The organism is Pantoea sp. ABR1s (genome assembly GCF_057812235.1).
In genome coordinates this window covers 3768535-3824641 of the sequence record NZ_CM173823.1, presented here as the reverse complement: position 1 = coordinate 3824641, position 56107 = coordinate 3768535, and the positions used below count along the sequence as shown (strand labels likewise).

At 55.7% G+C, this 56107-nt stretch carries 54 protein-coding genes (1 of these 54 cut by a window edge); 34 read left to right on the top strand and 20 right to left on the bottom strand.

The window, feature by feature from the left end; all coding sequences use genetic code 11:
- The 4 genes in view from ACXKZD_RS18035 to ACXKZD_RS18020 are tightly spaced (at most 20 nt apart) and all read right to left on the bottom strand, a layout consistent with a single transcriptional unit that may run on beyond the window.
- On the bottom strand, positions 1 to 230 hold the 5' portion of the coding sequence (locus ACXKZD_RS18035; RefSeq protein ID WP_033769434.1) for an ABC transporter permease. Its footprint begins 556 nt before the window's first position; 230 of the gene's 786 nt are visible here — the first part of the coding sequence; its start codon is at positions 228 to 230; its stop codon lies off the left edge, out of view.
- Between the two features lie 11 nt (positions 231 to 241).
- Positions 242 to 1087, bottom strand: coding sequence for an ABC transporter permease (locus ACXKZD_RS18030; protein ID WP_157353530.1), 846 nt, complete (start codon positions 1085 to 1087; stop codon positions 242 to 244).
- Positions 1084 to 1896, bottom strand: coding sequence for an alkaline phosphatase family protein (locus ACXKZD_RS18025; protein WP_045140868.1), 813 nt, complete (start codon positions 1894 to 1896; stop codon positions 1084 to 1086). Before ACXKZD_RS18025 ends, ACXKZD_RS18030 begins: the two co-directional genes overlap by 4 nt.
- Positions 1897 to 1916: 20 nt before the next feature.
- Complete coding sequence (locus ACXKZD_RS18020) at positions 1917 to 2978, bottom strand: ABC transporter substrate-binding protein (RefSeq protein WP_061703542.1); 1062 nt, start codon at positions 2976 to 2978, stop codon at positions 1917 to 1919.
- Between the two features lie 206 nt (positions 2979 to 3184).
- Here ACXKZD_RS18020 and ACXKZD_RS18015 point away from each other — a divergent pair, with 206 nt between their 5' ends.
- From ACXKZD_RS18015 to ubiA, 4 genes are all read left to right on the top strand, one after another.
- A complete protein-coding gene (locus ACXKZD_RS18015) occupies positions 3185 to 3892 on the top strand; it encodes a UTRA domain-containing protein (protein ID WP_010672207.1) in 708 nt (235 codons plus the stop codon).
- Positions 3893 to 3963: 71 nt separating this feature from the next.
- Positions 3964 to 4374, top strand: a complete 411-nt coding sequence (gene psiE, locus ACXKZD_RS18010; RefSeq protein WP_010252246.1) for a phosphate-starvation-inducible protein PsiE — start codon at positions 3964 to 3966, stop codon at positions 4372 to 4374.
- 86 nt (positions 4375 to 4460) lie between these two features.
- Entirely contained in the window at positions 4461 to 4973 is a 513-nt protein-coding gene (gene ubiC, locus ACXKZD_RS18005) for a chorismate lyase (RefSeq protein WP_010252243.1), read from the top strand.
- Between the two features lie 58 nt (positions 4974 to 5031).
- Positions 5032 to 5868: a 4-hydroxybenzoate octaprenyltransferase gene (ubiA, locus tag ACXKZD_RS18000; protein ID WP_154209916.1), complete on the top strand. Its 837-nt coding sequence runs from the start codon at positions 5032 to 5034 to the stop codon at positions 5866 to 5868.
- 63 nt (positions 5869 to 5931) lie between these two features.
- Here ubiA and plsB read toward each other — a convergent pair whose 3' ends face one another.
- A complete protein-coding gene (gene plsB / locus ACXKZD_RS17995) occupies positions 5932 to 8355 on the bottom strand; it encodes a glycerol-3-phosphate 1-O-acyltransferase PlsB (RefSeq protein ID WP_488982094.1) in 2424 nt (807 codons plus the stop codon).
- Positions 8356 to 8483: 128 nt separating this feature from the next.
- On the opposite strand from plsB, the gene ACXKZD_RS17990 reads away from it, so the two are divergent.
- The 4 genes from ACXKZD_RS17990 to ACXKZD_RS17975 all read left to right on the top strand — a co-directional run bounded on the left by ACXKZD_RS17990 (position 8484) and on the right by ACXKZD_RS17975 (position 11375).
- Positions 8484 to 8852, top strand: a complete 369-nt coding sequence (locus ACXKZD_RS17990; protein WP_010252234.1) for a diacylglycerol kinase — start codon at positions 8484 to 8486, stop codon at positions 8850 to 8852.
- Positions 8853 to 8957: 105 nt separating this feature from the next.
- Positions 8958 to 9572 carry a transcriptional repressor LexA gene (gene lexA, locus ACXKZD_RS17985; RefSeq protein WP_010252231.1) on the top strand — a complete coding sequence of 205 codons (615 nt, stop codon included), beginning with the start codon at positions 8958 to 8960 and terminating at the stop codon, positions 9570 to 9572.
- Between the two features lie 100 nt (positions 9573 to 9672).
- Positions 9673 to 10995 carry an MATE family efflux transporter DinF gene (gene dinF / locus ACXKZD_RS17980; RefSeq protein WP_010672211.1) on the top strand — a complete coding sequence of 441 codons (1323 nt, stop codon included), beginning with the start codon at positions 9673 to 9675 and terminating at the stop codon, positions 10993 to 10995.
- Positions 10996 to 11162: 167 nt separating this feature from the next.
- Positions 11163 to 11375 carry a CsbD family protein gene (locus ACXKZD_RS17975; protein ID WP_010672212.1) on the top strand — a complete coding sequence of 71 codons (213 nt, stop codon included), beginning with the start codon at positions 11163 to 11165 and terminating at the stop codon, positions 11373 to 11375.
- Between the two features lie 73 nt (positions 11376 to 11448).
- Here ACXKZD_RS17975 and zur read toward each other — a convergent pair whose 3' ends face one another.
- Positions 11449 to 11970: a zinc uptake transcriptional repressor Zur gene (gene zur, locus ACXKZD_RS17970; RefSeq protein WP_010252202.1), complete on the bottom strand. Its 522-nt coding sequence runs from the start codon at positions 11968 to 11970 to the stop codon at positions 11449 to 11451.
- 450 nt (positions 11971 to 12420) lie between these two features.
- Between zur and ACXKZD_RS17965 the strand changes: the two genes are divergently transcribed.
- The 3 genes from ACXKZD_RS17965 (at position 12421) to pspG (ending at position 15215) form a co-directional block, all read left to right on the top strand.
- Positions 12421 to 13668 carry a conjugal transfer protein TraF gene (locus tag ACXKZD_RS17965; protein WP_089414667.1) on the top strand — a complete coding sequence of 416 codons (1248 nt, stop codon included), beginning with the start codon at positions 12421 to 12423 and terminating at the stop codon, positions 13666 to 13668.
- A 107-nt stretch (positions 13669 to 13775) separates the two neighbouring features.
- Entirely contained in the window at positions 13776 to 14768 is a 993-nt protein-coding gene (gene dusA, locus ACXKZD_RS17960) for a tRNA dihydrouridine(20/20a) synthase DusA (protein ID WP_201500035.1), read from the top strand.
- 180 nt (positions 14769 to 14948) lie between these two features.
- Positions 14949 to 15215, top strand: a complete 267-nt coding sequence (pspG, locus tag ACXKZD_RS17955) for an envelope stress response protein PspG (protein ID WP_201500036.1) — start codon at positions 14949 to 14951, stop codon at positions 15213 to 15215.
- Positions 15216 to 15425: 210 nt separating this feature from the next.
- Here pspG and ACXKZD_RS17950 read toward each other — a convergent pair whose 3' ends face one another.
- Entirely contained in the window at positions 15426 to 16409 is a 984-nt protein-coding gene (locus tag ACXKZD_RS17950) for a quinone oxidoreductase (RefSeq protein WP_033770836.1), read from the bottom strand.
- Positions 16410 to 16505: 96 nt separating this feature from the next.
- Here ACXKZD_RS17950 and dnaB point away from each other — a divergent pair, with 96 nt between their 5' ends.
- The 6 genes from dnaB (at position 16506) to ACXKZD_RS17920 (ending at position 21474) form a co-directional block, all read left to right on the top strand.
- On the top strand, positions 16506 to 17912 hold the full coding sequence (gene dnaB / locus ACXKZD_RS17945) for a replicative DNA helicase (protein WP_010252197.1): 1407 nt from the start codon (positions 16506 to 16508) through the stop codon (positions 17910 to 17912).
- Between the two features lie 129 nt (positions 17913 to 18041).
- A complete protein-coding gene (locus ACXKZD_RS17940; RefSeq protein WP_010252196.1) occupies positions 18042 to 18521 on the top strand; it encodes an Lrp/AsnC family transcriptional regulator in 480 nt (159 codons plus the stop codon).
- Between the two features lie 240 nt (positions 18522 to 18761).
- Complete coding sequence (locus ACXKZD_RS17935; RefSeq protein ID WP_003855751.1) at positions 18762 to 19376, top strand: YitT family protein; 615 nt, start codon at positions 18762 to 18764, stop codon at positions 19374 to 19376.
- Positions 19377 to 19416: 40 nt separating this feature from the next.
- A complete protein-coding gene (locus tag ACXKZD_RS17930) occupies positions 19417 to 20610 on the top strand; it encodes an amino acid aminotransferase (protein ID WP_010252191.1) in 1194 nt (397 codons plus the stop codon).
- A gap of 121 nt (positions 20611 to 20731) precedes the next feature.
- Complete coding sequence (locus ACXKZD_RS17925; protein WP_187495787.1) at positions 20732 to 21151, top strand: secondary thiamine-phosphate synthase enzyme YjbQ; 420 nt, start codon at positions 20732 to 20734, stop codon at positions 21149 to 21151.
- On the top strand, positions 21151 to 21474 hold the full coding sequence (locus ACXKZD_RS17920; protein ID WP_010252186.1) for an MmcQ/YjbR family DNA-binding protein: 324 nt from the start codon (positions 21151 to 21153) through the stop codon (positions 21472 to 21474). Before ACXKZD_RS17925 ends, ACXKZD_RS17920 begins: the two co-directional genes overlap by 1 nt.
- Before the next feature lie 52 nt (positions 21475 to 21526).
- Here ACXKZD_RS17920 and ACXKZD_RS17915 read toward each other — a convergent pair whose 3' ends face one another.
- On the bottom strand, positions 21527 to 22591 hold the full coding sequence (locus tag ACXKZD_RS17915) for an NAD(P)-dependent alcohol dehydrogenase (protein WP_010672218.1): 1065 nt from the start codon (positions 22589 to 22591) through the stop codon (positions 21527 to 21529).
- 233 nt (positions 22592 to 22824) lie between these two features.
- Complete coding sequence (uvrA, locus tag ACXKZD_RS17910) at positions 22825 to 25653, bottom strand: excinuclease ABC subunit UvrA (protein WP_010252182.1); 2829 nt, start codon at positions 25651 to 25653, stop codon at positions 22825 to 22827.
- Between the two features lie 224 nt (positions 25654 to 25877).
- Between uvrA and ssb1 the strand changes: the two genes are divergently transcribed.
- Positions 25878 to 26441, top strand: coding sequence for a single-stranded DNA-binding protein SSB1 (ssb1, locus tag ACXKZD_RS17905; RefSeq protein WP_010252180.1), 564 nt, complete (start codon positions 25878 to 25880; stop codon positions 26439 to 26441).
- A gap of 71 nt (positions 26442 to 26512) precedes the next feature.
- Here ssb1 and ACXKZD_RS17900 read toward each other — a convergent pair whose 3' ends face one another.
- Positions 26513 to 27034, bottom strand: a complete 522-nt coding sequence (locus ACXKZD_RS17900; RefSeq protein WP_488981783.1) for an isochorismatase family protein — start codon at positions 27032 to 27034, stop codon at positions 26513 to 26515.
- A gap of 120 nt (positions 27035 to 27154) precedes the next feature.
- Here ACXKZD_RS17900 and ACXKZD_RS17895 point away from each other — a divergent pair, with 120 nt between their 5' ends.
- Together ACXKZD_RS17895 and ACXKZD_RS17890 are read left to right on the top strand one after the other, a co-directional pair.
- Positions 27155 to 27982: an AraC family transcriptional regulator gene (locus ACXKZD_RS17895; RefSeq protein WP_010252176.1), complete on the top strand. Its 828-nt coding sequence runs from the start codon at positions 27155 to 27157 to the stop codon at positions 27980 to 27982.
- A 77-nt stretch (positions 27983 to 28059) separates the two neighbouring features.
- The gene (locus tag ACXKZD_RS17890) at positions 28060 to 29019 is read left to right on the top strand and encodes a DMT family transporter (protein ID WP_488981782.1); all 960 of its coding nucleotides are present in this window, start codon (positions 28060 to 28062) and stop codon (positions 29017 to 29019) included.
- A gap of 924 nt (positions 29020 to 29943) precedes the next feature.
- Here the strand turns inward: ACXKZD_RS17890 and ACXKZD_RS17885 are convergent.
- Positions 29944 to 30339 (bottom strand): transposase, encoded by a 396-nt coding sequence (locus ACXKZD_RS17885; RefSeq protein ID WP_003855733.1) that lies wholly within the window; start codon positions 30337 to 30339, stop codon positions 29944 to 29946.
- A gap of 525 nt (positions 30340 to 30864) precedes the next feature.
- On the opposite strand from ACXKZD_RS17885, the gene ACXKZD_RS17880 reads away from it, so the two are divergent.
- Both ACXKZD_RS17880 and ACXKZD_RS17875 read left to right on the top strand, forming a co-directional pair.
- Positions 30865 to 32121 (top strand): oligosaccharide flippase family protein, encoded by a 1257-nt coding sequence (locus ACXKZD_RS17880; protein ID WP_010252170.1) that lies wholly within the window; start codon positions 30865 to 30867, stop codon positions 32119 to 32121.
- Positions 32122 to 32129: 8 nt separating this feature from the next.
- Complete coding sequence (locus ACXKZD_RS17875; protein ID WP_010252168.1) at positions 32130 to 33080, top strand: ATP-grasp fold amidoligase family protein; 951 nt, start codon at positions 32130 to 32132, stop codon at positions 33078 to 33080.
- A 54-nt stretch (positions 33081 to 33134) separates the two neighbouring features.
- On the opposite strand, the gene ACXKZD_RS17870 is transcribed toward ACXKZD_RS17875, so the two are convergent.
- Complete coding sequence (locus ACXKZD_RS17870; RefSeq protein WP_010252166.1) at positions 33135 to 33416, bottom strand: YjcB family protein; 282 nt, start codon at positions 33414 to 33416, stop codon at positions 33135 to 33137.
- A 254-nt stretch (positions 33417 to 33670) separates the two neighbouring features.
- Positions 33671 to 34096 carry a superoxide response transcriptional regulator SoxS gene (soxS, locus tag ACXKZD_RS17865; protein ID WP_010252163.1) on the bottom strand — a complete coding sequence of 142 codons (426 nt, stop codon included), beginning with the start codon at positions 34094 to 34096 and terminating at the stop codon, positions 33671 to 33673.
- A gap of 100 nt (positions 34097 to 34196) precedes the next feature.
- On the opposite strand from soxS, the gene soxR reads away from it, so the two are divergent.
- From soxR to ACXKZD_RS17845, 4 genes are all read left to right on the top strand, one after another.
- Complete coding sequence (soxR, locus tag ACXKZD_RS17860; RefSeq protein ID WP_010252161.1) at positions 34197 to 34682, top strand: redox-sensitive transcriptional activator SoxR; 486 nt, start codon at positions 34197 to 34199, stop codon at positions 34680 to 34682.
- Positions 34683 to 34721: 39 nt separating this feature from the next.
- On the top strand, positions 34722 to 35387 hold the full coding sequence (locus ACXKZD_RS17855) for a glutathione S-transferase family protein (RefSeq protein ID WP_010252159.1): 666 nt from the start codon (positions 34722 to 34724) through the stop codon (positions 35385 to 35387).
- 357 nt (positions 35388 to 35744) lie between these two features.
- Positions 35745 to 37094 carry an NCS2 family permease gene (locus tag ACXKZD_RS17850; RefSeq protein ID WP_022625223.1) on the top strand — a complete coding sequence of 450 codons (1350 nt, stop codon included), beginning with the start codon at positions 35745 to 35747 and terminating at the stop codon, positions 37092 to 37094.
- 145 nt (positions 37095 to 37239) lie between these two features.
- Positions 37240 to 38889: a Na+/H+ antiporter gene (locus ACXKZD_RS17845; protein ID WP_010252155.1), complete on the top strand. Its 1650-nt coding sequence runs from the start codon at positions 37240 to 37242 to the stop codon at positions 38887 to 38889.
- A 44-nt stretch (positions 38890 to 38933) separates the two neighbouring features.
- Here the strand turns inward: ACXKZD_RS17845 and ACXKZD_RS17840 are convergent, their stop codons facing one another.
- Positions 38934 to 39836, bottom strand: coding sequence for a LysR family transcriptional regulator (locus tag ACXKZD_RS17840; RefSeq protein WP_010252153.1), 903 nt, complete (start codon positions 39834 to 39836; stop codon positions 38934 to 38936).
- Between the two features lie 103 nt (positions 39837 to 39939).
- Between ACXKZD_RS17840 and ACXKZD_RS17835 the strand changes: the two genes are divergently transcribed.
- The 3 genes from ACXKZD_RS17835 to ACXKZD_RS17825 all read left to right on the top strand — a co-directional run bounded on the left by ACXKZD_RS17835 (position 39940) and on the right by ACXKZD_RS17825 (position 41735).
- A complete protein-coding gene (locus ACXKZD_RS17835; RefSeq protein WP_163799189.1) occupies positions 39940 to 40365 on the top strand; it encodes a CidA/LrgA family protein in 426 nt (141 codons plus the stop codon).
- Positions 40358 to 41053 (top strand): LrgB family protein, encoded by a 696-nt coding sequence (locus ACXKZD_RS17830; protein ID WP_010252149.1) that lies wholly within the window; start codon positions 40358 to 40360, stop codon positions 41051 to 41053. Before ACXKZD_RS17835 ends, ACXKZD_RS17830 begins: the two co-directional genes overlap by 8 nt.
- A 136-nt stretch (positions 41054 to 41189) precedes the next feature.
- Positions 41190 to 41735: a YfaZ family outer membrane protein gene (locus ACXKZD_RS17825; RefSeq protein WP_010252147.1), complete on the top strand. Its 546-nt coding sequence runs from the start codon at positions 41190 to 41192 to the stop codon at positions 41733 to 41735.
- Between the two features lie 82 nt (positions 41736 to 41817).
- Here ACXKZD_RS17825 and ACXKZD_RS17820 read toward each other — a convergent pair whose 3' ends face one another.
- The 3 genes from ACXKZD_RS17820 to acs all read right to left on the bottom strand — a co-directional run bounded on the left by ACXKZD_RS17820 (position 41818) and on the right by acs (position 45895).
- Positions 41818 to 43473: a cation acetate symporter gene (locus tag ACXKZD_RS17820; protein ID WP_033769450.1), complete on the bottom strand. Its 1656-nt coding sequence runs from the start codon at positions 43471 to 43473 to the stop codon at positions 41818 to 41820.
- Positions 43470 to 43799 (bottom strand): DUF485 domain-containing protein, encoded by a 330-nt coding sequence (locus ACXKZD_RS17815; RefSeq protein ID WP_010252143.1) that lies wholly within the window; start codon positions 43797 to 43799, stop codon positions 43470 to 43472. Before ACXKZD_RS17815 ends, ACXKZD_RS17820 begins: the two co-directional genes overlap by 4 nt.
- Before the next feature lie 140 nt (positions 43800 to 43939).
- Positions 43940 to 45895, bottom strand: a complete 1956-nt coding sequence (gene acs, locus ACXKZD_RS17810; protein WP_010252142.1) for an acetate--CoA ligase — start codon at positions 45893 to 45895, stop codon at positions 43940 to 43942.
- Between the two features lie 583 nt (positions 45896 to 46478).
- On the opposite strand from acs, the gene gltP reads away from it, so the two are divergent.
- Positions 46479 to 47780, top strand: coding sequence for a glutamate/aspartate:proton symporter GltP (gene gltP / locus ACXKZD_RS17805; RefSeq protein WP_010252141.1), 1302 nt, complete (start codon positions 46479 to 46481; stop codon positions 47778 to 47780).
- Between the two features lie 102 nt (positions 47781 to 47882).
- Here the strand turns inward: gltP and ACXKZD_RS17800 are convergent, their stop codons facing one another.
- Entirely contained in the window at positions 47883 to 48305 is a 423-nt protein-coding gene (locus ACXKZD_RS17800; protein ID WP_050679826.1) for a hypothetical protein, read from the bottom strand.
- Complete coding sequence (locus ACXKZD_RS17795) at positions 48302 to 49006, bottom strand: hypothetical protein (RefSeq protein WP_033759543.1); 705 nt, start codon at positions 49004 to 49006, stop codon at positions 48302 to 48304. Before ACXKZD_RS17795 ends, ACXKZD_RS17800 begins: the two co-directional genes overlap by 4 nt.
- A gap of 637 nt (positions 49007 to 49643) precedes the next feature.
- Here ACXKZD_RS17795 and murQ point away from each other — a divergent pair.
- From murQ to ACXKZD_RS17780, 3 genes are all read left to right on the top strand, one after another.
- Positions 49644 to 50555: an N-acetylmuramic acid 6-phosphate etherase gene (gene murQ / locus ACXKZD_RS17790; RefSeq protein ID WP_163639793.1), complete on the top strand. Its 912-nt coding sequence runs from the start codon at positions 49644 to 49646 to the stop codon at positions 50553 to 50555.
- Positions 50555 to 52009 carry a PTS N-acetylmuramic acid transporter subunit IIBC gene (gene murP, locus ACXKZD_RS17785; protein ID WP_301250343.1) on the top strand — a complete coding sequence of 485 codons (1455 nt, stop codon included), beginning with the start codon at positions 50555 to 50557 and terminating at the stop codon, positions 52007 to 52009. The genes murQ and murP overlap by 1 nt, the downstream gene beginning before the upstream one ends.
- 228 nt (positions 52010 to 52237) lie before the next feature.
- Complete coding sequence (locus ACXKZD_RS17780; RefSeq protein WP_010252127.1) at positions 52238 to 53782, top strand: methyl-accepting chemotaxis protein; 1545 nt, start codon at positions 52238 to 52240, stop codon at positions 53780 to 53782.
- Positions 53783 to 53804: 22 nt separating this feature from the next.
- On the opposite strand, the gene ACXKZD_RS17775 is transcribed toward ACXKZD_RS17780, so the two are convergent.
- Positions 53805 to 54770: an AraC family transcriptional regulator gene (locus tag ACXKZD_RS17775; protein WP_010252125.1), complete on the bottom strand. Its 966-nt coding sequence runs from the start codon at positions 54768 to 54770 to the stop codon at positions 53805 to 53807.
- Positions 54771 to 54874: 104 nt separating this feature from the next.
- On the opposite strand from ACXKZD_RS17775, the gene ACXKZD_RS17770 reads away from it, so the two are divergent.
- Positions 54875 to 56062, top strand: a complete 1188-nt coding sequence (locus ACXKZD_RS17770) for an MFS transporter (RefSeq protein ID WP_061901848.1) — start codon at positions 54875 to 54877, stop codon at positions 56060 to 56062.
- Positions 56063 to 56107 lie beyond the last annotated feature (45 nt).

Genomic DNA, 56107 nt, shown 5'->3' with positions numbered 1-56107 from the left:
GAGAACATAAGCGCACCCAGGCAAATCAGCAGCGAATGGCTCAGCGCCGTCAGAAATCGCGGGTCGCTCCAGAGCTGGATGAACCACTTCAGGCTATAGCCCTGTGGCAGAATGGTGTTACTCCAGTCGGACGACAGTGCATAAAGCAGTGTGGCCAGTAAAGGCAGTGCCAGCAGGGTAAAGAGTAACCCGACCATTATCCGGTGATAGAGGTGCTCAGCACGTGACATGGCGGCTCCTTTCATGGCTGTTTCGCATTGAGATAGCTACGGCGCACCAGATATTGCTGCACCAGGGTGATCAGCGCCATAATCGCCACCAGCAGCATCGCCAGCGCACTACCGGTGTTGGGATCCAGCGAGATATCGCCGGAGACCAGCGCGGCAATGCGCACCGGCACCACGTTGAAATTACCCGTGGTCAGGGCATAAATCGTGGCGTAAGCGCCCAGCGCATTCGCCAGCAGGATCACAAAGGTCCCGAGCAGCGCCGGAAACAGAATCGGCAGGCCGATGTGCCACCAGTAGTGCCAGCGGCTGGCACCCAGCAGCGCAGCGGACTCCTGCCACTCTTTTTTCAGCCCGTCGAACGCCGGGTAGAGCAGCAGCACGCCCAGCGGGATCTGGAACCAGGTGTAGACCAGCACCATGCCGTTGCGCGAGAAGAGTCTGAAGCTCTCAACCAGACCAAAATGGCGCAACAGCAATGTCAGGCAGCCGTTCAGCCCCAGCAGAATCACAAAGGCAAACGCCAGCGGGACACCCGCAAAGTTGCTGGTCATATTGGTAAAAGCGATGAGAAAGCGCTGCAGTCGCCCGCCGCCGAGCTGATGCAGTGAATAGCCGGTGACCAGTGCAATCAGTAAGCCGTAGACGCTTGACCAGAGTGAAATATCCAGCGAAAAACGAAACGCCTGCTGGTAGAAGGGCGAGGTGAGAATGTCCTGATAGTTATCCCAGCCCCACTGGCTGTTCATCTCACTCCAGAAGCTGTTAATGGCGATCCACAACAGCGGTGCCAGCTGAAAGGCGACCCAGAACAGGGTGAACGGTAACAGCAGCAGCAGCGCGACTCCTTTTCCTCTCATCTCTTCGACTCCGCCAGCAGGCCGCGACAAACCGGCTTGTCATGCGCCACCTCAAGCAGTTCACACAGCGTGCCGCACAGATCGGTCTGCTGCGGTGCCAGGTCAGGCTGCAGCGAGAAAGCCCGGCCAAAGACAAACAGCGGCACCGTGGTCTCTTCCGGCAGAATGCCGCCGTGGGATCGATCGTCATTCATGCCGTGATCGGCGGTCACCATCACCTGATAGCCCTCAGCCAGCCACAAGGGCATCCACTGCGACAGCAGGCCGTCTGCGATGCGTGCCCGGTTGCGGTACTGTGGTGAGGAGAGGCCCGATTTATGACCGGCATCGTCGATGTTCATCGGGTGGATTAGCAGAAAATCGGGATCGTGACGCAGCCGCAGGCTTTCTGCATCTTCAAACAGATGCGAGTCGGGATAGCTATCGTCAGAATAAAAATGGCCATACTGAATGGGCAGGTCCGGCGCGTCAGTGTGACGATCGCGCGCCGGAACGAACGGCGTTCGGTTATAAAGCTCACTCACCCAGTGGTAGGCCGCCGCCGCAGTCGTCAGTCCCGCCGCTCGCGCAAAGTGAAAGATGCTACGCTCGCGGCTTAACCGGCTGACGCCATTATGAATAATGCCGCTTCTGACCGGCGGAACACCGGTCAGAATGCACTCATAAAGCGGGCGTGACAGCGAGGGTAATTCACAGGTCATACGGTAATAAAACCCGTTGCCCTGCGAACATTCGGCATGCAGGTAACCCATTGCATGTTGTGCGACCTGATTGCTCAGGCCGTCCAGCACTACCAGGATGGTCTTCATTCCGTTCTCCCTGCCGCGAATTACTGCTGCATGTTGATGATGACGTTTTCCTGCCACAGGCGCGGCAGCATTTTCGACGATTTATCCCAGGCAGCCTGATCCTTCACCGGACGGGCATTTTTATATTCAGATTGCGGCAGCAGGCGAGCCTGAACGTCCGCTGGCAGCGTCAGATGCTCGGCACGAATCGGACGGGCATAGCCCTTCGCCAGATTGATCTGTCCCTGGTCTGAGAAGATATATTCGCGCGCTAATTTTGCGGCGTTAGGGTGTTTCGCATATTTGTTGATGACGGTGGTGTAGCCGGAGGTCACGGAGCCATCAGACGGGATAACCACTTCGTAGCGGTTTTTGTCGATCTGGTCCCGGTAGTTAAGGGCGTTAAAGTCCCACACCACCGCCATCTGCACTTCGCCTTTTTCGATATTGGCAATCACCGGATCGGTAACGCCAAGACGACCCTGTTTAGCCAGATCGGCAAAGAAAGCCAGCGCCGGTTTCAGGTTCTTCTCATCGCCACCTAAGGCGTAGTTTGCCGCCAGTACGCCGTTGGCCGCCTGAGCTGCCACGCCGACGTCACCGATAGTAACCACATACTTACCTTTTTTCAGATCGGCCCAGCTGTGGGGGATATCTTTAACCTGCTGCTTGTCGATCAGGAAGGCGATGGTGCCGGTATAGGCCAGCGCCCAGTGGCCATCTTTATCTTTTGCCCAGGCCGGAATCTGATCCCAGTGAGTGGGTTTATAGGGCTGGGTCACACCTTTAGCGACAGCGATCGGGCCAAAGGCGGCGCCCACGTCACCGATGTCAGCGCTGGCGTTCTCTTTCTCTGCATCGAATTTCGCCAGCTCCTGCGCTGATGACATATCGGTATCGCTGTGCTTAAGGCCATATTTGCTGCTGATGTCGTTCCAGGTTTCTTTCCAGTTAGCCCAGCTATCCGGCATGCCGACGCTGTTGACCTGGCCTTCACTGCGTGCCGCTTTTTCCAGGGCGGCAAGGTCGTTATCGGCGGCCTGCGCAACGGGCAGGGTGAGCACTACAGCACTGGCTACTACAGAGGCGATAAACGCTTTCATCTCAGTTGCTCCGGGTGTAAGTTGATGGGCCTGGCTGGTCTAGTCCAGCAAGAACCGAGCCAATGTAGCCCCTGTATATGAACGATTTATGACAGGGCGGCGCTGTGCGGGGGATGGGCGATGAAAGATGTGACCCGTTCGCCTGTCACAGGCGCGTTTACCTGAACAGTAAGAGTGCGGAGTCGCACCAAAATGAGGCTACTGTTGTGGAGTCGATAGCACTCAAAACGGCGGATGCGATCGCCAGCGTCCTGCTGACGCGTATTCAGGCCGGAGAGTTCAGCGCCGGGCGACTGCCGGCGGAGCGTGCCTTAAGCGAAGCGTTCAGCACGACCCGGATTACCCTGCGGGAAGCACTGGGCAAGCTGGAAGCCCAGGGAATGATCTACCGGGAACTGCGTCGCGGCTGGTTTATCGCACCGCCGCGGCTGATCTATAACCCGCTGCATCACAGCCACTTTCATGCCATGGCAATGGAGCAGGGACGGCAGGCGGCCACCGAGGTCATCGCCGCCGAACAGGTCGCGGCGCACGACAGCGTGGCGACGGCGCTGCGGCTGGCATCCGGTTCGGCGGTGTACTGCATCCGCCGTTTGCGGCGCATCGACGGGCGTGCGGTGCTCTATGTTGAACACTACCTCAATCCGCGTTTTTTCCCTGGTCTGCTTGATGAAGATTTGACCCGCTCACTGACCGATCTCTATGACCAGCGCTACGGCATTCGTTACGGCGGCGCGCGCTTCACCATCCTGCCCGGCCCGCTGCCGGAGGTCGCCGCACCCATGCTGAATGTGGCACCGGGCAGCCCCGGTTTGTTGATCACCCGCATCAATCGCAACCAGCAAAAAGAGGTGATTGATTGCGACTGTGAATACTGGCGTTACGATGCGCTCTGTGTTGATGTGGAGGCCTGAGGAGTTATTGTGATTTGCGTCACACTCGCGCATGATACCGCGCGCTAACAACTCCTTTTTTAAGGCGCAACATGAGTGACAAAAATCCTTTGGCCCGCCACCTTGCAACGGTACTGCAATGGGTGCTGAATCTGGGTCTGCTGAGTCTGGCGATCATCCTGATCGTCTTTTTAGGCAAAGAAACTATCCATCTGGCAAACGTGCTGTTTAACACCAGCGAGCAGTCATCCTCCTATCTGTTGATTGAGGGGATTGTCATTTATTTCCTCTACTTCGAATTTATTGCGTTGATTGTTAAGTACTTTCAGTCGGGATATCACTTTCCGCTGCGCTATTTTGTCTATATCGGTATCACGGCAATTATCCGCCTGATTATCGTCGACCATAAAAATCCCTTCGATACGCTCTGTTACTCTGCGGCGATTCTGATTCTGGTAATCACTCTGTGGCTGGCAAACAGCAACCGCCTGAAACGCGAGTAATCTCCCTGCCGTCTGTCATGACGGCAGGTGTTCGCATCGCGTCTCTGCGCTAAACTAGCGTCCTGAAAATTATTGGGAGTGGTGCTATGTCGCAAGACGCGCTCAGCTTATTACGTGCGCTCAACTGGCTTTCTCCGTCGCAGGCAACCCTTGCGCCGCCATTGCTCGACTGGCTGATGGAGGAGGATTCAATGACGCGCCGTTTTGAACAACATTGTCAGCGGGTCACGGTTCAGCCGCTGCGTGAAGGCTTTATCGACGCCAGCGAGTTGGGTGATGAAAAGGGCTTGTTGCCAGACGATCAACGCTTCTGGCTGCGTGAAGTGTTGCTGTTCGGCGACGATCAGCCCTGGCTGGCTGGCCGTACGCTGGTGCCGGAAAGCACCCTTAACGGGCCAGAAGCGATGCTGCAGCAGCTGGGCACCCGGCCGCTGGGTCGCTATCTCTTCTCCTCTTCAACGCTGACCCGCGATTTTATTGAGCCGGGGCAGGTGGAGGGATTGTGGGGACGACGTTCACGCCTGCGTCTCTCCGGCAAACCGCTGCTGCTGACTGAACTATTTTTACCGGCATCGCCGCTCTATCGCGATCTGGTCTGAGGATCCTGTGGTGCAAAATAGCTTAAGTATAAATAAATGGCGGGCCTACACGCGCCTGATGCGTATCGATAAGCCGATCGGTACGCTGCTGCTGATGTGGCCAACGCTCTGGGCATTATGGCTGGCTGACATGGCGATTCCGCCGCTGCCGGTGCTGGCGGTGTTTGTTGCCGGGGTCATCGTGATGCGTGCAGCCGGTTGTGTGATCAATGACTACGCCGATCGCAAAGTAGACGGTCATGTCGAACGTACGAAGCATCGGCCACTGGCCAGCGGCGCGGTGAGTGCAAAAGAGGCTAAGCTGCTGTTCGTGATACTGGCTCTGGCGGCTTTTGCGCTGGTGCTGACCATGAACATGATGACGATTATGCTCTCCGTGGTGGGGCTGGCGCTGGCCTGGGTCTATCCCTTTATGAAGCGTTATACCCACCTGCCGCAGGTAGTGCTGGGTGCCGCCTTTGGCTGGGCCATTCCCATGGCATGGTCCGCAGTTAGTGAGTCCTTACCTCTGGTCTGCTGGCTGGTATTCATCGCCAACATCTGCTGGACAGTCGCCTATGACACTCAGTATGCGATGGTGGATCGGGATGATGACCTGAAGATTGGCGTGAAGTCGACCGCGATTCTCTTTGGCCGTTTCGACAAGCTGATCATTGGTCTGCTGCAACTGGCGACGCTGCTGCTGATGGCGCTGGTTGGCCTCATGCTGCATCTGAACAGCGCCTTCTACTGGACGCTCTTGCTGGCCGCCGCGCTGTTTGTTTATCAACAGAAGCTGATCGCCGGACGCGAGCGGCAACCCTGTTTCCAGGCTTTTCTCAATAACAACTATGTCGGAATGGTGCTGTTCCTCGGTGTGCTGATGAACACCCCGCCGTTCAGCCAGCTGTTCTGACAGGGGATTCAGGCACAAAAAAGGCGACCCCATGAGGTCGCCTTTTTACTATGCGCGCTGGGGTCAGTCGTGCGCCACAGCGGTTTCAATCGTCATACGGACATCGCTGGTGACCAGGTCTGCCAGCATATGCCAGGTCGCCAGGGTCTGCGCAACATCGGCATCACCGCTGTCGCTGATATACCCTTCATCGCGCAGGGTCAGGACCAGTGAGGTAAAGACCGCTTTGTCGAAGAATTCCGGGGCATTGATACCGTGCAGCACCGACAGACGCTGTGCCAGCGTCCGGCTCTCTTTCTCCAGCGTGCCGCGGTTAATCGTCGGCTTGGCGCTGAGAATGGAGAACGTAATAGCATAGCGCTGCAGTGTTTCACGCACACCGGCGGCCAGCAGTTGCAGCGTGCGATAGCGCGCTGAGGAAAAGCGCAATTCGCCAGCTTCAAGCGTAATCAGGCCCTGACGCGCCAGCTCCTGACTCAGTTCGGTCAACAGTTGTGGCAGCTCATCGGTCTGCCAGCGCAGGAACAGCTCACTCTTCAGCATCGGGTAGATCAGTCTCACCTGACGCAGCAGTTCTGCTTCGCTCAGCGTTTGATGCTGCTGAACTATGGCGGCAATCAGCGACGGCATCACCAGCATATGATGAATATTGTTGCGATAGTAGGTCATCAGCACCGCCTGCTCACGCGGCAGAATGATGATGTCGCCAATGCTGTCCTTTTCACTCTCAAACTTATTCATACCCATGGCGTGATCCAGCAGCGCTTCCGCTGAAAGATCGGGTACGGTCGCATTTGGCGAGTAAGGCACGTTGCGCAGCAACTGGGTATAGCACTCCAGTTGTTCAATCAGCTGTTCACGGGTTAGTGAGCGCTGACGTGACGCCAGCAGGGCGGTGACACAGAGGTTCATGGCGTTAGCCGCGCCCGCTTCATTGATACGCACCATCAGGCTGGCAGCAATATCGTTGACGGTTGGGGTTAACCAGCTGGGACGCTGCGGCTCAATCGGATCGATGGCATCGCGCCATTCCGGCACCCGCTTATTGAGATAGTTGACCAGCGGCAGGGGTTCGCCAAAGTTCACGTAACCCTGACCGAGATTGCGCAGCTTGCGTAAGCCGCGCACCATCTGCATGAAGCCCTCTTTCTCTTTCGCCGCGCCGCGCAGTTCTTTAGCGTAAGTGCCCACTTCCATCACGTGCTCATAGCCGATGTAAATCGGCACCAGCGTGATGGGGCGATTTCCGCCGCGCAGCATCGCCTGCAGCGTCATGGCTAAGGTGCCGGTTTTAGGGTCCAGCAGGCGACCGGTTCGTGAACGGCCTCCTTCGACAAAGTACTCAACCGAATAGCCGCGGGTGAATAGCTCGCCGAGATATTCGCGGAATACCGTGGCGTAGAGCTTGTTGCCTTTAAAGGTACGACGAATAAAGAAAGCGCCCAGGCGACGGAAAATCGGGCCGGCTGGCCAGAAGTTGAGATTGATACCGGCTGCGATGTGCGGCGGCACCAGACCCTGATGATAGAGCACATAGGAGAGCAGCAGATAATCCATGTGGCTGCGATGGCACGGCACATAGACAATCTCGTGGCCATCCTGCGCCAGCTGGCGAACTTTTTCTCCGCCATTGACGTTGATGCCCTGATAGAGCCGACTCCAGAGCCAGCCCATCACGCGGTCAGTTACGCGGATGGCTTCATAGGAGAAGTTTGCCGCAATCTCCTCCATCATCTCGACGGCATTCTGCTGCGCTTTCTCATGGGAGATTTTTTTGCTGCGAGCTTCATCTTCTACTGCTTTTTCAATCGCTTTGGATTGCAGCAGACGAGTAAACAGATCCTGACGCGCCGGCAAGCGCGGGCCAATCGCCGCCAGCCGCTGGCGGGCAAAATGAATGCGCGCCACGCGAGCCAGCTTCTGGGCGATCGACTGATCCGTACCGTGTTCAGTTGCCATGCGGCGCAGCGACACCGTCGGCGAGAAGCGGACAAAACTGTCGCGCCCGTGCCAGATCACCGCAAAGAACTTCTGCACCCCGTTCAGCACCCGCAGGTGTGGCGTTGCTTCGCCCTGGACTTCACGTCCTGGTGCGCGGCCAAACATCACCGTGACCGGCAGCATCTGAATATCCAGCTTAGGGTTATTGCGATGCAGGTCCAGGTAATCGTGAAAGATTTTCACGGATTCAACGCTGGGCACAAAATAGGGGAAGACGCGTGGGCCATTGTGGATAAAGACGTGGCGCGGCAGCAGAGAACCATCAATCTCCAGCGGAGTGAGCGGGTCGGGCAGATGATGCCGCAGACACTGTGCGCGTAAAGTCAGTAAGTCGGCCTTCGAATCGTAAGGCAAAACATACATAATAGGTCGGGTCGGATCCAGACCATGTTCAGACACGGGATCGGCCGGAATGGCCTTACTTTTTACCAAAAACGACAGTGGTAAATTAAGCAGTTTGTAATAGAGTTTACGCCAACCTGACATAGACAACATGAAGCCTCTTGTTAGCAAAGCGCCGCAAGCATACCAGAAAGCGCAGCGAAGATCTGTGGTGGTGCCAATTGCACGCAGCCCAGACATTGACGTCAATCCGATGAAAGGGTTCCCACATCATGGCAAATAATGCCACCGGACTTATCAGAATAGTAAAAGCTGCAGGTTACTCATGGCAGGGACTGCGTGCCGCCTGGCAACATGAAGCGGCGTTTCGGCAGGAAGCGCTGGCTGCGCTGGCCGCTATTGTTATCGCGTGCTGGCTGGATGTCGATGTGGTCTCCCGCATCCTCATGATTGGGGCGGTGGTGCTGGTGGTCATTGTTGAAATCCTCAATAGCGCCATTGAAGCAGTGGTCGACCGCATCGGTCAGGAGCATCATCCGCTGGCGGGTCGGGCAAAAGACATGGGCTCGGCGGCGGTGCTGATCAGCATCTTACTGGCACTCTTCGTCTGGATCGCGCTGCTCTGGACACATTTGCGATAAGCCTTCCATAACGCGTCTGAGGGCGCGTTTTCCCTGACAATCGGTTTCCATTTCACCAATACCTGTATATACTCACAGCGACTGTATAAACAACCAGGGGGCGGGATGAAAGCATTAACCAGCAGGCAGCAGCAGGTCTATGACCTGATTCGCGACCATATTTCTTCAACGGGCATGCCGCCTACGCGTGCCGAGATCGCCGCGCAGCTGGGCTTCCGTTCGCCGAACGCGGCAGAAGAGCATCTGAAAGCGCTGGCGCGCAAAGGCGTCATCGAGATCGTTTCCGGTGCATCGCGCGGCATTCGACTGTTAATGGAAGAAGAAGCCTCAGAAGGGCTACCGCTGATTGGCCGGGTTGCTGCCGGTGAGCCGATCATGGCGCAGGAACATATCGAAACCCACTACAAGGTCGATCCGGGCCTGTTTAAGCCGTCTGCTGACTTCCTGCTGCGCGTCAGCGGAATGTCGATGAAAGATATCGGGATTATGGATGGCGACCTGCTCGCGGTGCATAAAACCCAGGATGTGCGTAACGGCCAGGTTGTGGTTGCCCGCATTGATGATGAAGTCACCGTTAAGCGCTGGAAAAAGCAGGGTGCTATCGTGCATCTGCTGCCGGAAAACAGCGATTTTGACCCGATTGTTGTCGATACCCGTGCGCAGTCACTGACCATAGAAGGTCTGGCTGTTGGCGTGGTGCGCAACGGCGAGTGGCTCTGATTCTTCTGCCAGCGTGCATTCGCCTTCTCTGATGCTATTCTGTCTGCCCTAATTTTGTCGCTGCCTCTTTTGCGCAGCGACACTGAGCACGGAACGGCGAATGCGCTTTATTACGGCAACCGATAAAAATCTCTGGCGGCTTGCGCTGCCGATGATCCTTTCAAATATCACCGTTCCCTTACTGGGAGTGGTCGATACTGCAGTAATTGGTCATCTCGACAGCCCTGTCTATCTTGGCGGGGTTGCGGTCGGGACTACAGTGACCAGCTTCCTCTTTATGCTGCTGCTTTTCCTTCGAATGAGTACCACTGGCCTTACGGCGCAGGCATTTGGCGCTGGCGATAAAATGGCGCTGGCACGCGCGCTGACTCAGCCGCTGATCATTGCGCTGCTGGCGGGCGTACTGTTCATCGCTTTGCGTTATCCGATTATTCAGCTGTCGACCCATCTGGTTGGCGGCAATCCCGATGTACTCGAACAGGCGGCACTGTTTATTCAGATTCGCTGGCTCAGTGCGCCTGCCACGCTGGCAAACCTGGTCATTCTGGGCTGGCTGCTGGGCGTGCAGTATGCACGCGCGCCGGTGATCCTGCTGGTGGTGGGCAACCTGGTTAACATCGTGCTCGATCTCTGGCTGGTGATGGGGCTGCACTGGGGTGTCGCGGGGGCGGCAACCGCCACGGCGCTGGCGGAATACATTACGCTGGTTGTCGGCAGCATCATGGTCTGGCGGGTGTTAAAACTGCGCGGAATTACGCTTAGCCTGCTGAAGCAGAGCTGGCGCGGTGACAGCGGCCGGCTGCTGCGACTGAACCGGGATATCATGCTGCGCTCTCTGATGCTGCAACTCTGTTTTGCCTCGCTGACCGTACTGGGCGCCCGGCTGGGTCCGGATGTGGTGGCGGTTAACGCAGTATTACTGATGTTTATTACTTTTACTGCCTACGCGCTGGATGGCTTTGCCTATGCGGTTGAAGCTTTTGCGGGTGAGGCGCATGGTGCAAAAGATGGCAGCAAACTCCTGCGCGTCTGGCACTCTGCCTGTCGGCAGGCGGTAGTGGTGGCGCTGTTCTTCTCGCTGATCTATGCCATTTTTGGCCCGCAGATCGTTACTCTGCTGACCTCTCTTCAGTCACTTCAGCAGACAGCGGACCGCTATCTGGTCTGGCAGATGATAATGCCGCTGATCGGCGTCTGGTGTTATCTGCTGGATGGCATGTTCATCGGAGCGACGCGCGGGCGTGAGATGCGTAACAGCATGGTAGTTGCCGCAGCAGGCTATTTTCTGACGCTGCTTAGCGTACCGGTGCTGGGTAACCATGGTCTTTGGCTGGCAGTCACGGTTTTCCTGGCGCTGCGCGGCCTGTCGCTGTGGCTCATCTGGCGTAAGCACTGGCGTCAGAACAGCTGGTTCGATGCCTGAGTCAGCCGTGGCTGCACGCAAGCCGATACGGATTATTCTGTATTATTCCACGGTTAATAAATTGGCTACTACAATTAACTCTATGCAGCGCAGTTAACCAGCGCTTTGTATCGTTATTTTGTTAAGTAGCAAGATAATCATTAAAACCCGAGGATTGGAGGTCTGCCATGAATAAAGACGAAGCAAGCGGCAACTGGAAGCAGTTCAAAGGCAAAATGAAAGAGAAATGGGGCAAGCTGACCGACGATGATATGCAGGTTATCGAAGGTAAACGCGATCAGCTGGTCGGCAAAATCCAGGAGCGTTACGGCTCTACCAAAGATGAAGCCGAGCGCGAAGTAACCGCCTGGGAAGGTCAGAACAAAGATCACCGCTGGTAATCAGACAATAGCTTGATAATCAGCTGAATGCGTTCCGGTGGGCCCTCACCGGAACCGCACAAGGATGTGCCGATTACCCGCGTTTCCCCCGCTTTTTACCCTCATCCTGATGGTCATGCTCGCAGCTTTCATGGTGCGTACAGGCTTCAACCGCAGCACAATTTTCACATAAACCATGCGCTTCAATCACGCTGTGGCGTAATGCAAACTGCGCTTCACCTGCCAGACCAGCAATAATCTTCTCTACGCCCTGCGCCTGCTTCTCTGTAACGGCGGCACAGCGGTCACAGACCAGCATCACCGATGTATGTGCTGGTGCCTCAAAATGGTGACACATGACGTAGCTGTTGTTGGATTCCACCCGATGAATGAAACCCTGCTCCAGCAGGAAATCGAGCGCCCGGTAAACCGTGGGTGGCTTGGCCTGTGGCTCGCTGACCCGGAGTTGATCCAGCAGATCGTAGGCGCTGATCGAGCCAGGCTGCTCGGCCATCAGGCGCAACACTTCAGCACGCTGCGAAGTCAGACGCACACCGCGCTGCAGGCACATCTTTTCGGCCTGAATCAAAATTTGCTGCGACGTCATGTTTGTCATGAAAATTCTCCGCTGGATAAGTGATGTTATTTTATCACACATAGTTTCGCGGCGCTGAGGTTGGTTTTCGTCTGAAAAAACAGCATCATTTGCCTGATAAAGCAGCACATTCAGAATTTAAGCCGTCTTCTATCTCAAATCTGACGACAAATCAGATCCATTCTGAATCCACCTGAAGCGGAATTTGTTGGCATTTTGCTTTGCATCTCACTGAGTTAAGAAGTAATGTTCAGAAAGACTTAAGAAAAGTCTGGCATTATTTGAAATATCCCAATGCAGTTTGAACAATTACAACGGTTTTTTGATTGGAAAACGTCCAATCCTTTGAATTAAGACACTGTTTCCTTTGAATTCACAGCAATAACGCGTTAGCCAGGGTTCACAATAGGGCTAACAAACTATTCAGTCATTGAATGTTTCAATGACAATTTCTCAGGTGATGGCAGGCAAATGGTGAAAAAATCCGCTCAACGTTCAGCGCTAATCTACACAGCTGTAACGACCGCGCTTTTCCTTTCTTCTTCCGCCATGGCGGCAGGGACCTGGTATGATGCACGTAATGACGCCATGGGCGGCACCGGCGTAGCATCTTCTCTTTATGGCTCCGCAGTGCTGGCGAACCCGGCATTAATGACGCGCGCCAAACCCGACGATAGCGTCAGCATTATTTTCCCTTCAGCCGGTATTCAGGTCACCGACAAAGATAAGCTGATCGATAAAGTCGATGATATTACGGACACCGTTGATCGCTATCGCACGGTGCTGGGTAACCTCACACCAGCGGATTTCTTCCGTGCTAACTCTGAATTGCGCGCGGCCTCAGGTGATGTGGCAAATAAGCTAAGCGATTTGCGCGGTAACAAAGCAGACGGTTCTGCCGGCGCGGCTGTTGCCGTTACCATCCCTAACGAAACTCTGCCTTTCGCCTTTATCACCAAAGCCTACGGGACAGCGCACGTCCGCGCTAACGTGGTACAGAGTGATATTGACTACCTGCGCAGTATAGAAAACGGGGCGTTTCCTCGTCCTGGCGATCAAAATAACCTGCGCTCCAGCGCGAATGGCTTAGCGGCGCTGGTCACCGATTATGGTGTTGCGGTGGCGCATGAGTTCACCATAGCTGGTCAGCCAGTATCGGTAGGCGTCACACCGAAAGTGCAGAAAACCTGGCTCTATAACTACACCGCCAGCATTTACAACTACGACAAAAGTGACATCAATAACAGCCAGTATCGCAGCACCGACACCGGCTTTAACGTTGATGCCGGTCTGGCGACCACCTTTGCTGAAAACTGGACGCTGGGTGTAACCGGACAGAACCTGGTTTCACGCGATCTGCAGACCAAAGAGGTCAATGGTTTCCGCGACACCTACCAGATTCGCCCGCTGGTCACCACCGGTCTGGCCTGGGATAAAGGTCCGTTTACCGTGACGGGCGATGTGGATCTGACTGAAACCAAACGCTTCAAAACTCAGGATAACAGCCAGTATGCGGCAGTGGGCGCGGAATACCGCGTACTTGACTGGCTGCAGCTGCGTGCAGGTTATCGTGCGGACATGCGTTCTAACGACGAAAATGTCGCTACGGCCGGTTTTGGTCTGTCACCGTTTAACAAAGCCGTCCATCTGGATTTGGCGGGCTCTGTAGGTGCTAACAACACCTGGGGCGCGATGATGCAGCTGGGCTTTAACTTCTAAGCGCGTTATTCAGACTGTTCGGGGGCGGGCGATGCACTATCGCCCGCCCTTGTGTTATCCTTGCACAGAATTCCATCACCCCTTAATTACCGGATTGTCTGCGCTTCATGCCTAATTTCTCTTCGCAACGTTTCTCTATCGCCCCTATGCTCGACTGGACCGATCGTCACTGTCGCTATTTTCATCGCCAGTTGACCGGTGACACGCTGCTCTACACCGAAATGGTGACTACGGGCGCAATCATTCATGGCAAAGGGGATTACCTGGCTTACAGTGAGGCTGAGCATCCGGTCGCGTTGCAGCTTGGCGGTAGCGATCCGGCGGCACTGGCGCAGTGCGCGAAGCTGGCAGAGCAGCGCGGCTACGATGAAGTGAATCTTAATGTCGGCTGTCCCTCTGATCGGGTGCAGAATGGCCGTTTCGGCGCCTGCCTGATGGCCGAGGCGAATCTGGTCGCAGATGCCGTTAAAGCGATGCGCGACGTGGTTTCAATTCCGGTCACGGTGAAAACCCGCATTGGTATCGATGAGCTGGACAGCTATGAATTCCTGACCGATTTTATCGGCGCGGTGGCGGGACGCGGTGAGTGTGAGACATTTATCATTCATGCGCGTAAAGCCTGGCTCTCCGGCCTCAGCCCGAAAGAGAACCGCGAGATTCCACCGCTGGATTATCCCCGCGTCTATCAGCTGAAACGCGATTTTCCGCAACTGACCATTGCCCTCAATGGCGGCGTGAAAACGCTGGAAGAGGCACTGACCCATCTGCAACACCTTGACGGCGTGATGATGGGACGTGAAGCCTACCAAAACCCCGGCATTCTGGCGCAGGTCGATCAGACATTGTTTGGTCGTCAGCATCCGGCGGCGAACCCGGTTGAAGTGGTGCGCGCCATGTATCCCTATATTGAAGCGGAACTGGCGAAGGGGACGTATCTGGGACATGTCACGCGCCATATGCTGGGTCTGTTCCAGGGGATCCCGGGCGCCCGCCAGTGGCGACGCCACCTGAGTGAAAATGCCCACAAACCCGGTGCCGATGTCCGTGTGCTGGAAGCGGCGCTGGCGCTGGTCGCCGATAAAATCCCGCAGGAAGCCTGACGCCTCATCTGAACCCGAAAAAACCAGCGCTGAATGCTGGTTTTTTTTACGCCACTATGTGGTTTTTCTCACCAGGTTGCGCTCTTCTGTTTATCTCTTATCACTAGAAAATCAATGAGTTAATTGTTGGCACGTTTTTTGTAGTAACTATAACAATCGGAATCAAAAAGGAGCGCTGACGTGGAAATTTTATTCGTATTAGGGTTTTTCCTGATGCTGTTGCTGACCGGCGTTTCGCTGTTAGGCGTGCTGGCGGCACTGGTGGTCGCAACCATCGTGATGGTTGTCGGTGGGCTGTTTGCAATTGTTATTAAAGTGTTGCCGTGGCTGGTGCTGGCGGTGATTGCGGTCTGGCTGCATCGTGCCTTTTTTGGCGACAGCGATGAGCGAGCACGTCGCAAGCTGCGGCGTAAGATCAACAGGTTAGACCGCAAAGGCTGGCGCTAAATGCGGTGAAGATCACAGTGTGAGAGATTGGTCGGGGCTGATCTGCAATTAAACATATTTTTTACTTATGTTTTCTGGCAGGATGCCTGTCGTCAAATCGATGTGCCATCGACTCGACACGAATTCATCGCCGCTGTCCCTACACCAGCGCGAACAAAAAATAAAAATAGAGAAGGGCTTCCCACGGGAAGCCCTTTTTGTTGCTCACTACTATGGAATTAAGAGACAGGATCCCTGCGTGGCGCGGCTCTCCAGCATCTGATGCGCTTTGCTGGCCTCTTTCAGCGCAAACTTCTGCTGCTCCGGCACATCAACTTTAATTGCGCCGCTCGCCAGCAGCGAGAAAAGCTCGGCACTGGCGGTTTCCAGCTCCTGGCGGTTGGTGATATAGCCAAACAGTGAAGGGCGGGTCACAAACAGCGAGCCTTTCTTATTCAGAATGCCGAGATCAATCCCTGTCACCGGACCCGAAGCATTGCCAAAACTGACCATCAGCCCATGACGGCGCAATGAGTCCAGCGATGCTTCCCAGGTATCTTTGCCCACTGAGTCATAAACTACGCCCACTTTTTTCCCGTCGGTCAGTTCGCTGACGCGTTGCGCAATATTCTCTTCGCGGTAGTTAACCGTCGCCCAGGCGCCGGCCTTTTTCGCCATCGCTGCCTTTTCTGCTGACCCGACTGTGCCAATCAAATGGGCACCCAGCGCTTTTGCCCACTGACAGGCAATTAACCCGACGCCGCCCGCTGCGGCATGAAACAGGAAGGTCTCACCGGCGCTGATTTTATAGGTCTGGCGCAGCAGATATTGTGTGGTCAGCCCTTTCAGGTAGCTGGCTGCGCCCTGCTCAAAGCTGATCGCCTCCGGGAGATGCATCAGGCGATCTTCCGCCACGTTGTGCACTTCGCTATAGGCCCCCATCGACGCCAGACAGTAGACCACGCGATCGCCGGGCTTAAATAATGTCACGCCACGTCCAACCCGCGACACCACGCCTGCGGCTTCTGTACCCAGGCCAGAGGGAAAAGCGGCGACCGGATAAAGCCCGCTGCGAACATAGGTATCGATGTAATTAATCCCGATAGCGCGATGTTCTACCTGCACTTCATGTTCGGCCGGGTCAGCAGGTTCAAAATCTGTCCACTCTAAAACGTCCGGGCCGCCATGTGCGCTGAACTGAATACGCTTTGCCATTCTGACTCCTGTGATTGTTTCATCATGAGGGTGAGGCACGCACCCCAACTAAGGTATACTTGCGCGTCCCCACAGAAGATCGGTAATGCATTCACTATGGCAGGAAATAAACCCACCAACAAATCGAACGAAACGCAGGATCGCCAGCTCGCAGGCGTGAAAATGCCCCCGCATTCGCTGGAAGCGGAGCAGTCGGTGCTCGGTGGGTTAATGCTGGATAACGAGCGCTGGGACAATGTCTCTGAGCGCGTCGTCGCGAATGATTTTTTCAACCGCTCGCATCGGCTGATTTTTTCAGAGATGCAGCGGCTGCTGGAAAACAGCAAACCTATTGACCTGATTACGCTCTCCGAATCGCTGGAAACCCGTGGCGAGCTGGAGATGGCGGGCGGCTTCGCCTATCTGGCGGAACTGGCGAAAAACACCCCGAGCGCGGCGAACATCGGCGCCTATGCTGACATCGTGCGCGAACGTGCGGTGGTGCGTGAGATGATCGCCGTCGCTAACCAGATTGCCGATGCCGGTTATGATCCGCAGGGGCGTAACAGCGAAGAGCTGCTCGACTTCGCGGAGTCGAACGTCTTTAAAATTGCGGAAGCGCGCGCGGATAAGGATGCTGGCCCGAAAAACATCGAGCAGATTCTGGAATCGACCGTTTCCCGTATCGAATCGCTCTATCAGACACCGCACGATGGCGTCACCGGCGTCGATACCGGCTATCAGGATCTGAATAAAAAGACCGCGGGCCTGCAGGGTTCTGATCTGATTATTGTTGCAGCACGTCCTTCGATGGGTAAAACCACCTTTGCGATGAACCTGTGCGAAAACGCCGCCATGCTGCAGGAAAAACCGGTGCTGATCTTCAGTCTGGAGATGCCCAGCGAGCAGATCATGATGCGTATGCTGGCGTCACTCTCCCGCGTCGATCAGACCCGCATCCGTACCGGGCAGCTGGATGATGAGGACTGGGCGCGTATTTCCGGCACCATGGGCATCCTGCTGGAGAAGAAGAACATGTACATTGATGACTCTTCCGGCCTGACGCCCACCGAAGTGCGTTCACGCGCCCGACGCATCTACCGTGAAAACGGTGGATTAAGCATGATCATGATCGACTATCTGCAGCTGATGCGCGTGCCGTCGCTGTCGGACAACCGTACGCTGGAAATTGCTGAGATCTCCCGCTCGCTGAAAGCACTGGCCAAAGAGCTGAACGTGCCGGTTGTGGCGCTGTCGCAGCTTAACCGCTCGCTGGAGCAGCGAGCCGATAAACGTCCGGTCAACTCGGATCTGCGTGAATCGGGCTCGATCGAGCAGGATGCGGATTTGATCATGTTTATCTATCGCGATGAGGTTTACCACGAAAACAGCGATCTTAAAGGGATCGCGGAGATCATTCTGGGTAAACAGCGTAACGGCCCGATCGGTACGGTACGCCTGACCTTTAACGGTCAGTGGTCACGCTTCGACAACTACGCTGGCCCGCAATACGACGACGAATAATCCCCGGTTTGTGCTGTCATGCACGATCTGTGCATGACAGCCCCCATCATCACAAAATAGTGTTGGACAACCTCTCGGGTTATCGGGTTATCTGTAACAAAGCGACGCCCATCACGCTGTGGAAACGGAATGACTCACGTAGACGATTACGACCTTAAAATCCTGACTTTATTACAATCCAACGGCCGTCTGACCAATCAGGAACTCAGCGATCTGGTCGGCCTTTCTGCCTCACAATGTTCCCGCCGTCGTATCAATCTGGAACAGGCTAATCTGATCCTGGGTTATCATGCCCGGCTGTCGCCCGATGCCATCGGGCTTGGCATGGTGGGATTGATTGAGGTGCGTTTAATTAACCACACCGCAGAATATGTTGAGAGCTTTCACCGGATGGTGGAGCAGGAACAGGCGATCGTGGATGCCTATAAAACCACCGGCGATGCGGACTATCTGCTTAAAGTGGCAGTGGCCGATCTCAATTCCCTTAGTGCGTTAATCAGCCAGTTAGTCGCGGGCCACCAGAGCGTTTCCCATGTGAAAACCTCGGTAGTGCTGGGACGCATGAAAGAGAACGGGCTGATGATGCTGCCTGAGCAGAAGACGCGCTAAAAAGGTGCGCGCTGTGCGCTTTTGGTGCACACTTGCGGCAATTAATGCGAAGAGCGCGCATAGAATCGGACTTTAACGCATAGGTTGACGGTATCTGACGGAATTTATGCACAAAGTTCTTTTTTAAAGCGCCTTAGATATCAATGGGATATCGCTGGCACCCGGTTTACAGCAGTTCAGTGCTGTGGCGATGGTGCGTTTTTTGCATCGAAACCGCATCCTTTGCACTGAGAAAACCCCATGGATAACATCGCAGAACCCTCCCGCGTCCCGCATTCGCGCATCGAAGATGCGCTGGCGATGGTGCTTGGCACCCTGATGGTCTCGTTCGGCGTCATTATGCTGAAACAGGCGGGGGCGCTGACCGGCAGCACCGCAGGCATCGCCTTTCTGATCAGCTACCTGTCGCCGCTTTCGTTCGGCAGCGCGTTTTTCCTGATCAACATCCCTTTTTACTGGCTGGCGGTAAAACGCATGGGCTGGGAGTTTACGCTGAAAACCTTCTGCGCCGTCGGTCTGGTGTCGCTGTTCACCCAGCTGCACCCGCTGTTCGTCCACTTTTCTGACCTTAACCCCTTCTATGCGACACTGTTCGGTAACGTCATCATGGGAATCGGGTTTATAGTGTTATTTCGTCATAAGGCGAGCCTGGGCGGCATCAATATTCTGGCGCTGTGGCTACAGGATCGCTTTGGGATCCGCGCGGGGAAACTGCAAATGGCCGTCGATACCTGCGTCGTGCTGGCGTCACTCTTTGTGGTGAGTGGCCCCATCCTGCTCGCGTCGATTGCGGGTGCGGTGATCCTGAATCTGATTATTGCAATGAACCACCGTCCGGGACGCTATCGGGTTTAATCCGCATCTTCCCTCTGGACCAATCATGGAGACCTACACCGTGTTTCAAAACGTTGATGCCTATGCTGGCGATCCGATTCTGTCGTTGATGGAAGCCTTCAAACAAGACCCACGCGAACACAAAGTTAACCTGAGTATCGGCCTCTATTACGACGAAAAGGGCATCATCCCGCAGCTGAAGGCTGTAGCCGCTGCCGAAGAGCAGATCTATGCTGAGCCGCATCAGGCATCGCTCTATCTGCCAATGGAAGGACTGAACAGCTACCGTAGTGCGATTGCACCGCTGCTGTTTGGTGCCGATCATCCGGTGTTAAACGCGGGCCGTATCGCCTCTATTCAGACGCTGGGCGGTTCTGGCGCGCTGAAAGTGGGCGCGGATTTCCTTAAGCGCTACTTCCCGCAGTCTGCGGTCTGGGTCAGCGATCCGACCTGGGAAAACCACGTCGCGATTTTTAATGGTGCAGGTTTTGAGGTAAATACCTATCCCTGGTATGACGCAGAGACCCACGGCGTGCGGTTTGATGCCTTTATCAGCACCCTGAAAACCCTGCCAGCGCAGAGCGTCGTGCTGCTGCATCCCTGCTGTCATAACCCGACCGGTGCTGACCTGACCGATGCGCAGTGGGATCAGACCGTTGAGGTGCTGAAAGCACAGCAGCTGATTCCATTCCTGGATATCGCCTATCAGGGCTTTGGGGCCGGCATGCAGCAGGATGCCTATGCGTTGCGCGCGGTCGCGGCGGCGGGCCTGCCAGCCCTGGTGAGCAACTCCTTCTCCAAAATTTTCTCGCTCTATGGCGAGCGCGTGGGCGGTCTCTCTATCGTCTGTGACAGCGCCGAAGAGTCAGCGCGTGTGCTGGGCCAGTTAAAAGCCACGGTTCGCCGCAACTACTCCAGCCCGCCGAATTTCGGTGCGCAGGTTGTCGCGCGCGTACTCAACGATGACGAGTTGAAAGCCAGCTGGCTGGCTGAAGTGGAAGCGATGCGCTTACGCATTCTGGACATGCGTCAGTCGCTGGTGGACGTGCTGAGCACTGCACTGCCAGGTAAAAACTTCGACTACCTGCTGAAGCAGCGTGGCATGTTCAGCTACACCGGCCTGAGTGCGCAGCAGGTCGATCGTCTGCGCAACGAATTTGGCATCTATCTGGTGGGCAGCGGCCGCATGTGTGTGGCCGGTCTGAACAGCAAAAATGTGCATCAGGTGGCTGAAGCGTTTGCCGCCGTGATGTAACGGCCGCCAGGCTGTAAAAAAAACCGTCAGGGTGCTCTCTGGCGGTTTTTTTATGGGTCAGGGTTTACCTTTCGGCGACATGCTGCACACTTAAACGGGGTAACCGTTTCAGGAATAAGCTATGTGGCATCAACAAACTATTACGCTGAGCGCGAAGCCGCGCGGGTTTCATCTGGTCACCGATGAGATCGTGAACTCGCTCTCCGGACTGCGTGATATCAAAACCGGTGTGCTGCATCTGCTGTTGCAGCACACTTCGGCGTCGTTAACCTTAAATGAGAATTGCGACCCGACGGTGCGCAGCGACATGGAGCAGCATTTCATGCGGCACGTGCCGGAGAATGCGCCTTATCAGCACGACTACGAAGGGCGTGATGATATGCCGGCGCACATCAAATCGTCGATCTTAGGGGTTTCGTTGTTATTACCGGTTCAGCGGGGACGTCTGGTGCTGGGCACCTGGCAGGGTATCTGGCTGGGCGAGCATCGCATTGAGGGCGGTGCCAGGCGGATTGTCGCCACTTTACAAGGGGAATCGTAATGAATAACTCAGACTTACTGACCTATTGCATGAGTAAGCCGGGCGCGGAGCAGAGCGTCCACAGTGACTGGAAAGCCACGCAGATTAAAAGCAACGGCGTGCTGTTTGCGATGGTACATGAGGCGAAAGGGCGGCCAGCGGTCTCGCTGAAATCGACGCCTGCGCTGGCCGAATTACTGCGCGAAGAGCATAGCGATATTATTCCCAGCGAGCATCTGAACAAGTCACACTGGAGCACGCTGTTCCTGGACGGTTCGCTGAAAGATTCGCAGATCTACTATCTGGTCGATGCCTCATTCCAGCAGGTTGCAACGGCCCGCTAAACGGCAATAAAAAACCCTCTTACCTGAGCAAGAGGGTTTCAGAGGCAGCGGGTTACGCGACAGGCTGCTCGCGCAGGGTATTGATGTCGATAACGAAGCGGTATTTCACATCGCTTTTCAGCATGCGCTCATAGGCTTCATTGATCTGGTCCATCGCGATCAGTTCAATGTCTGACGTAATGCCGTGCTCACCACAGAAATCGAGCATCTCCTGGGTCTCTGCGATGCCGCCAATCAGTGAACCGGCGATGCTGCGACGCTTGAAGATCAGGTTAAATACCTGCGGTGCCGGGTGATCGTGCTCCGGTGCACCCACCAGCGTCATGTTGCCATCCAGCTTCAGCAGGGTGATGAAGGGATTGAGATCGTGCTGAGCCGCCACGGTATTCAGAATGAAGTCGAAGCTGTTGGCGTGCTGCGCCATCTGCTCCGCATCTTTGGAGATCACGACTTCATCGGCACCCAGACGTTTGCCATCTTCAATTTTGGAAGGCGAAGTGGTGAACAGCACCACATGTGCACCCATGGCATGGGCAATTTTCACGCCCATATGGCCCAGGCCGCCTAAGCCTACGATACCCACTTTCTTGCCCGGGCCGACATTCCAGTGGCGCAGCGGCGAGTAAGTGGTGATACCGGCACACAGCAGCGGTGCCACGCCCGCCAGCTCCAGGTTCTCGGGAATGCGCAGCACAAAGCTCTCATCAACCACCATCGACGTTGAGTAACCGCCGTAAGTAATGGCGCCGGTTTCACGATCTTCACCGTTATAGGTGCCAACAAAGCCGTTTTCACAATACTGCTCCAGACCCTGCTGACAGCTCGGACAGCTGCGGCACGAATCGACCATGCAGCCTACGCCGACCAGATCGCCGACTTTGTATTTCTGCGTCTGCGGGCCAACGGCCGTGACGCGACCGACAATTTCATGGCCCGGAACCACGGGAAAAATGGTGTTTTTCCACTCATTACGGGCCTGATGCAGGTCTGAGTGGCAAACGCCACAGAACAGCACCTCAAGCTGAACGTCATGGGCGCGCAGCTCACGCGGCTTAAAATCGAACGGTGCCAGTTTGGATTTTGCATCCTGAGCAGCATACGCATGCGTAATATTCATGGTGTCTCCAGTTTCGATGTGTCGTGAGTGTTATTCGATGAAGTGCAGCAGCGTTGATGTGCTGCGAAAACAGGGCGACGCCAGGGGCGTGCCAAAGAGGAACCGCTTAAGGATAGTCAGCGTGGGGAAAAGCGTATATGCCTATACATGTCTGAATCTTGCCTGATTCTGCAATTTTCTGGCTGAATCGACAGGGGAGAGTAAAAGGCCCGCACGCGGCGGGCCTGACAGAATTACTTCTGTAACAGTGGCTTCAGGAAGCGCGCGGTATGTGATTTCTCACACTCCGCCACGGTTTCTGGCGTACCAGCCACCAGGATTTCACCGCCGCCGCTGCCGCCTTCCGGACCCAGGTCGACAATCCAGTCTGCAGTTTTGACCACATCCAGGTTGTGCTCAATCACCACGATGGTGTTGCCCTGATCGCGCAGCTTATGCAGCACTTCCAGCAGCTGCTGGATATCGGCAAAGTGCAGGCCGGTGGTCGGCTCATCCAGAATGTAGAGTGTCTGACCGGTGCCACGCTTCGACAGCTCACGCGCCAGCTTCACGCGCTGGGCTTCACCGCCGGAAAGGGTGGTGGCGGACTGACCGAGGCGGATGTAGGTGAGACCCACATCGATCAGCGTCTGCAGCTTACGCGCCAGCGCCGGCACCGCATCGAAGAACTCACGTGCCTCTTCGATGGTCATTTCCAGCACTTCGTGAATGCTCTTGCCTTTGTACTTCACTTCCAGCGTTTCACGGTTATAGCGTTTGCCTTTGCACTGATCGCACGGCACATAAATGTCCGGCAGGAAGTGCATTTCGACTTTCAGCACGCCATCGCCCTGACAGGCTTCACAGCGTCCGCCACGCACGTTAAAGCTGAAGCGGCCCGGATTGTAGCCGCGTGAACGTGCTTCCGGCACGCCCGCAAACAGTTCACGCACCGGGGTGAAGATGCCGGTGTAGGTGGCCGGGTTGGAGCGCGGTGTACGACCAATCGGGCTCTGGTCGATGTCGATCACTTTGTCGAAGTGCTCCAGTCCCGCCACGTCACGGTAAGGTGCCGGTTCGGCGATGGTCGCGCCGTTCAGCGCCCGCTGGGCAATCGGGAAGAGCGTATCGTTGATCAGGGTCGATTTACCCGAGCCGGAAACACCGGTAATACAGGTGAACAGCCCGACCGGCAGCGTCAGCGTGACATCCTTGAGGTTGTTGCCGCGTGCGCCGGTAATCTTCAGTACTTTGGCCGGGTCGCCTTTGACGCGCTCCTCTGGCACTGCAATGCCACGCTTGCCGCTCAGGAACTGGCCGGTCAGTGACGCTTCCTGCGCCATGATCTGATCAACCGTGCCTTCAGCCACCACCTGGCCGCCATGTACGCCCGCACCCGGACCGATATCGATCACATGGTCAGCGGCACGAATCGCATCTTCATCATGCTCAACCACGATCACCGTGTTACCGAGGTCGCGCAGATGAATCAGGGTGCCGAGCAGGCGTTCGTTGTCGCGCTGGTGCAGGCCGATTGAAGGCTCATCCAGCACATACATCACGCCGACCAGACCGGCACCGATCTGGCTGGCCAGACGGATACGCTGTGCTTCACCACCGGACAGGGTCTCGGCGGAACGCGACATCGAAAGATAGTTCAGGCCGACGTTGACCAGGAAGCTCAGGCGATCGCCAATCTCTTTCAAAATTTTCTCGGCGATCTGCGCACGCTGGCCGCTGAGTTTCATGTTTTCAAAGAAGGACATCGCATGGCCGATGCTCATCTCAGAGATGGTCGGCAGCGTGGTGTTCTCCACGAAGACATGACGCGCTTCACGACGCAGACGGGTTCCTTCACAGCTGGCACAGGCGCGGTTGCTGATAAATTTCGCCAGCTCTTCGCGTACCGCTGAGGACTCGGTCTCTTTGTAGCGGCGCTCCATGTTATTGAGCACCCCTTCAAATGGATGACGGCGCACCGAGGTGTCGCCGCGATCGTTGATGTACTTAAATTCGATGCTCTCTTTGCCTGATCCGTACAGAATCACTTTCTGTACGTTTTCTGGCAGGCTGCCGAACGACGCTTCGATATCAAAATCGAGGTGTTCCGCCAGCGAACGCAGCATCTGGAAGTAGTAGAAATTGCGGCGATCCCAGCCGCGGATTGCACCGCCCGCCAGCGAGAGTTCAGGATTCTGCACCACGCGGTCAGGATCAAAATATTGCTGTACGCCAAGGCCGTCACAGGTCGGACAGGCGCCCGCCGGATTGTTAAACGAGAACAGGCGCGGCTCCAGCTCGCTCATGCTGTAACCACAGATCGGGCAGGCGAAGTTAGCCGAGAAGAGCAGCTCTTCTGCGGCGCTGTCATCCATGTCCGCCACGATGGCTGTCCCGCCGGAGAGCTCCAGCGTGGTCTCAAACGATTCCGCCAGGCGGGTTGCGAGATCTTCACGTACTTTAAAGCGGTCAATCACCACTTCAATGGTGTGCTTCTTCTGCAGCTCGAGTTTTGGCGGATCGGAGAGGTCACACACTTCGCCATCAATACGCGCACGGATATAGCCCTGGGTCGCCAGATTCTCCAGCGTTTTGGTGTGCTCACCCTTACGATCTTTCACCACCGGCGCCAGCAGCATCAGGCGACGGCCTTCCGGCTGGGAGAGCACCTGATCGACCATCTGGCTGACGGTCTGCGCCGCCAGCGGCACATCATGATCCGGGCAGCGCGGTTCGCCAACGCGGGCAAACAGCAGACGCAGGTAATCATGGATCTCGGTGATGGTTCCCACGGTCGAGCGTGGGTTGTGCGAGGTGGATTTCTGTTCAATGGAAATGGCGGGCGACAAACCTTCGATATGATCGACGTCCGGCTTCTCCATTAACGAAAGAAACTGGCGCGCATACGCAGAGAGCGACTCCACATAGCGGCGCTGACCTTCCGCATACAGCGTATCAAACGCCAGTGAGGATTTACCGGAACCTGACAGGCCGGTTACCACAATGAGTTTGTCGCGTGGGATGGTCAGGTTGATGTTTTTCAAATTATGGGTGCGGGCACCACGAACTTCGATCTTATCCATTCACCTTTCCCGGATTAGCAGCACTCACCGCGCCTTGCCGACACGGCCAGAATAAACGTGTCATTATGGCACAAAAAATAGACTGAATAAATATCCAGTACTCTCAGCCTCCGGCGCGCAGCGGATTAAAACTGGAACCCCGCTCGAAAGTGGGAAACAGACCGCAGGACGTGTTAGAATTGATAGATTAGACTGTATGCATTAACTCATCGGGAGACAGCAACATGGCCAGTCGTGGCGTTAACAAAGTGATTCTTGTCGGGAATCTGGGTCAGGATCCGGAAGTACGTTATATGCCAAATGGTGGCGCTGTTGCCAACATTACGCTGGCTACGTCGGAAAGCTGGCGCGACAAGCAGACCGGTGAAAACAAAGAGATCACTGAGTGGCACCGTGTGGTGCTGTTTGGCAAACTGGCTGAAGTCGCGGGTGAATACCTGAAAAAAGGGTCGCAGGTCTATATCGAAGGCCAGCTGCGCACCCGTAAATGGCAGGATCAGGGTGGCCAGGAGCGTTACACCACCGAAGTCGTGGTTAACGTTGGTGGTACCATGCAGATGCTGGGTGGCCGTCAGCAGGGCGGTAATGCCGGTGCAGGCGCTCCAGCCGGTGGTGGCGCGCAGGGCGGTGGCAACAACAATGGCTGGGGTCAGCCGCAGCAGCCGCAGGGCAACAATAACCAGTTCAGTGGTGGCGCGCAGTCCCGTCCGCAGCCGCAGCCACAGAGCGCGCCGGCCAGCAACAACAACGAACCACCAATGGATTTCGACGACGATATTCCGTTCTGATTCCGTTGGCCAGAGAGTACAAAAAAAGCCCGCTTTGCGGGCTTTTTTTATGCGCGGCGTCTGGCGGCCAGCTACGACCATTCCGCCAGAATCGCCTCCGTGCTCAGCACACCTGGCACGTTGCCGGGGATCAGCAGTGAGGCCCACACATCATTGTGCTGGTTAATCAGTGCTTCGGCGCTGACCCAGCGGCGATCTGCCGTGGTGTGCGCATCGGCGGCAACGGTAATCGCATAGCCCGCACTGGCACCGACTTTTATCGTGGTATCCAGGCAGTAGTCAGTGGCACAACCGCACACCACAAATTCCTCTACCGCCAGCCTCTTTAACAGCGTGGCCAGGTCGGTGTGCCAGAAGCTGTCGCAGGCAGTTTTGGTCACATAGTGTGCGCCAGCAGGCTGAGCGATTTCCGGCAGCAGCCCGAAAGCCGCATTACCCTCGCACATCTCGCCTTCGCGGTGCTGGATAAATATTGTGATATCGGCGCGTTCGGTCAGCCGGTTAATCTGTGCAATCCTTCCCGCTGTGTCGAAGCGTGGCGTGCTGAAGACGCCATTCTGCATATCAATGACCACGACTACCCGCTGTGCCATGCTTAATCCCATCTGGTTTGAAAAAAGCAGTGTTACCTGAGGCATTGCGGAAAGCAATCTTTTGCATTTTCCCCCCTGTCACAGGCATGCTAAACCGACTGGTTAAATAAGGAGAGAGAAGTGGAAGGTGTTCCGGCGAGTTTTCCCTGTGAGAAAGACCGCGCCCGGTTTCAGCAACTCGCCGAGCTGCCCGGTGTGGAACTCTATCAGGCCCACATCTCCCGCTACGCATTTGAACCCCATACCCATGAAGCCTTTGGTATCGGCACCATTGAAGCGGGCGCGCAACGCTTTCGCTACCGCGGCACCGAATATACTGCGCCGGAGAACTCGCTGGTCATGATGAATCCGGATGAGCTGCATACCGGTGAGTCAGCGTGTGAAGAGGGCTGGCGCTACCAGATGATCTACATTCAGCCGCAGCTGATGGATGAACTGACCGGCGATCGCGGCTGGTGGTTCAACGAGGCGCTGTTGACCGATCCGCGCGTGGCGCGGCCGCTCTCCCGCACGCTGGCGACACTCTGGCAGGCGGAATCACCACTGGCGCGCCAGAGCCTGCTGGCTGAACTGCTGTTGCAGATTCGTCCGCTGGCACGCATGTCCTCACAGGGCAGACCGGATGCACGGCATCGTTTTGATCAGGTAAGAGACTTTCTGCGCGCAAACCTCGCAGAACCGGTGCGGCTGGATGAGCTGGCGGCGCTGGCCTCGCTTTCGCCGTGGCACTTCTTACGCGCCTTTCGTCAGCACTATCACGTTACGCCGCATCAGATGCTGATGGCTTTCCGGCTTTACGACGCCAAGCAAAGGCTGGCACAGGGTGAAGCGGCTGCCAGCGTTGCGGCGGCGGTGGGATTAACCGATCAGGCCCATCTGACCCGCGCCTTTGCAAACCGTTATGGCATCACGCCGGGCCGCTATCAAAAGCAGGTGCGCCAGCCCTGATACCACCGCAATCTGCTACAAGCATTCCCCGCCCGAACCCGCCACACTGAACGAAAAAGCTATATAAGGAAGAAATTATGTTTGCTGGTGTCATGTTTGCCGTCACCGCCGGACTGCTGTGGGGGCTGATCTTTGTCGGGCCGCTGCTGGTGCCTGACTATCCTGGCGCGCTGCAATCGGCGGGACGTTATGTGGCGTTTGGGCTGATTGCGCTGCCGCTGGCCTGGCACGGTCGTCATCGCCTGCGCAAGCTGGCCCGGACTGACTGGCGTGAGGCGGTAAAGCTCTCGCTGGTGGGAAACCTCTTCTACTATGCGTTTCTGGCGAACGCCATTCAGCGCACTGGCGGACCGGTCTCCACCATGATTATCGGCACGCTGCCGGTGGTGATCGCTGTGACGGCCAATCTCTGTTACGGCCATCTTGAAGGACGCCTGCCGTGGCGGCGGCTGTTTCCGGCACTGGTCATGATGGCGGCCGGATTACTCTGCGTGAATGCGGCGGAGCTACAGAGTCAGGGCCACACGCTTGATCTCAGCCGTTATCTGACCGGTATCGCGCTGGCGCTGCTGGCTGTGGTCTGCTGGACCTGGTATCCGCTGCGCAATGCCCGCTGGCTGCGTACACATCCCGAACTGCGGCCCTCGACCTGGGCAACAGCGCAGGGAGTTGTGACGCTGCCGATGGCGCTAATCATGTACGCGCTGGTCAGCGCGCAGCTCGCCTGGCAACAGCCGGCTTTTTCGCTGCCGTTTGGGCCGCGTCCTGCGGTGTTTATCTCCCTGATGCTGGCGATTGGTCTGCTCTGTTCCTGGCTGGGGACCTTATGCTGGAACGCTGCCAGCCAGCGTCTGCCCACCGTACTGATAGGGCCACTGATTGTTTTTGAGATCCTTTTCGGTCTGTTGTGGACTTTTCTCTGGTATCAAAGCTGGCCACCCCTGCTCACCGTGACGGGGATTACTTGTCTGATGGCTGGTGTCCTGTGGGCAATGCGCATTAAACCGCAGCCTCTCGTCGTCGCGGTTAAAGAGTAAACCGCGAAGATTGCCAAAAGACCTCTGCCGCGCGGATAACACGCCGCGCGGCTTTTTAAGATTAAACCCTACCCCGATTTGCTCGCTCTGCGGCAGATTTGTGCCGCGAAATCGATTTCATGCCTCTGCGTAATCGTGCCTTTACCCCCGAAAGCCTCTTTCATCCCCTGTTTGTCAGTGAAAAAACGGGACTGATGGTCTCCTGAACATAGCCATGTTTAGCGTTGCCAGGGAGGAACTGTTCAGATATCGGTCATTAATCAGGAAAAATCGCGCAGCATTATGGACGTTATGCTTTTATCAGCGGCTTTTTATTGCGGTATGGTCCTGAGAAAGGGAGGCTGAAAACCACTATTAACTTCACTCAGTGATGAATGAGTAAGAAAACTCCGCCGCTGCGTTAATAATTAAAGATTAATCTCTGGCATCAATGATGCGCAATGAAGAGAGCGAAAAGATAGACACATAACGTTAGTGATAAGGAGCAATAAACTATTTATCCTGGATTAATCCTGGAGAAAGTATATGCCATTAACCCATTCCCCGGAATTAAACGCAGCCGCAAAAATTTGAGTCAGGTCCAGCATTAACTCAAATATACGGTGATTGCTTTTTGCGCGATGTTTAAATTGGCTTAATGATATTGAGACGATTTAGTTCCGACGATTAGCTGGGCTTACGTAAGAAAGGGAGGGCCCAATCCCGCGTAAACGAGATTGGGAAGGGAAGAATAGCCGTAGAATGCGAGACGTTTGCTGTTGTGAATCAATTTTACCGCAAAAAAAGAAGCTTAGCCGTGAAGCCATTCATTAGTTATAAATGGAGCGGAAAAGGGTGCCGCAATTGTCCTGTTAAATGATCTTCATCTCTTCTGGTAAGAACAAATCTCAGCGTTAAGTCTAAAAAGCGCGGTAGCATTGGGGTTTAGCGGTTCTCCGTGCCTGACGGATAATGGTATACGCTGCGACTGATATCTAATAAGCGGCAGCTGCGACGGGTGCCGATGTCAAAGGTGGCCTGCAGGAAATCCACAGCCTGACGTTTTTCATTAGTGGTAAAGAAGTGCTTCAGAACGCTCTGCAGCATCTCTTTGTCCGAGTTGAGCGTCTGCAGTTCACGCGTGATGTTCTGCAGTTTTTCTTCCAGCTCTTTGATTTTTCTGCCTTCTTCCGAAGACAACCCAGAAAACTTCTTCTTCCAGCTGTAGAACGTGGCTTCAGAGATGCCTAACTCTTCACAAATCTCTCTGACTTTCACGCCCGATTCAGAAGCTTTAATGGCATTTGTGATTTGATCTTCGCTGTATCGTGACTTTCTCATAAATGCTCTTACCTTTCTTATCGATTAATGGATGAGAATGACTTTAATAATTTCTGGCACTGTAAGATTCTATTAAGGCAGTATTAAAGTGCGCGAATTGAATTGCGAAGCCTAAATTAAGATATTTAGAATAAATATCATCATGGGATAAATCTTATTTTATTCTTATCCGGTGGGCGTGCCTTCCTGGAGGGGGGTTTTTGTTATAAATTCATCGCATCCAAAATACGAAAAAATTCTACGTACATTGGATATTTAGCCTGACCGACTTGATTAATATGGCGGGAAGGGCTCTTAAAGGTTGTTTTATTTTCAGCCTGAAATCGTTTCCATCTGAAGTGATTCGCGCCATTTATAATAAGAATTATCCTGAATTAACACTCCGGATCATGATTTACATCTCAATTTTCGGACCAGCTTGGTCTGAAGTCTTACATTTTCGCCAGGCCCACTGAGCGCTTATTAATTCGTTACAGGGATGTTGTACCGAAGCGGTTGTAGTTGAGTAATACTAAGGAAGAGTCGATGAAATTGAGCGTAATGTCTAATGCCGCCTGGATGATGTCTGAGAAGATCATCTCCGTTTTTGGCGTCATTTTTGTGACGTCTTACGTGGCGAAATCCTTTGGCCCAACGGTGTTTGGCCAGATGGCGTTTTCTACTTCACTATTTGCGATGGTGCAAACCGTTGCAATCTTTGGCACCGAAACCATTCTGTTTAAACGCGTCAGCAAAAATGCGTCAAAAGGCCTGCGCCTGATGACCATCGCCCGCACGATGAGAATGGTGCTGTTGCTGGTCACTTCGGTGCCAGTCTTAATCTGGGTCTGGTACAACATGCAGGAAAATTTCCTGGCGTTTGCACTGGCCTCATTTGTTGCCTCGGTTTTTGTCACCCAGGACACCTTCAGCGTTTATAACAACGCGCGTCTTGCCTCGCGTCTTAACACCATCGCCAACGCCGTGGGCATGCTGCTGAGTTTCGGCATCAGCTTCACCGTCGCCTGGCTGCGTCTTAATCCGCTCTGGCTGACGCTGTCGATTGTCGCAGTGACTCTGGTGCCTTACCTGATTAAGCGTCACAACTTCTATCAGGACCATCAGGATCAGATGCCACCACGCGAAAAGCGCACGGCCTATCTGCGTTATCTGATGTATGCCGGTCTGCCGCTGGCGATCTCCAGCATCTTTATCTCTGTGCAGGTAAAAGCGGCGCAGATGTTCCTGGCAGGCACGGCACCCGCGCGCGACCTCGGGCTGTTTGCGGCGGCGAATACCATTTCCGCCTCATGGATTTTTATCCCGGTGGCGCTCATTACCTCCTGCTTCACTGAAATCTTCAGGGAGCGCGGCGAGGTCGCCATTAAGCTGGCTGCGCGGCTCAATGGCTATGTTATGGCGGTTTCATTGCTGATGCTGCTGATCATTTCGCTTTATGGCGAGCGGATCATCATTGCGTTGTACGGCCCGGAATTCACACAGTCAGGAAGTCTCATTACGTTGCTGTCGATAGCGACCAGCTTTTCGGCAATGGGGACCGTAGCGTATCGCTACATGGTCAAAGAGGGAGGATTTAACTACTTGCTGAGGAAAATCATCTGCCTGATGGTCATCAGTTTGCCGCTCTCCTGGTGGTTGATCCAGGGTCACGGCATCATGGGGGCCGCGTGGAGCGTTTTCCTTTCAGAACTTTTGTCCCTGACCGTAATGAATTACTTCTTTAAAAACGGCGTCATTCAAAAGATTCAGGTTTCCTCACTCAACTACAAAACATACAAATGAGGTCAGATATGCTCAAGTTGAAAGAAGAACTCAGAAGAAGTGTGCAGTATTTTATTAAGAAGATGCCCTGGGCTTATCAGGACCGCATCTACTACTTCCATAAGTTCAGAAAGCTGCCCAATCTGCGTCAGCCAAAAGTGTTCAACGAGAAGGTGTTGTACCGTAAGTTTATCTTCGGCGATTACCAGAGCTATGGTCGTCTGTCAGATAAGTACTCGGTGCGCGAATTCATTGCTGAAAAAATCGGTAATGAATACCTGATCCCGCTGGTACACGAAACCACTGACCCGACCACGCTGAACAGCTTACCCTGCTGGAAGGGGACGGTGATCAAGCCGAACCACGCCTCCAACATGGTAGAGATTTTGCTGGAGGAGCCGGACGCACTGCGCAAGCAGCAGATCATTCATGACTGCTATCGCTGGCTGAAGACCGACTTCGCCAACGAAGCGCGTGAGATTCACTATCGCTACATCAAGCCACGTATCCTGGTTGAGAAGTACATTGGTGATGGCAAAAGCGCGCCGATTGATTACAAGTTTCATATGTTCAACAAGCGTGATGGCAAGTTCGAATATGTGCTGCAGGTGATCTACAACCGCTGCCAGCCGCTGCTGTCGATGAATTTCTACGTGAATAACCTCAATGAGGCCTATCACAAGATTCGCGATACCGGTCTGGATGTCTCACCGATTATGCCGTCACTGGAACATGCGCTCGAACTGAGCAAGAAGCTGGCCAGTGATTTCGACTACGTGCGTGTGGACTGGTATATCCATGACGAGCGCATCTACTTTGGCGAACTGACCTTCACCCCAGGTGCAGGACTGGTCACCGGATTAGATCGTGGTTTAAATCAGATGATGGGAGATATGTGGATTCAGGACCGCCGCGGAACGCAGAGCCCGGGCGTTACAGTGCAGGATGTTAATATTCCTGCCATGTTGAAGAAAATTTAAGCACACACAGCAATATAAAAAACCCCGCTTAGCGGGGTTTTTTATGCGCAAAAATCAGGGCATCGGCCAGTCAGCAGGCGCCTGGCTCATCACATCGATAAAGGCATGCTTTGAGATTTCCAGAAAGTTATGCACGTTATCCATACTCAGGGTAATGCCCATCAGACCGGTAACAAACCAGCAGGTCATGCCTAAACCAATCCCGCCACACATAAATGCCATCACGTGACGGCTATCCTGACGAAGTTTGGTTTTCAGGGTGCTGGCAAAAAACATCATGATTGCGCTCAGCAATTCCCAACGCATAACAAGTAAGCTGGCGGTTAACGTAGCCATCGGCCGGACCTCAATATCAGTAAGTATTCCTGACAATCTGCGGACATCACCGGCGGCGGAAAAGTGTGTCAGGGGGTGCTTTTTCGCCGTCAACCCAGGTTCAAAGTGTGACTTGGGTCACATTATATCACCCGATTTTAAATTTTGAACAAAATTTGACTCTGGTATGGTAGCGGCGTGAGGGAATAGTGAGCAGTAGAAGAAGAACGGCGGGGAAATCAGTCAGATGCGCCCGGGCGGGCGCATCTGAGGGGTCAACGAACCGGACAGCACTCGCCGGTCGTGCGCTGGGTGAAGCTACTGATACCGTCATTGCAGCCAAAACTCAGCAGGCGAGGGCGCTGAATCGCCTGGCGGCGCATGGTATGGCGGTAAGCGGTAGGCGTCTGTGAAAACTGACGACGAAACACGCGGGAGAAGGTCTGCTGCGAGTCATAGCCATACTGCATCGCAATATCAAAAACCGGCCGCTGTGTCTGTGACAGCGCTTCCGCTGCCAGCGTCAGACGGCGCTCGCGAATATAGCCACCCAGCGTCTGTTTCGTTACCGAACGGAACATACGCTGCAGATGCCATTTCGAATAGCCCGATTTTGCGGCAACCTCATCGATCGACAGGCTCTTATCCAGGTTCTGGTCAATCCAGTGCGTCAGGGAATGAATGATCTCTTCTTGCATCATGGTCTCATCCTTCTGGTGCTTAATAAGCGGTAATGGGAGTTTAGTGGTTTTGATGGAGAGCGAGTATAATTCCTCAAGTTAACTTGAGGTAAAGAGCCTGATGAAAAAAGAACGCAACTATCCGAAACCGGTCTTAACGCCGGGTGAAGTGGCGCGCCGCAGCGGTGTGGCGGTTTCGGCGCTGCACTTTTATGAGACAAAAGGACTTATTTTCAGCACCCGCAACAGCGGCAATCAGCGGCGATACAGCCGTGACGTGCTGCGACGCGTCGCAATTATCAAGATTGCACAGCGTATCGGCATTCCGCTGGCAACGGTCAGTGACAGCCTGGATCACATTCCGCCTGACAAGCGCATGTCGACACCGGAGTGGGATGCGCTGACGCAGCACTGGCGCGAAGAGCTGGATAAGCGCATTGAAACCCTGACCCGCCTGCGTAATGACCTGGATGGCTGTATCGGCTGCGGCTGTTTGTCGATGCGCGACTGCCCGCTGCGCAATCCCGGCGACCGGCTGGGTCAGCAGGGCTCGGGTGCGGTGCTGCTTGACCCGGAACAGGATGATAAACATCCGGATGTGGAGTGACGTCTATACTTGGTGAAGGTCAAAACACAGGGAATCATGATGATCACCGTTCACCATCTTGAGAAATCGCGCTCGCATCGGGTGCTGTGGCTGCTGGAAGAGCTGGAAGTGCCGTACCAGATTAAACGCTATCAACGCGAACCGACCATGCTGGCCCCGGAGGCGCTGAAAAAAGTGCATCCGCTGGGAAAATCACCGGTGATTACCGACGGGAACCAGGTAGTGGCAGAGTCAGGTGCCATTCTCGAATATCTTGAAGAGAAATATGATCACGAGTTCCGGCTCAAAGTGAGTGATGAGGCGTCGCGGCTGCAGTGCCGCTACTGGCTGCACTATGCCGAAGGCTCGCTGATGCCGCTGCTGGTGATGAAGCTGATCTTCGGTCAGATGGGTAAAGCACCGGTGCCGTGGCTGCTGCGCCCGGTCGGGGCGGCATTCGGTAAAGGCGTGCAGAAGGCGTTTCTGGATAAACAGCTTAAGCCACACATGCAGATGATCGAACAGCATCTGGCTGCAAATCCCTGGTTCGCCGGTCAGCGCTTCAGTATCGCTGATATCCAGATGAGCTTTCCGCTGCTGGCGCTTGCGCGACGTGCCGGACTGGAGCAGATGCCCGCCAGCCAGAAATGGCTGCAGACTGTGCAACAGCGTGCCGCCTGGCAGCGCGCGATCGATCAGGGCGGCGAGCTTTCGCTGCCAGGTTAATTCCCCTCTTCCACTGGCGGGTCGTGTCTCATCACGGCTGCGCCAGTGCGCATCCCCCTGAAAATCGCGTTAACTTCAGGGCGTCAGCGTTTGACGTCGGCCTGGGCCACGTGGCTGCTGGCGACTTAAGCCTGATCTTTATGCTGAAGAATCTCCCTCTGACAGTTGAAAATGTGCCGCTAAACGCCGGATAATCGCATGCCTTTTTATCTGGCCGCTTCTGGCGGCCAACTATCTGCGGCAAGGTAAACGTTTGCCTGCCGGGTAAACCCGACAGTGACGCCGTCTACCCGCTTATTCCAGGGACAGCGATGGTCGCAGAGCGATCCACACAACAAAAATTTTTGAGGCTCAACTATGTCAACTGAATCACGCCCGGCCAGTGGAAAACTGGACGCCTGGTTCTCGATCTCGGCGCGCGGCAGCAGCGTGCGCCAGGAAATTCTGGCCGGACTTACCACCTTCCTGGCGATGGTCTACTCCGTCATCGTGGTGCCGGGGATGCTGGGCAAGGCCGGTTTTCCCCCCACTGCCGTGTTTGTCGCCACCTGCCTGGTTGCCAGCTTTGGTTCCATCATCATGGGACTGTGGGCCAATCTGCCGATGGCGATTGGCTGTGCAATCTCCTTAACCGCCTTTACCGCTTTCAGCCTCGTGCTGGGCCAGCACATCAGCGTGCCGGTTGCGCTGGGCGCGGTGTTCCTGATGGGCCTGCTGTTTACCCTGATCTCAGTGACCGGCATTCGTGCCTGGATCCTGCGTAATCTGCCGATGGGCGTGGCGCACGGCACTGGCGTCGGAATTGGCCTGTTTTTGCTGCTGATTGCGGCTGACGGTGTAGGCCTGGTAGTGAAAAACCCGGCACCGGGCCTGCCGGTGGCGCTGGGCCACTTCACCACTTTTCCGGTAATGATGACGCTGCTGGGACTGGCAGCAATTATTGGACTGGAGAAGCGCCGGATGCCCGGCGGTATTCTCATGACAATTATCGCCATTTCGCTGCTGGGGCTGATCTTCGATCCGGCGGTGAGCTACAAAGGATTGTTTGCGCTGCCGAGCCTGCGTGATGCCAGCGGTGAGTCGCTGCTGTTCAGCCTCGACATTATGGGCGCGATGCAGCCGGTCGTGCTGCCAAGCGTGCTGGCACTGGTGATGACGGCGGTCTTTGACGCGACCGGCACCATTCGCGCGGTCGCGGGTCAGGCAAATCTGCTGGATAAACAGGGCCAGATTATCAATGGTGGTCGTGCGCTGACTAGCGACTCCGTCAGCAGCCTGTTCGCGGGTCTGGTGGGCGCGTCACCGGCTGCGGTTTATATCGAATCGGCGGCAGGAACGGCGGCGGGGGGTAAAACCGGTCTTACCGCGATTGTGGTCGGCCTGCTGTTCCTTGCCATTCTGTTTATGTCACCGCTGGCGTATCTGGTGCCGGCTTACGCCACCGCCCCCGCGCTGATGTATGTGGGTCTGCTGATGCTGAGCAACGTGGCGAAAGTCGACTTCAATGATTTTGTCGATGCGATGTCGGGCCTGTTAACGGCGGTGATTATCGTGCTCACCTGTAACATCGTAACCGGTATTATGATCGGCTTCGCCAGCCTGGTCGTGGGGCGTCTCTTCGCGGGGGAATGGCGCAAGCTCAACGTCGGCACCGTCATTATTGCTATCGCGCTGGTGGCGTTTTACGCCGGTGGCTGGGCGATCTGACTGTACAACCGGGCGTGCGGCTGCACGTCCGGAATTTTTCACTATTTTCCCGCCCGGCGCACGCGTAGCTGACAATCTTCACCGCAGTTTGTTTTACACTTTAGCGCTTAACCAATGATTGAAAGAAACGACGCCTAAGGAAAGCATGGAAATCTTTTTTACAATTCTCATCATGACGCTGGTCGTGTCGCTCTCTGGCGTCGCGGCTCGTATCCTCCCTTTTCAGATCCCGTTGCCGCTGGTCCAGATCGCTGTTGGTGCGATGCTGGCCTGGCCAACTTTTGGTCTGCATGTCGACTTTGACCCGGAGCTGTTTCTGGTGCTCTTCATTCCGCCGCTGCTGTTCGCGGATGGCTGGAAGACGCCGATCAGTGAGTTCCTGCATCATGGTCGCGAGATAATTGGCTTAGCACTGGCGCTGGTCCTGATTACCGTGATCGGCATCGGCTATCTGATCTACTGGCTGGTACCAGGTATCCCGCTGATCCCTGCCTTTGCGCTGGCGGCGGTGCTGTCACCGACCGATGCCGTGGCGCTCTCAGGCATTGTCGGTGAAGGCCGTATTCCCAAGAAGATTATGTCGATCGTGCAGGGCGAAGCCCTGATGAATGACGCTTCGGGCCTGGTATCGCTGAAATTTGCTGTGGCAGTCGCCATGGGTACCATGGTGTTTACCTGGGGCGGTGCCAGCGTTGAGTTCCTGAAAGTGGCGGTGGGTGGTCTGATTGCGGGTGTCGCGATCTGCTGGCTCTACGGTAAGTCACTGCGCCTGCTCAGCCGCTGGAGCGGTGACGATCCGGCTACCCAGACCGTGCTGCTGCTGCTGCTGCCGTTCGCTTCTTACCTGATTGCTGAACATCTGGGTGTCTCAGGCATCCTGGCGGCCGTGGCTGCCGGTATGACCATCACCCGTTCCGGTATTATTCGTCAGGCACCGCTGGCGATGCGCCTGCGTGCCAACAGCGTCTGGCAGATGCTGGAGTTCGTCTTTAACGGCATGGTCTTCCTGATGCTGGGCCTGCAGTTGCCGGATATTCTGCAGACCTCTGTCGATCAGGCGCAGGCCGATCCGAACGTCGAGCTCTGGATGCTGTTTGCCGATATCGGGCTGGTCTATGCCGCGCTGATGATCGTGCGTTTTGGCTGGCTGTGGATTATGCAGCGCTTCAGCAAACGCCTGCTGAAGAAGAAGCCGCTGGAGTTCTCCAACTACTCGTTGCGTGAACTGCTGATCGCCTCCTTTGCGGGTGTGCGCGGCGCGATTACCCTGGCCGGTGTCCTGTCGATTCCGCTGTTCCTGACCAACGGCGAGCCTTTCCCGGCGCGTTATGAACTGGTCTTTATCGCCACCGGCGTGATTCTCTTCTCGCTGTTGGTAGGGGTAGTGATTCTGCCGATTCTGCTGCGCGGCATTGATACTATTGATAAAGGCGCACACCGTCGCGAGTTGCAGAATGCGCGTGCGGTAATGGCAGGCGCAGCCATTGAAAGCCTGCACAAGATGGAAGAGCGGCTGGAGAATGAGTCGGAAGAGAACATCGATCCGGAGCTGCTTAAAGAGGTGAGTCTGCGGGTGATTGGCAACTTACGTCGTCGCGCTGAAGGGAAGAATGACCTTGAACACGCGCTGTTCGCCGAGAACCTGGAGCGTCGCTTCCGCCTGACCGGACTGCGTGCCGAACGTGCTGAGGTCTATCATCTGCGCGCCACCCAGCAAATCTCCAATGAGACGATGCAGAAGTTACTGCACGACCTGGATCTGCTGGAAGCGCTGCTGATCGAAAAAGAGGAGTAAGTCCTTACTGGCACGCCTGCGCGTTAATGCGGCGTGCCAGCCTTTCACACCGACAGGCGCGGCGGCTCATCCGGCCAATGCTCGCGACAACAGGCTATCCACGCCTGCGCACTGCGCGACAGATAACTCCCTTCCCGCCAGATCAATCCCAGACTCCACTTCAGCTCCGATTCCAGCGGCAGCCACAGCAGCGACTGCTTATCCAGCCGCTGACAGATCGGCTCCGGCAGAATCGCCAGCCCCATCTCCGCCTGCACCATCGCCGCCAGAAAATCCCACTGTCCGCTGCGAACCGCCACCGTTGGCGTCAGGTTGAGCCGCTGAAACGCCTGCATCAGCTGACGATTCAGCGAGAACTCCTCATTAAAAATCAGCAGTGGATGCTCTGCCAGTTCTGCCAGTCCAATCTGCTGGCGGCTGAGCCACTCCGGGCGACGCGGCAGCAGTACGCAGAGCGGATGATGCATCAGGGGCAGGGTGTTCAGCGGCAGCTCGGCATCGACCGGTAGCGCGGTCAGGGCGATATCCAGACTGCCCGCCAGCACCGCCTGCTGGACGGTCAGACCGCCGAACTCAGAGATTTTCAGCTTCACACCGGGATAGCGGCGGCGAAACGCGGAAATCGAACCGGCGATCTGCATACCGACCATCGGCGGAATACCCAGTCGCAGCTCACCGGTTTTGAGCTGGTTGATGTCACCAATCTCCGCTTCCAGCTGATGAAACTCCTGCAGGATCGCCAGGCCGCGTTGATAGACCGCCTGGCCGCTGTCGGTGAGGTGCAGACGACGACCATCGCGCAGGATCAGCGTGCAGCCCAGCTCCTCCTCCAGCTGGCGCAGCATTTTGCTGATGGTCGGTTGTGTCACAAACAGCTTCTGCGCCGCACGGGTAAAGCTTTGCTGGCGTACGACTTCAGTAAAGTAACGCAGGGCGCGGACATCCATAACTATTCCTTTCAGGCATGATTTCGATAATTTTAATTCATTTTTTTCACCTTTTGTTGGCGATTTATACTGGTGACATCAATTTAATCGGGGAGACAAGGTGATGGCGTTAGCGCTCACTTTACGCAGCAACCGCGCAGTGCAATGGCTCAGCCTGCCGCTCCAGCTGGGGTTCTATATCGGCCTGTTTATCGCCTGCGACCGGCTGGTGAGCTGGCTGCATCTGCCGCTGCCCGCCAATATCGTCGGGATGCTGATGCTGCTGGCGTTAATCGTGACGCGGATTGTGCCGCTGAACTGGGTGAAAGCCGGGTCACGCTGGCTGCTGGCCGAGATGCTGCTGTTCTTTATTCCGGCGGTGGTAGCGGTGGTGAACTATGGCGATCTGCTGCGGGTTGATGGCTGGCGCATCTGTGTGGTGATCGGCGTCAGTACGCTGCTGGTGCTGGCCTCGACTGCCTGGGTGGTGGACCGGCTTTATCAGTATGAAGTCGCGCGCGCCGCGCGTAAGCAGGATCCGCATGCGTGATTTTCTGCTCAGCCTGCTGTGTGTAGCCGTTACGCTGCTGGTTTATGCACTGAATAAACGGCTCTATCGTCGCTGGCGGACGCTGCTGCTGATGCCACTGGTGATGACGCCGCTGGTGCTGGTGGCATTGCTGCTGCTGACGCATATCAGCTGGCAGGATTACATCGCCGAAAACCACTGGCTGCTCTGGCTGCTGGGGCCAGCGACGCTGGCGTTTGCGGTGCCGGTCTATGAGAACGTGGAGATTATTAAGCGCCACTGGCTGTCGCTGAGCGCGGGCGTAGTGACCGCGACGCTGGTCGCCGTCTGCAGTTCCGTCTGGCTGGCGCGACTGTTAACCCTGCCAGAGTCGATTCAGCGCAGCCTGGCCGTGCGCTCTATCACCACGCCGTTTGCGCTGGCTGCGGCGGGTCCGATTGGCGGGCAGCCCGATCTGGTGGCGCTGTTCGTGGTAATTACAGGCGTGTTTGGCATGGCAATCGGCGACGTGCTGTTTCTGCGGCTCGCCATTAAGCAGGGCGTGGCGAAAGGCGCGGGATTCGGTGCGGCGTCCCACGGCGCCGGCACGGCACGCGCCTATCAGATTGGCGAGCAGGAGGGCGTGGTCGCCAGCCTGGTGATGATGCTCTCTGGCGTGGTGACCGTGGTGCTGGCCCCGCTGATTGGGCACCTGATGTGGACAATATAGGCTACACTCCGTCGCACAGACGCTGGTCTGCGCTGAAACACGTATTTTTACGTAAAGTTTTCCAGATTTTGTTGTCTCCCCATTTCAGGCTGTTAACCTTGCGGCCGAATTAATTGTCCTTTCACGGAGTGGAATCATGTTTAAGCAACTTGTTGCCGGGAGCGCCCTCGGGCTGGTTTTAATGAGCGGTGCCGCTCAGGCGATTGAAGGCAGTGTTGATGTCAGCGAACACAACACCAACCTGAATGTGGGTCTGGGCACCACAACACCCGGTCTGTTTCTGAAAGGTAACTGGCTGCGTAGCGACCATGACGGCAGCACCTACGGTGCCGGTCTGGGTTACAACGTTGATTTCGGGCCGCTGCGTCTGGCGCCGACCGCAAAAGCGATCTTCACCCATCCTGAAGATGGAAAAGATGGATTTGCGGTGGCGCTGGGTGGTGCAGCACACTACAGCTTCAACAGCATGTGGGGCCTGTATGGCGAATATTATTACGCGCCAGAGTCTTTCACCGATCAGCTCGACAGCTATCAGGAAGCCGGTGGCGGCCTGAGCTTCACGCCGGTTTCACTGCTTAACCTGCGTGTAGGTTATCAGTACATCGAACTGAACAACAAAGATGGACGCAAAGATAACGTGCTGGTCGATGGCCCGTACGTGGGTGCATCGCTGCGCTTCTGATTCTGCTGCGCAAAAGAAGAGGGCGACTACTTCGGTAGCCGCCCTTTTTTATTGCCTGCTCGTTATGAACGAAAAGCCACGATCAGTGCGCTTTGCCCTGTTCGATGCCGGTGCCAGTCTGCGAGCGGATAAACTGTGCACGGAAGCGTGAACGTTCTTCTGCGCCCTGCTGCGAATGGTCGGTAATCGAGAAGAGCCAGATGCCCACAAAAGCCACCGCCATGGAGAACAGCGCCGGATACTCATAGGGGAAAATCGCCTTCGCGTTGCCCAGCACCTGTACCCACACCGTCGGGCCGAGGATCATCAGGATAACGGCGGTCAGCAGACCGAGCCAGCCGCCCACCATCGCGCCGCGCGTCGTGAGTTTTGACCAGTACATCGACAGCAGGATGATCGGGAAGTTACAGCTGGCCGCAATCGAGAAGGCCAGCCCGACCATAAAGGCGATGTTCTGTTTCTCAAACAGAATACCCAGCGCAATCGCCACCACGCCCAGCGCCAGCACGGTAATTTTTGAAACCCGCAGCTCATCTCTCTCGCTCGCCTGACCTTTACGATACACGCTGGCGTAGAGGTCGTGAGACACCGCCGACGCACCTGCCAGGGTTAAGCCTGCGACAACGGCCAGAATCGTGGCGAAGGCAACCGCAGAGATAAAGCCCAGGAAGGTGCTGCCGCCCACGGCGTTCGCCAGATGCACTGCCGCCATATTGGTGCCGCCAATCAGCGCGCCGCTGGCATCTTTAAAGGCCGGATTAGCGCCCACCAGCAGGATGGCACCGAAGCCGATAATAAAGGTCAGGAAGTAGAAGTAACCCATAAAGCCGGTGGCCCAGAAGACGCTTTTACGTGCCTCTTTAGCATCCGCTACGGTAAAGAAGCGCATCAGGATATGCGGCAATCCGGCCGTACCAAACATCAGCCCCAGCCCCAGCGACAGCGCCGAGATAGGATCTTTGACCAGTCCGCCAGGCTGCATAATCGCGATGCCTTTTGGATGGACCGCCATCGCTTCGGTGAACAGCGTATTAAAACTGAAACCGGTCGCCTTCATTACCATGACCGCCATGAAGGTGGCGCCAAACAGCAGCAGCACGGCTTTGATGATCTGCACCCAGGTGGTGGCCAGCATGCCGCCAAACAGCACATACATCACCATCAGAATGCCGACCAGGACTACCGCAACATGGTAGTTAAGGCCAAACAGCAGCTGGATCAGTTTACCGGCCCCGACCATCTGCGCGATCAGGTAGAGCGCCACGACCACCAGCGAGCCGCAGGCTGACAGGGTGCGGATCGGCATCTGCTTCAGACGATATGAGGCGACATCGGCAAACGTGTAGCGACCCAGGTTACGCAGTCGCTCAGCGATTAAAAACAGAATCATCGGCCAGCCGACCAGGAAGCCGAGCGAGTAGATCAGCCCGTCATAACCGGAGGTGTAAACCAGCGCCGAAATGCCCAGGAACGAGGCGGCCGACATGAAGTCACCCGCCATCGCCAGGCCATTCTGGAAGCCAGTGATATTGCCGCCCGCGGTGTAGTAGTCATTACGTGATCGGGTGCGCTTTGAGGCCCAGTAAGTAATTCCCAGCGTGGCCCCGACGAAAATCGTAAACATGATAATCGCCTGGTAGTTGGTCGCCTGGCGCTGCACGGCACCGGTTATCGCATCGGCAGCCAGCGCTGAAAACGGCAGCATTAAGGCCAGCAGCCATAAGGTGAGACGAGTCATGATTTCACCTCGCTGAGGATCGCTTTCGTTAAACGGTCAAACTCACCGTTGGCACGCCAGACATAGACGCCGGTCAGCACAAACGACATCACAATCAGCCCGACCCCAATCGGGATACCGCGCGTGACGTTGGTGCCGGCATGCAGCGGGGTACCGAGCCAGCCGGGTGCAAACGCGATCAGCAGGATAAAGCCGACATAGAGCACCAGCATGATCAGCGACAGCAGCGTCGCGAACGCCTGGCGCTTACGGACTAATTCATGAAAAAGGGGATTACGCTCAATCTGTTGATTGATGGCATCCTGATTCGAAAGGGCGTCATTCATCACATTTTCTCCAGAGGGCTTGCAGGCGAGAACCTCGCGACAGGGCGCGGATTCAGCTGGTTATAATATTTGTGACTACCGAAACAGACTGCGTAGGGCGGGTGTGGCGGGAAGCGATCTTCCCGCCGGACAGCGTGCGCTTAAGGCATTTTGATCGACTGTTTCTCCTCAAGCAGTTTTTCTACTACGCCAGGATCGGCGAGCGTAGAAGTATCACCAAGATTACTGGTATCCCCGGTGGCAATTTTGCGCAGAATACGCCGCATGATTTTGCCGGAGCGGGTTTTCGGCAGTGAGTCGGTCCAGTGCAGTACATCCGGTGTGGCTATCGGGCCAATCTCTTTACGGACCCACTGGCGCACTTCGGTGTACAACTCCGGCGACGGCTCTTCGCCATGATTCAGCGTGATATAGGCATAAATCGCCTGGCCTTTGATGCTGTGCGGAATCCCCACTACCGCCGCTTCGGCAATTTTAGGGTGCGAGACCAGCGCCGATTCAATTTCGGCGGTGCCGAGTCGATGACCGGAAACATTGAGTACGTCATCGACGCGTCCGGTGATCCAGTAGTAGCCATCTTCATCACGACGGGCACCATCACCACTGAAGTAGACATTTTTAAAGGTAGAGAAGTAAGTCTGCTCGAAACGGTCGTGATCGCCATAGAGGGTACGTGCCTGACCCGGCCACGACTCGGTGATCACCAGATTGCCTTCACAGGCGCCTTCCTGTGGCTGACCTTCGTTATCCACCAGCGCGGGCTGCACGCCAAAGAACGGTCGGGTGGCGGAACCCGCTTTCAGTTCGGTCGCACCCGGCAGCGGCGTGATCATGAAGCCGCCGGTTTCGGTCTGCCACCAGGTATCAACAATCGGGCAGCGGCTGTTGCCGATTTTCTTGTAGTACCACTCCCAGGCTTCCGGGTTAATTGGCTCACCGACCGATCCCATAATGCGCAGGCTGCTGCGGTCGGTGCCGGCAATCGCCTTATCACCTTCCGCCATCAGCGCACGGATTGCAGTGGGCGCGGTGTAGAGCAGCGTGACTTTATGTTTATCGACCACTTCCGCCATACGGCTCGGCGTTGGCCAGTTTGGCACCCCTTCAAACATCAGTGTGGTGGCGCCACAGGCCAGCGGGCCATAAACCAGATAGCTGTGGCCCGTCACCCAGCCAACATCAGCGGTGCACCAGTAGATATCATCCTGATGGTAATCAAAGACGAACTTAAAGGTGGTCGCGGCATAGACCAGATACCCGCCGGTGGAGTGCAACACGCCTTTGGGTTTGCCGGTTGAACCGGAGGTATAAAGGATAAACAGCGGATCTTCCGCGCCGACTTCTGCGGCAGCGTGGTTGGTGCTCGCGTTCAGCATCAGGTCGTGCCACCACTGATCGCGGCCCTCAACCCAGCCCACATCTTTACCGGTGCGCTGGAACACCACCACATTTTTCACGCTGGTGACATTAGGATTTTTTAGCGCGTCATCGACATTTTTCTTCAGCGGAATGCTGCGACCGGCGCGGATCCCTTCATCGGCCGTGATTACCAGCGAGGCGCTGGAATCGACGATGCGGCCCGCGACCGCCTCCGGTGAGAAACCGCCAAAGATCACCGAGTGAACGGCACCGATACGCGCACAGGCCAGCATCGCTACTGCGGCTTCCGGCACCATCGGCATATAGATGGCCACCACGTCGCCTTTTTTCACTTCCAGCAGTTCCAGCACGTTGGCGAAGCGACAGACTTCGGCATGCAGCTGGCGGAAAGTCAGGGTTTTGCTTTCGCTGGCGTCGTCGCCTTCCCAGATAATCGCCGGGTGATCGCCGCGCGTGGCTAAATGACGGTCAAGGCAGTTTGCCGCCAGGTTGAGCGTGCCATCTTCGTACCAGCGAATGTTAATGTTACCTGGTGCAAACGAGCAGTTTTTCACTTTGCTGTAAGGCTTGATCCAGTCAAGGATTTTGCCCTGTTCGCCCCAGAAACTGTCTGGATCGTCGACAGATTGCTGATACATCGCCTGATACTGTTCTGCAGTAATCAGGGTGTTTGCTGCAATATTCTCTGGAACGGGATGTTTGTGTATTTGGCTCATGGCGGATCTCCTTGAAGATGTTAATGATATGTCAATCAATGGTTAATTAAAGCCTGCGCCAAAGCTTTGTTTCTTTTTTGCGCCACAGATCACGTGATACACATCCCCCAAGAAGCGTTAAGCCATTCTGATCTATCAGGTTAACGCTCTGGCGGCGCTGGAGAAGTCAGGCATCGCTTTTACGCTTTCATCCTGAATAAAAAGCGAGCAAACGCGCCGGATCAGTTTTTAATCGTTTCTGCATAGCTATGCGTAAATTCATCGAAGTAATACTTTTCATAACAGCAGGTTAGGGTTTTTCATCTCCGGCAGCACTTTATGCTGCTTAGATGGTGAACTTTTAATCGGATCCGCCAGGGGTTGCATTTACCACAGTGAAAATGGTACTTATCTCGCCCCTGTTCTGCAGGTATCAACTCAGACCGCGTCTGAAAATGGGTATGGGAATCATCAGATTTTCATACGAGGCGCTGTTTCAAGACACCCTCTAATTTACCGGGCTTTTTGCTCACTCCCTGTGTGTATTGTCTTCTGCACCTTCGCAGTAGAGAGAAACGGGTTTTGACTGAGGAAATTACACGTTATGAAAGGTTTTAAAATCAGCCTGGCCTGGCAGATTCTGACAGCCCTGGTGCTTGGCATCGTTGTGGGTGCTGTGTTGCATAATCAGCCAGACAATCGTGAATGGTTAGTCACCAACATTCTCAGCCCGGCAGGCGATATCTTTATTCATCTTATCAAGATGATTGTGGTACCGATTGTGATTTCATCCCTGATTGTCGGCATCGCTGGCGTGGGTGATGCAAAGAAGCTGGGACGCATCGGCGTCAAAACGATTCTCTACTTTGAAGTGATCACCACCATTGCCATTGTGGTCGGTATTACGCTGGCCAACGTATTTCAACCCGGCACCGGCATTGATATGTCAACGCTGGCAACGGTGGACATCTCTAAATATGAAGCGACAACGGCAGAGGTACAGGGCGGTCCGCACAGCCTGGTGACCACCATTCTGTCGCTGATCCCGCAGAATATTTTCGCCTCAATGGCGAAGGGCGACATGCTGCCGATTATCTTTTTCTCGGTGCTGTTTGGTTTAGGCCTGTCGTCACTGCCGTCAGAACAGCGCGATCCGCTGGTGAACCTGTTCCGTGGCATTTCTGAAGCGATGTTTAAAGTGACGCACATGATCATGCGCTATGCCCCGGTGGGTGTGTTTGCGTTGATTGCGGTGACGATTGCTAACTTCGGCTTTGCCTCGCTCTGGCCGCTGGCTAAGCTGGTGCTGCTGGTTTATGCGGCGATTCTGTTCTTCGCCTTTGTGGTGCTGGGCGGAGTGGCGCGCTTCTGTAAGCTGCGGATTACCACGCTGATGCGTATCCTGAAGGATGAGCTGATTCTCTCTTACTCTACTTCCAGCTCGGAAACGGTGCTGCCGCGCATCATGGAGAAGATGGAAGCCTACGGGGCGCCGAAAGCGATCACCAGCTTCGTGGTGCCGACCGGTTATTCGTTTAATCTGGATGGTTCAACGCTTTATCAGAGTATCGCGGCGATCTTTATTGCGCAGCTGTATGGCATTGACCTGTCGCTGACCGACGAGATTGTGCTGGTAATAACGCTGATGGTGACCTCGAAAGGTATCGCTGGCGTGCCAGGTGTCTCCTTCGTGGTGCTGCTGGCCACGCTGGGCAGCGTCGGCATTCCTCTGGAAGGTCTGGCGTTTATCGCCGGTGTTGACCGCATCATGGATATGGCGCGTACCGCGCTGAACGTGGTCGGTAATGCGCTGGCGGTGCTGGTGATTGCCCGCTGGGAAAACCAGTTCGACGTCGAAAAGGCGAAAGAGTATGAGCTGGAGCTGCGGACACAGACCGCAAGCTGAACACGGCATTAACGTAAAAATGGGCTCAACGAAAGTTGGGCCTTTTTTTGTTTTAAGGGGCGTAACCCGGCCAGCCAGGATATGAACGACAGCTCCTGTGCCTTATAAACGCCGATATATCTGCACAAACACGCCTTTTTGAGAATGAATGTTTCCGACTGTGACTTTATCGGTGGTCGCTCGACTTTCCCAGCACTCGGCTTCAACATCACAAGATGTCTGGAGCTCATACCCCTCTGATTTTAAGTAATTCCTGATACTATGAGTTTCAGTAACACCATAAAATTTTACGGTAAAGACGTTAGCTTCGGTGCCTGTTATTCTCCCGAATTCAAATTTATAATCGTCTGATATTCTGGGTATTTTTTTCAACAATTCAGGCGTGTAATATTCATACGACCGCTTATCTTGCTCGGTATAATATGCGCTGCTGGCAAACTCCATTCTCACATATGGCCAGCCAGCCACTATCGCAAGAGCAGCGATGACAACCGTACCAATTAGAATGACGATAGCTTTCCTCATAATCCCATCCTGGCGTTGTTGGTACCAAATATGACAAACGTCCCGTCATGCTGCGGTAGGATAACGTTCCCGGAAAGAAAATCATTATAGGGGACCACCGTCCGCATGAACTGCGGTAACAAAGCTTTACGGGGACGTAAGTGCGGGAATCTTTCTGGGTCGGGAAATAGCAGAGGCTGAAAAGTCTCATTTTTCCAGTTGCCAGTTTTACCGTAATAGTCCCAGCGTTTAAGGGCTTCTTCTTTACTTACCGGACGGAGCATCTTGAAGGGGTTTTGAACCGACACCACGCGGTAAAAACCCAACAGATCTGAAACCAAGTCTTCACCACTAAAACCGCTGTCAGTCACCAGATTATTGGGAAACGAACCCTGAAATGCCTCAAACTTGCGAGCCATATTCATCATCATCGCCAGGGCAATGCTTTTCTGCTCCCAGTAAGGTCGCCCACGCCGGATTCGCCAGGTCATCACCTTACCCGATCGGAGTAATCGAAAGGGTGATGTCATGCCCTGTGAATATCTGACATCATAAAATTCTTTACCCAATGATTCACCCTGCGTCATTGATCTAAAAAGCTCTCGAATGTCTGTCCCCTGGGCGTGTCCCAAATCCACCCAGCCAAGCACTTCCGTGTAAACTATCCCGAATCTGGCTGTGCTGGCATCTCTACCATCAATAATGTCGTTTCGTTTACTCATCCTGAATATTCCTGTTTCGTCCTGTGTAAAGTCACTATGTCCTTATTTCTCATAACATCTCAGCGAAGTACCAACTCAGGTAGCCTCAGACTGTTCACTTAAAGTCATCTGCTCCTCTGGTTTTCTCTCTTTTGTTTTAGAAAGGCACATTCACTCCGCCACAACATTACAACGCTTTAAACATGTCCAAAATGATCCAACCACTGCACTCTTTACCGCAGCTACAAAAATTCCAATAGAAGAAAAGGTTCACCTGAAGAGTAAAGCGTCCCACGCCAGGGACAAAAACGCCGGGAGCGTTTTTGAACAACGCAGAGCGTTGGCCCGGCAACGGGCGCACCTCATGGATGAGGTGCGTAATCGCGTGGGCCGAGCGTCATGGATGACGAATGCGTCTTTACGATCAGGTGAACCTATTCTGACCTGCGCCAGTCTCCCAGCGATTCCTCTCACATGCACCGCACCCAAGCCGGAATGCGGAGCGATTAAGCTCCCAATGCCCAATATCACTCACCCAACCTGATCCCCCGCAACATGACTCACCCCACATCCATCGAAAAAAGATCTCACCCAATGAATTAATCATTCGTTATGATAGTTAGTAATTTGAATAATTTATTCCTTTGCGGAGCCCGCCATGAAACTCGACCTCAGCCAGATGATCACCGAAGGCCGCAACCCGGCCAGCCAGAATATTGACGAACTCTCCACCGAAGCGATGCTTCGCGTCATCAATGATGAAGATAAAAAGGTGGCGCTGGCGGTTGAGGCCATCGTGCCGCAGATTGCCGCCGCCGTTGACGCCATCTGCGCCGCCTTCCAGGCCGGTGGACGACTGATCTATTGCGGTGCAGGCACCTCCGGTCGGCTGGGCATACTGGATGCCAGCGAGTGCCCACCTACCTTTGGCACACCCCGCGAGCAGGTTATCGGCCTGATTGCAGGAGGCCATACCGCCATACTCCAGGCGGTAGAAAACGCGGAAGACAACCGGGAGCAGGGCGCGCAGGATCTGAAAGATATCCGCTTCAGCCGCCACGATGTGCTGGTTGGCATCGCCGCCAGCGGTCGCACACCCTACGTACTGGGCGCACTGGCTTACGCGAACGAACTTGGCGCGACTACTGTATCGCTCACCTGTAATCCAGGCAGCGCCATGTCGCAGGTTGCCGCGATTGCGCTCACGCCGGTGGTCGGCCCCGAAGTGGTCACCGGGTCTTCCCGTATGAAAGCGGGCACGGCGCAAAAACTGGTGCTCAACATGCTCACCACCGGGTCGATGATCCGCAGCGGAAAAGTGTACAGCAACCTGATGGTCGATGTGGAAGCCACCAATCAGAAACTGGTGCAGCGTCAGGTTAACATCGTCATGCAGGCCACTGACTGTGATGAGGCGACGGCCAGCGCCGCGCTCACCGCCTGCGGAGGACACTGCAAAACCGCCATCCTGATGGTACTGGCTGACCTGGCTGCTGATGAGGCGAAAGCGCTGCTCAGTCAGCATCAGGGCTTTATCCGTCAGGCTTTACAGGCAGCGGGAGCACGCTAATGGCCAGAATCACCGCGGCACTGTTGCGCGACATCCTGCAGGCGGTCGGTGGCGCGCAAAATATCGCGGCCTGTGGTCACTGCATGACGCGGCTCCGCCTGACGCTCAATCAGCCGGGAGAGAGTGATCTGGCACGGTTAAAAAGCCTGCCGGGTGTCTTAGGCGTTATCGACAGCGAGGCACAGTTGCAGATTGTGCTGGGGCCTGGCAAGGCGCAAACCGCCGCCGAGGGGATGCAGAACCTGCTGGCTCAGGGTGATACCGCGCTGGCACCGCAGGGCGAAACAGCGGAACTTCGCGTGCTGGCGCAGCAGCAGAAGCAGCAGCTAAAGGCGAAACAGACCAGCGGCGTGCATCAGTTCCTGTCGCGCTTCGCCACCATCTTCACTCCGCTGATTCCGGGCTTTATCGGCGCGGGGCTGCTGCTGGGATTTGCCACGCTGATTGAACAGAGTCTCCACCTCAACGCACCCGGTGACCACGCGCCCTGGCTGCTGCATACCGTGGCGTACATGAAAGTCTTCGGTAAAGGGCTGTTCACCTTTCTCAGCATCCTGATTGGCTACAACGCGCAAAAAGCGTTTGGCGGCAGCGGCGTCAATGGCGCAATCATCGCCTCGCTGTTTGTGCTCGGCTATGTGCCCACGGCTACCACCGGCTACTACAGCGGCATGGAAAACTTCTTTGGCCTGGCGATCGACCCGCGCGGCAACATTATTGGCGTGCTGATGGCGGCGATTATCGGGGCGTGGATTGAAAAACAGCTGCGCAAAATCATTCCCGACAATCTCGATATGATCCTCACCTCGCTGTTTACGCTGTTGATCACCGGCGCCATCACCTATCTGTTGATCATGCCGCTGGGCGGCGAACTGTTTAAAGGGATGTCGTGGCTGTTTATCCATCTCAATAACAATCCCTTTGGCTGTGCGCTGCTGGCCGGGCTGTTCCTGATCGCGGTGATGTTCGGCATCCATCAGGGCTTTATTCCGGTCTACTTTGCGCTGATGGAAACCCAGGGTTTTAACTCGCTCTTCCCGATTCTGGCGATGGCGGGAGCAGGCCAGGTCGGCGCATCACTGGCGTTGTGGTGCAAAGCAGAAAAAGGGGCGCTGCTGCGGGCGCAGATCAAAGGCGCTATCGTGCCGGGGCTGCTTGGCGTCGGTGAGCCGCTGATCTACGGCGTCACTTTGCCGCGCCTCAAGCCCTTTATCACCGCCTGCGGCGGTGGTGCGCTGGGCGGGTTCTTTATCGGGCTGGTGGCGTGGCTGGGTTTGCCGGTCGGGATGAACACGGTATTCGGACCCTCCGGCCTGGTCACGCTGCCACTGATGACCTCCAGCCAGGGGATCTTCGCTGGCATGGCGGTCTATCTGGCCGGGCTGATGGTGGCCTGGATCGGCGGATTCCTGCTCACCTGGTGGTTTGGCACCCGTAATGTCGACCTCAGCTGACCCGCTGCCGGAATTATCCAGTCCGGCTAACGGATGGATAATCAACCAAAAATGTGAAAGCCGCTACAAAGCGGCTTTATTATTGCCACTAATTTAACTTAAACGCTAAAGAGTAGGCAGAAGCATGCCGAAAACATAAAAAAAGGTAATCGTTATCTCTCAGCCCACAGTTTTCATGCCGACACTCAGACCGTCGCGTGCAGGACGTCGGGTCTCCAAGGACTTTTGATGCGTAACAACCAGCCTGTCTCTCAGCGTGAATATCTGTTCGACGATAATGCGACACTGATGTCGACCACCGATCTTAACAGCCACATCACCTACGCTAACGACGCGTTTATCGAGGCGAGCGGCTTCACCGCCGACGAGATCAACGGCCAGCCGCATAACATGGTACGTCACCCCGATATGCCATCAGAAGCGTTTGCCGACATGTGGGCGACGCTGAAACAGGGTGAACCCTGGACGGCACTGGTCAAGAACCGCCGTAAAAATGGCGATCACTACTGGGTGCGGGCCAACGCCATTCCGGTAGTACGCGACGGTAAAGTGCAGGGCTACATGTCGGTGCGCACCAAACCCACGGCAGAGGAAGTGCGTCAGACTGAGGTGCTCTATCAGGATTTTCGTGAAGGCCGCGCCAGAGGGCGACGTTTTCACAAAGGCCTGCTGGTTCGCAGCGGCTGGCGTCGTCCCGCCTCAATCCTGAAGACGCTGCCCCTTCGCTGGCGGATCCGCACAACGCTGCTGACGTTACTGCCCCTCTCGGTGGCAGGCGTCTGGGCGCTGGGCATGACGCCAGCGGCACTGGCAGGTTTTACCGCGGGAATGGCTGCGCTGCTTCTGCTCTGCAGCCTGTGGCTGGAGCAGCAGATTTCACGCCCTATTGAGCGGATGTGCAAACAGGCGCTGAGCGTGGCAACCGGTGCCAGCCATAAAGTGGAGCAGATGGACCGCGTTGATGAGGTGGGTGTGACGCTGCGCGCCATCGGTCAGCTCGGATTGATGTTCCGCTGGCTGGTGGATGATGTCAGCGGCCAGGCGATCAACGTGCTGAGCGCCAGCGACGCCATCGCCCGCAGCAATAACGAACTCAGCCGCCGTACCGAACAGGCGGCTGCCAACGTGCAGCAGACTGCGGCCACCATGAACGAAATGACCGCCACGGTGAAGAGCAACACTGAAACTGCACATGAGGCGAATACCCTCTCAGCCGGCACCAGCCACGCTGCCAGCAAAGGCGGTGAGGTGATGACCGAAATGATGGGCATGATGGGCGAAATTGCTGACAGTTCAAAGCGGATTGCCAATATTACCAGCGTTATCGACGGGATTGCGTTCCAGACCAATATCCTGGCACTGAACGCCGCCGTGGAAGCGGCGCGGGCCGGTGAGCAGGGCAAAGGCTTTGCGGTGGTCGCCGGAGAAGTGCGCAGCCTGGCGCAGCGCAGCGCCAAAGCCGCGAGCGAAATCAAAATGCTGGTTGAAACCAGCGCCAGCCGGGTCAACTCGGGCAATGAGCACGCCAGCGCGGCAGGCCGCACGATGCAGGATATCGTGTCGCAGGTGCAGAATGTCACCGCACTGATCGCCCAGATCAGCGCCGCCACGGCCGAACAGGCGACCGCGCTCAGCGAAGTCAGTTCAGCGGTGGAAGATCTTGATGATATCACCCACCAGAACGCCGCCCGCGTGACAGAAAGCGCCGAGGCTTCAGGTCGCATGACCCATCAGGCTAACCGTCTGGTCGAAGCGATCAGCGTCTTTCGTTAAGAGAAGAGATTCAGCGGCCCGGTTAAGAGGCCAGCGCCTGCGTGCCGTCGCGTCCGGCACGCAGTGCGCCTGGTGACTGACCGACAATCCGTTTAAAGGCGCGACTGAATGCCGCAATCGAGCCGTAGCCGAGATGATAAGCCACGGCTTCCACCGCTTCACCGTTGTTCACAATCCGTTGCACCGCCAGCCGCATCCGCAACTCCGTCAGATAGCGCAGCGGCGTCATGCCGGTGGCATTGAGAAACCGTCCGGCAAACACTGAGCGCGAACAGCCTGCCACGCTGGCCAGCCGCGCCACCGTCCAGTTTTCGCCTGGCTCCCGATGCATAGCAGCAATCGCCTGACTCAGACGTGGATCGCGCATCGCCTGCACCAGCCCACTGCGCTCGCCGCAGCCGTTCTCTACCCAGCCGCGCACAATCAGCGCGGCAACCACGTCTGCCAGACGCGACAGTATCCCGGCGAATCCCGCCTGGCGGGTGAGCGACTCCCGCTCCATCGCCGCCAGAATCGGCTGAATCTCCGGGTATTGCGACAGCAGAGTACTCACCAGCATCACATCGGGCATGGTATTGATCAGCGGCTGCATGCCGCCGAGCTCAAACGCCATGCAGGCGCTGAACAACAGCACACTGTGCTCGTCATCACAGGCATCTTCCGGTGCTGCAATGGCGCAGACGCTGTCGCAGAGCGGCTTGCTCGCCATGTTCTTAATACACTGGCAGCTCGCCTCCTCACTGGAGATCAGGCTGTGGGGTTTGCCGTGCGGCACCAGCAGCGCATCGCCGCTGTTGAGCTGAAACACCTCGCCGGAGGCGCTGCGCACCATCAGTGAGCCGCGTCCGACAAAGTGGAACTGCGCCCGGCCCGGCGCGTGCTCATAACGCAGCCCGAACGGCGCGCTCACTGCGATACGCTGATAGTTCACGCCATAGAGGCGCATCCCCATCAGCAGCTCGCTGGTCAGATCTCCATAGTGGCTCATGTGATTCCAGACGAATTATCAAAAATGAAGGTGTAAGCATCATAGATCGTCCTGACACGGCGTTCTATGCTCACACTCACTTTTTTATCTTCCGGAGAAGCAGCATGAGTCTGACAACCGAAGTGGCTGATGAGGTTTCCTCGCCGACCCGTCCCGCGTGGGGCGCGGTATTTTCTATGGCATTTGGGGTGTTCAGCCTCATCACCGCCGAATTTTTACCCGTGAGTCTGCTGACGCCGATGGCTCACAGCCTGGGCGTATCCGAAGGCCAGGCGGGACAGACCGTCACCATCACCGCGCTGGTGGCGCTGTTTACCAGTCTGGTCACCGGCAGCGTCACGCGGCGCATCGACCGCCGCATCGTCATGCTGGTGTTTTCGTTGTTGCTGATCGCGTCGGCACTGATGGTGGCGTTTGCGGCTGACCTGACGGTGATCCTGCTGGCGCGGGTGCTGCTGGGTATGGCCATTGGCGGCTTCTGGACACTCTCAACCGCCATCACCATGCGCCTGGTTCCCACCGATCAGGTGCCGCGCGCGCTCTCTATCGTCTTCAGCGGTATCTCGCTGGCGACGATTATCGCTACGCCACTGGGCAGCTATCTCGGCGGACTGGTGGGCTGGCGCAACATCTTTATGCTGACTGCCGGACTGGGTGCGGTGGCGCTGCTGTGGCAGTTCTTTACCCTGCCCGCCATGCCGGCAGAGAACAAAGCCCGCAACGGCGGGGTGCTGGCGCTGCTGCGTATTGGTGTGATGCGCTGGGGAATGCTGGCGGTAATCATGATGTTTACCGGTCACTTTGCCTTCTTTACCTATCTGCGTCCATTTCTGGAAAGCGTTGCGCAGCTCAACCTCAATCAGCTGTCGCTGGTGCTGCTGGCCTTTGGTGTGGCGAACTTCTTTGGCACCTCGCTGGCCGGTTTCCTGGTCACCCGCAGCGTATCACTGACCCTGAGTGGCATGGCGCTGTTGATGAGTGTCACCGCGCTGCTGCTGGTGAGCTTTGGCGATGTCAGCTGGATGGTAGGTGCAGGCGTGGCGATCTGGGGTATGGCGTTTGGTTCGATGCCAACCGGCTGGTCAACCTGGATTTCGCGCGCGGTGCCGGATGATGCGGAGTCAGGCGGCGGTTTACTGGTTGCCACCATCCAGCTGGCGATTACTGTCGGCGCGGCGGCGGGCGGCTGGATGTTTGACCTGCGCGGCGCAGGCGGTGTGTTCGTTGCCAGCGGAGTGCTGATGCTGCTGGCCGCGCTGACCATCTTCACCCGGGTACGACATCACGGTTAAATTCCCAGGGGCAGCAATATATGCTGCCTTTTTTAATGGGGGTAG

What these genes read in the sequence shown, in the direction of transcription:
- ACXKZD_RS18030 (WP_157353530.1), bottom strand. Translation starts at nt 1,087, where the DNA reads ATGAGAGGAAAAGGAGTCGCGCTGCTGCTGCTGTTACCGTTCACCCTG.
- ACXKZD_RS18025 (WP_045140868.1), bottom strand. Translation starts at nt 1,896, where the DNA reads ATGAAGACCATCCTGGTAGTGCTGGACGGCCTGAGCAATCAGGTCGCA.
- ACXKZD_RS18020 (WP_061703542.1), bottom strand. Translation starts at nt 2,978, where the DNA reads ATGAAAGCGTTTATCGCCTCTGTAGTAGCCAGTGCTGTAGTGCTCACC.
- psiE (WP_010252246.1), top strand. Translation starts at nt 3,964, where the DNA reads ATGAGTGACAAAAATCCTTTGGCCCGCCACCTTGCAACGGTACTGCAA.
- ubiC (WP_010252243.1), top strand. Translation starts at nt 4,461, where the DNA reads ATGTCGCAAGACGCGCTCAGCTTATTACGTGCGCTCAACTGGCTTTCT.
- ubiA (WP_154209916.1), top strand. Translation starts at nt 5,032, where the DNA reads ATGCGTATCGATAAGCCGATCGGTACGCTGCTGCTGATGTGGCCAACG.
- plsB (WP_488982094.1), bottom strand. Translation starts at nt 8,355, where the DNA reads ATGTCAGGTTGGCGTAAACTCTATTACAAACTGCTTAATTTACCACTG.
- ACXKZD_RS17990 (WP_010252234.1), top strand. Translation starts at nt 8,484, where the DNA reads ATGGCAAATAATGCCACCGGACTTATCAGAATAGTAAAAGCTGCAGGT.
- lexA (WP_010252231.1), top strand. Translation starts at nt 8,958, where the DNA reads ATGAAAGCATTAACCAGCAGGCAGCAGCAGGTCTATGACCTGATTCGC.
- dinF (WP_010672211.1), top strand. Translation starts at nt 9,673, where the DNA reads ATGCGCTTTATTACGGCAACCGATAAAAATCTCTGGCGGCTTGCGCTG.
- ACXKZD_RS17975 (WP_010672212.1), top strand. Translation starts at nt 11,163, where the DNA reads ATGAATAAAGACGAAGCAAGCGGCAACTGGAAGCAGTTCAAAGGCAAA.
- zur (WP_010252202.1), bottom strand. Translation starts at nt 11,970, where the DNA reads ATGACAAACATGACGTCGCAGCAAATTTTGATTCAGGCCGAAAAGATG.
- ACXKZD_RS17965 (WP_089414667.1), top strand. Translation starts at nt 12,421, where the DNA reads ATGGTGAAAAAATCCGCTCAACGTTCAGCGCTAATCTACACAGCTGTA.
- dusA (WP_201500035.1), top strand. Translation starts at nt 13,776, where the DNA reads ATGCCTAATTTCTCTTCGCAACGTTTCTCTATCGCCCCTATGCTCGAC.
- ACXKZD_RS17950 (WP_033770836.1), bottom strand. Translation starts at nt 16,409, where the DNA reads ATGGCAAAGCGTATTCAGTTCAGCGCACATGGCGGCCCGGACGTTTTA.
- dnaB (WP_010252197.1), top strand. Translation starts at nt 16,506, where the DNA reads ATGGCAGGAAATAAACCCACCAACAAATCGAACGAAACGCAGGATCGC.
- ACXKZD_RS17940 (WP_010252196.1), top strand. Translation starts at nt 18,042, where the DNA reads ATGACTCACGTAGACGATTACGACCTTAAAATCCTGACTTTATTACAA.
- ACXKZD_RS17935 (WP_003855751.1), top strand. Translation starts at nt 18,762, where the DNA reads ATGGATAACATCGCAGAACCCTCCCGCGTCCCGCATTCGCGCATCGAA.
- ACXKZD_RS17925 (WP_187495787.1), top strand. Translation starts at nt 20,732, where the DNA reads ATGTGGCATCAACAAACTATTACGCTGAGCGCGAAGCCGCGCGGGTTT.
- ACXKZD_RS17920 (WP_010252186.1), top strand. Translation starts at nt 21,151, where the DNA reads ATGAATAACTCAGACTTACTGACCTATTGCATGAGTAAGCCGGGCGCG.
- ACXKZD_RS17915 (WP_010672218.1), bottom strand. Translation starts at nt 22,591, where the DNA reads ATGAATATTACGCATGCGTATGCTGCTCAGGATGCAAAATCCAAACTG.
- uvrA (WP_010252182.1), bottom strand. Translation starts at nt 25,653, where the DNA reads ATGGATAAGATCGAAGTTCGTGGTGCCCGCACCCATAATTTGAAAAAC.
- ssb1 (WP_010252180.1), top strand. Translation starts at nt 25,878, where the DNA reads ATGGCCAGTCGTGGCGTTAACAAAGTGATTCTTGTCGGGAATCTGGGT.
- ACXKZD_RS17900 (WP_488981783.1), bottom strand. Translation starts at nt 27,034, where the DNA reads ATGGCACAGCGGGTAGTCGTGGTCATTGATATGCAGAATGGCGTCTTC.
- ACXKZD_RS17890 (WP_488981782.1), top strand. Translation starts at nt 28,060, where the DNA reads ATGTTTGCTGGTGTCATGTTTGCCGTCACCGCCGGACTGCTGTGGGGG.
- ACXKZD_RS17885 (WP_003855733.1), bottom strand. Translation starts at nt 30,339, where the DNA reads ATGAGAAAGTCACGATACAGCGAAGATCAAATCACAAATGCCATTAAA.
- ACXKZD_RS17880 (WP_010252170.1), top strand. Translation starts at nt 30,865, where the DNA reads ATGAAATTGAGCGTAATGTCTAATGCCGCCTGGATGATGTCTGAGAAG.
- ACXKZD_RS17875 (WP_010252168.1), top strand. Translation starts at nt 32,130, where the DNA reads ATGCTCAAGTTGAAAGAAGAACTCAGAAGAAGTGTGCAGTATTTTATT.
- ACXKZD_RS17870 (WP_010252166.1), bottom strand. Translation starts at nt 33,416, where the DNA reads ATGGCTACGTTAACCGCCAGCTTACTTGTTATGCGTTGGGAATTGCTG.
- soxS (WP_010252163.1), bottom strand. Translation starts at nt 34,096, where the DNA reads ATGATGCAAGAAGAGATCATTCATTCCCTGACGCACTGGATTGACCAG.
- soxR (WP_010252161.1), top strand. Translation starts at nt 34,197, where the DNA reads ATGAAAAAAGAACGCAACTATCCGAAACCGGTCTTAACGCCGGGTGAA.
- ACXKZD_RS17855 (WP_010252159.1), top strand. Translation starts at nt 34,722, where the DNA reads ATGATCACCGTTCACCATCTTGAGAAATCGCGCTCGCATCGGGTGCTG.
- ACXKZD_RS17850 (WP_022625223.1), top strand. Translation starts at nt 35,745, where the DNA reads ATGTCAACTGAATCACGCCCGGCCAGTGGAAAACTGGACGCCTGGTTC.
- ACXKZD_RS17845 (WP_010252155.1), top strand. Translation starts at nt 37,240, where the DNA reads ATGGAAATCTTTTTTACAATTCTCATCATGACGCTGGTCGTGTCGCTC.
- ACXKZD_RS17840 (WP_010252153.1), bottom strand. Translation starts at nt 39,836, where the DNA reads ATGGATGTCCGCGCCCTGCGTTACTTTACTGAAGTCGTACGCCAGCAA.
- ACXKZD_RS17835 (WP_163799189.1), top strand. Translation starts at nt 39,940, where the DNA reads ATGGCGTTAGCGCTCACTTTACGCAGCAACCGCGCAGTGCAATGGCTC.
- ACXKZD_RS17830 (WP_010252149.1), top strand. Translation starts at nt 40,358, where the DNA reads ATGCGTGATTTTCTGCTCAGCCTGCTGTGTGTAGCCGTTACGCTGCTG.
- ACXKZD_RS17825 (WP_010252147.1), top strand. Translation starts at nt 41,190, where the DNA reads ATGTTTAAGCAACTTGTTGCCGGGAGCGCCCTCGGGCTGGTTTTAATG.
- ACXKZD_RS17820 (WP_033769450.1), bottom strand. Translation starts at nt 43,473, where the DNA reads ATGACTCGTCTCACCTTATGGCTGCTGGCCTTAATGCTGCCGTTTTCA.
- ACXKZD_RS17815 (WP_010252143.1), bottom strand. Translation starts at nt 43,799, where the DNA reads ATGAATGACGCCCTTTCGAATCAGGATGCCATCAATCAACAGATTGAG.
- acs (WP_010252142.1), bottom strand. Translation starts at nt 45,895, where the DNA reads ATGAGCCAAATACACAAACATCCCGTTCCAGAGAATATTGCAGCAAAC.
- gltP (WP_010252141.1), top strand. Translation starts at nt 46,479, where the DNA reads ATGAAAGGTTTTAAAATCAGCCTGGCCTGGCAGATTCTGACAGCCCTG.
- ACXKZD_RS17800 (WP_050679826.1), bottom strand. Translation starts at nt 48,305, where the DNA reads ATGAGGAAAGCTATCGTCATTCTAATTGGTACGGTTGTCATCGCTGCT.
- ACXKZD_RS17795 (WP_033759543.1), bottom strand. Translation starts at nt 49,006, where the DNA reads ATGAGTAAACGAAACGACATTATTGATGGTAGAGATGCCAGCACAGCC.
- murQ (WP_163639793.1), top strand. Translation starts at nt 49,644, where the DNA reads ATGAAACTCGACCTCAGCCAGATGATCACCGAAGGCCGCAACCCGGCC.
- murP (WP_301250343.1), top strand. Translation starts at nt 50,555, where the DNA reads ATGGCCAGAATCACCGCGGCACTGTTGCGCGACATCCTGCAGGCGGTC.
- ACXKZD_RS17780 (WP_010252127.1), top strand. Translation starts at nt 52,238, where the DNA reads ATGCGTAACAACCAGCCTGTCTCTCAGCGTGAATATCTGTTCGACGAT.
- ACXKZD_RS17775 (WP_010252125.1), bottom strand. Translation starts at nt 54,770, where the DNA reads ATGAGCCACTATGGAGATCTGACCAGCGAGCTGCTGATGGGGATGCGC.
- ACXKZD_RS17770 (WP_061901848.1), top strand. Translation starts at nt 54,875, where the DNA reads ATGAGTCTGACAACCGAAGTGGCTGATGAGGTTTCCTCGCCGACCCGT.